This is a genomic window from Micromonospora noduli (assembly GCF_003264365.1).
Taxonomy (GTDB): domain Bacteria; phylum Actinomycetota; class Actinomycetes; order Mycobacteriales; family Micromonosporaceae; genus Micromonospora; species Micromonospora noduli.
In genome coordinates this window covers 55,931-112,783 of record NZ_PYAK01000007.1, presented here as the reverse complement: position 1 = coordinate 112,783, position 56,853 = coordinate 55,931, and the positions used below count along the sequence as shown (strand labels likewise).

The following is a 56,853-nucleotide window of genomic DNA, read 5'->3' as shown; positions in this document are numbered from 1 at the left end:
GCGCGGAACGCGGCCAGTTCACGGTCGGCTCGGGAGATGTACTCGAGGTGGTCGGCGACGACCTGGGTCGCCGAGACGTCACCTCGGCGTACGCCCCGGGCGATCTGCTTTGCGGTCGCTCCGACCCAGGTCGCCATGATGTCCTGCACGGCCATCCTCCCCCAGCGGTCAGCCCAGCGCCTGCTCCAGATCGGCGAGTAGGTCGTCGACCGTCTCGATGCCGACAGACAGTCGCACGAGATCGCCGGGAACTTCAAGCGGCGAGCCGGCAGCACTTGCGTGTGTCATCCGACCCGGGTGCTCGATCAGGGATTCCACACCACCCAGCGACTCGGCGAGCACGAAGAGCTTGGCCCGGTTGCAGATGTCCACGGCGTGGTCCTCACCACCGGCGGCGCGGAACGAGATCATGCCGCCGAACCGGCGCATCTGCTTGGCGGCCACCTCGTGACCGGGGTGCGAGGGCAGCCCCGGATAGAGCACCTGGGCGACCTTGGCGTGACCGTCGAGGTACGCGGCGAGCCGCTCGGCGTTGTCGCAGTGCCGGTCCATACGTACCCCGAGGGTCTTGATGCCCCGCAGGGTGAGCCAGGCGTCGAACGGGCCGTTGATCGCACCCATCGCGTTCTGGTGGTAGCGCAACTCCTCGCCGAGCCCGGCGTCGGCGACGACGAGAGCGCCACCGACCACGTCGGAGTGCCCGCCGACGTACTTGGTGGTGGAGTGCACCACCACGTCCGCGCCGAAGGCGATCGGCTGCTGCAGGTACGGCGAGGCGAAGGTGTTGTCCACCACCAGCAGGGCGCCCGCGTCGTGTGCCACGGCGGCCAGGGCGGCGATGTCGGCGATGCCGAGCAGCGGGTTGGTCGGCGTCTCCACCCAGACGATCTTCGTGCGGCCGGGCTGCACGGCCGCCCGGACCGCATCCGGGTCGGAGACCTTGGCCGGGCTGAACTCCAGGCCCCAACGCTGGGCGACCCGGGCGAAGAGCCGGTACGTGCCGCCGTACGCGTCGTCCGGGATCACCACGTGGTCGCCGGGCTGGCACACGGCCCGCAGCAGGGTGTCCTCCGCCGCCAGGCCGCTGGCGAAGGCGAGCCCCACCGGCCCACCCTCCAGCGCCGCCAGGCACTCCTGGAGCGCATCACGGGTCGGGTTGCCGGAGCGGCTGTACTCGTAGCCGAGGCGAGGTGCGCCGACGGCGTCCTGGGCGTACGTGCTGGTCTGGTAGATCGGTGGGATCACCGCGCCGGTGCGGGCCTCGGGGTCCTGACCGGCGTGGATGGCGAGCGTCTCGAAGCCGTGACTCATTCTGGTGAGGCTAGTGCCCCGTCCCGCAGGCTGGAACGGAACCCGCGCTCCCGGGCGAGGGTCGGACCGACCGGCCCGGCCCTCGCGCTCCGCAGGCCCGGTCAGGCGGCCGGGACGGGCAGGACGTGCAGGGTCGCCGGACGGGCTCCGGTCCAGTCCGAGGTGACCGCGTAGACCCGGGTTTCGTTCGGCGCCCAGGCCAGCCCTCCGGCACTGAGTTCATCGCCCAACTCGTAGCTGGCCTGTTCGGTGCCGTCCGCGGCGAAGACGAAGACGTCCGGGGCGTAGGCGGCGTCGGCGCCGGCGGCGATCCGGGTGCCGAGACGCGACAGCTCGACGGCCCGCGGGTAGGGACCGGTGGCGTACGTCGCGCTGGGGGTGGCGATGTCGGCGAACGGGAACGCCTGCACCAGCGGCGGGGAGCCGGCAGCCGTGTAGAGGGTGGTGCCGGTCGGGTCGAGGGCGATGTCGCGCAGGTTGCTGCCGACGGCCGAGAACTGGTTGGTCCGCAGCATGGTCAGCGCTCCTGCGGCACCGATCCCGTAGGCGTACACCGACGCCGGGCTCAAGCCCGGCTGACCGGCGAGCAGCACCGCCCGGTTCTGACTGGCGGCGGCCAGCAGCGGAGCGTAGTAGAAGTCCTCGCTGACCAGGCCGGTGCTGAGGCGGGCCGGTTGGCGTCCCAGGTCGATCCGGCCGATGTTGCCGCCCCACTGGTCACAGCCGTAGCCGAACCACAGGTACCGGCCGGTCAACGCCAGCGACGACGGGCACTCGCCCGCGCCGGTGTCGTACCGGGCGGACTCGAGCAGCGAGCCGGTGTCGAAGGCGGCGATGGCGTTGGCGGTGGGCAGCGCCACGTAGAGGGTCCGCCGGTCGGCGCTGAGCAGAAGGTCGGTGGGGCCGGGCAGGCCCGACAGCGTGCCGACCACAGTGCCTGTCGCGCTGGTCACCACGACATCAGTGGCGGAGCTGCCACCACTGACGAAGACCCGGTCACCGGCCGACACCACGTCGGCCACAGTGCTCAGCGGCAGTGGGGTGGCGGTCGGCGCGGCGGCCGCCTGGGCGTGGCCCGGGGTCGCGCCGGTGAGCAGCCCGGCGGTGAGCGCCGCCAGCGCCAGGGTGAGGCCTCTTCTGATCTGCAAGCTTGGTCCTTTCGGAGCATCGACGCGCACGCCGATGGCCGGGATCGCCCCGCACTCATCCATTCACGTAGATGAGTACCACAGTCGGTTCACGCGTGGGGGGCACCGTGACCCGCGAGGCCGCCGGCATAGCCTGGCCCGATGAGCGGTTGCGTGTTCTGCGGGATCGTGACGGGCGAGGTGCCGGCGTTCCGGGTGGCCGACACCCCGGACGGGGTGGCGTTCCTGGACACCCGGCCGGTGTTCAAGGGGCATGTCCTGGTGGTGCCCCGGGTGCACCTGGTGACCCTCGCCGAGTTGCCGGCCGACCTGCTGCCCGACTACTTCGCCATGGTCCAGCGGCTGGCGGTGGCGGTGGAGACCGCTCTCGGCGCCGGTGGGACGTTCGTGGCGATGAACAACAAGGTGTCCCAATCGGTGCCTCACCTGCACACCCACGTGGTCCCGCGTACGAAGGGCGACGGGTTGCGGGGCTTCTTCTGGCCACGCACCCGGTACGACGACGACACCGAGGCCCAGACGTACGCGGACCGGATCGCAGCGGCTCTCCCCGGGGGGCCTGACTCATCCTCACGCGGGTAAGAAAGCCAGACCCTCCGGTGTTACACGCTGGGAGAGGTACGAGAGGAGATCCCCACGTGTTTTTGCGCCGTATGAACGCCGATATGGTCTCGCCCGACCAGGCCCTGCCGGGCCGTCAGATCGCCATGCCGGTCGCCGACCGCCACGAGGTGCTGGGCACCCCGTTGAAGGGCCCGTTCCCTGAGGGCCTCCAGGTCGCGGTCTTCGGCATGGGCTGCTTCTGGGGCGCCGAGCGGCTGTTCTGGACGCTGCCCGGCGTCTACACCACCTCCGCCGGCTACGCGGGTGGCATCACCAAGAACCCGACGTACGAGGAGACGTGTTCCGGCCGGACCGGGCACGCCGAGGTCGTCCAGGTGGTGTACGACCCAAGCAAGATCAACTATGAGGATCTGCTGAAGGTCTTCTGGGAGAACCACGACCCGACCCAGGGCATGCGCCAGGGCAACGACGTGGGCACCCAGTACCGCTCGGCGATCTACACGACCACCGACGAGCAGCGGACCATCGCGGAGTCGTCCCGGGACGCGTTCCAGCCGATCGTGACGCGGGCCGGCAAGGGTGAGATCACCACCGAGATCGCCCCGCTCGGCAGCTACTACTTCGCCGAGGACTACCACCAGCAGTACCTGGCGCCGACCAAGAACCCGAACGGGTACTGCAACCACGGCCCGAACGGGCTGAGCTGCCCGGTCGGCGTGGCCCGTGTCGGCGGCTGACCACCGCCACCCGCACACGTGTGATGCCCGGCCGCCGATGAGGTGGCCGGGCATTCCCGTTCGGCCCTGTGATCGAAATCCGTTGCCGAGCTCGACGAGAACTCGATAACGTGGCCGTACACGTGAAAGGAGGTGGTCCAGACTTGTATAGCAATCGGACTCGTGAGGTGGCTGTCAGCTAGCCGCTGTCCTCGACAGTGATCGGCTCGCCGCGAGGCGGGCAAAAAGCACCATCGTCGAGACCGTGTGGCAGCGGTGCGGCGAATCCACGACAGCCACCCGACCCCCGGGGTGCCGGCCAAGTCCAGCCGGCCCGCGCACATGCGCGGAGCGCCCCGGGGGTCGCTCCATATCCGCGGGAGTGGCGATGTCCATGCGCGAGCTGGTGGTGCTGGGGACGGCCAGCCAGGCGCCGACCCGTCAGCGCAACCACAACGGGTACGTGTTGCGCTGGGACGACGAGGTGATCCTCTTCGACCCGGGTGAGGGCAGCCAACGTCAGCTCCTGCACACAACGGTCACCGCCACCGACCTGACCCGGATCTGCGTCACGCACTTCCACGGCGACCACTGCCTCGGCCTGCCCGGCACCATCCAGCGACTCTCCCTGGACCGGGTTGCGCACCCGGTCGCCGTGCACTTCCCCGCCGGCGGCGCCGAATACTTCGCCCGGCTGCGGTACGCCACTTCCTTCTACGAGACCGCCGAGCTGCGGGTCGAGCCCATCGAGGCGGACGGGCAGCGGATCGCCCTGCGCTGCGGCACGCTGGAGGCACGCCGGCTCCGGCACCCCATCGAGACGTACGGCTACCGGCTGGTCGAGCCGGACGGGCACCGGATGCTGCCGGAGAAGCTGGCCGCGTACGGCATCGCCGGGCCGGCCGTCGGCGAGCTGATCCGCGTCGGGCACCTGGACCTCGGCGGACGCCGCGTCACCCGGGCCGAGGTGAGCGTGCCCCGGCCGGGGCAGCGGTTCGCGTTCGTGATGGACACCGGCCTCTGCGACGAGGTGTACGCCCTCGCCGAGCACGCCGATCTACTGGTCATCGAGTCGACGTTCCTGGAGTCGGAGGCCGCGCTCGCCGCCGAGGTCGGCCACCTGACCGCGGCGCAGGCCGCCCGGGTGGCGACCGAGTCCGGGGTACGACGACTCGTGCTCACCCACTTCTCCCAGCGCTACCCCGACCCGCGCCGGTTCCACGACGAGGCGCGCGCGCACTTCGACGGCGATCTGATCATCGCCGAGGATCTGACCACGGTGCAGCTCCCGCCGCGCCGGGTAGCCTCGGCCGGGTGACCGTCACGCTCCGCCCCGCGACCGAAGGCGACCTGATGGCGGTGGGTGCCCTGCACCAGCGCTCCCGGGTCGCCGCGTACTCCGCCTTCCTGCCGGCCGAGGCACTGGCCGACCCGTCACCGGAGGCGATGGGGCGGTACTGGGTCGAGCGGTGGATCTGGGAGCGGGACACCCACCGAATGACAGTGGCCGAACGGGCCGGGGCGGTGGTCGGGTTCAGCCACCTGGGCCCGGACGACGAGGACGACCCCGCCACCGGGCTGCTCAACGCGATCCACCTCGACCCGGCCGAGCAGGGCCGCGGCGTCGGCCGCACCCTGATGGTGGACGCCCTGGACGCCATGCGGGCGCAGGGCTGGCGGCGTGCCGTGCTCTGGGTGCTGCGGGACAACGCCCACGCCCGCTCGTTCTACGAGCGCGGCGGCTGGACCCCGACCGGAGCGGAGCGTGAGGAGCACATCGGTACCGCCCTCACGCCCCAACTCCGCTACACCCGGCTGCTGGATGCCTGAACGAGGCCTCCGGCAGGCTCAGTGGGCGCCCAGGTGGGACAGGAGGTCCTGGCGGGTGAGCACGCCCTTGGGCTTGCCGTCGACCAGCACCAGGGCGGCGTCGGACTTCTCCAGCATGCCCACCGCCTCGCTCACCGGCTGACCACCACCGATCATCGGCAGCGGGTCGCCCATGTGCCGCTCGATCGTGTCGTGCAGGTGGGCCTGCCCGGTGAACAGCGCGTCGAGCAGGTCCCGCTCGGCGATCGAGCCGGCGACCTCACCGGTCACCACTGGCGGCTCGGCCTTGAGCACCGGCAGCTGCGAGACGCCGTACTCGCGCATGTAGTCGATCGCGTCGCGGACGGTCTCGGTCGGGTGCACGTGCACCAGCTCGGGCAGCCCGCCCGGCTTGCTGGCCAGCGCGTCGGCCACCGTCGGCTCGGCACCGGAGTTGTCGAGGAAGCCGTACCGGGCCATCCACGAGTCGTTGAAGATCTTGGAGAGGTAGCCACGACCGCCGTCGGGCAGCAGCACCACCACCACGTCGTCCGGGCCGGCCCGGCGTGCGACCTCCAGGGCGGCGACCACCGCCATTCCGCAGGAACCGCCGACCAGCAGCCCCTCCTCGCGGGCCAGTCGCCGGGTCATCTCGAAGGACGCCTTGTCGGAGACCTCCACGATCTCGTCGGCGACACCCCGGTCGTACGTCTCCGGCCAGAAGTCCTCGCCGACGCCCTCCACCAGGTACGGCCGGCCGGTGCCACCGGAGTAGACCGAGCCCTCCGGGTCGGCCCCGACGACGCGCACCCGACCCTCGGACGCCTCCTTGAGGTACCTGCCGATGCCGGAGATGGTGCCGCCGGTGCCGACGCCGGTCACAAAGTGGGTGAGCTCGCCGTCGGTCTGCTTCCACAGCTCCGGGCCGGTCGTCTCGTAGTGCGAGCGCGGGTTGGCCGGGTTGCTGTACTGGTTGGGCTTCCAGGCGCCGGGGATCTCCCGGGTCAGCCGGTCGGAGACGTTGTAGTACGAGCGCGGGTCCTCCGGCGCGACGGCGGTCGGGCAGACCACCACCTCGGCGCCGTACGCCCGAAGCACGTCCTGCTTGTCCTGGCTGACCTTGTCGGGGCAGACGAAGACGCACTTGTAGCCCTTGAGCTGGGCCACCAGGGCCAACCCGACGCCGGTGTTGCCGCTGGTCGGCTCGACGATGGTGCCGCCGGGCTTCAGCAGGCCGGCCGCCTCGGCGTCCTCCACCATCCGCAGCGCGATGCGGTCCTTCACCGAGCCGCCCGGGTTGACGTACTCCACCTTGGCCAGCACTGTGGCCTGGATGCCCTCGGTGACGTTACGCAGACGCACCAGCGGGGTGTTTCCGATCATGTCGACGACGTTGTCGTAGTACTGCACGGTGTGCCCTTCGTTGCGGCGCCGGCGGTGGGCGGCCGGGAAGACGTTTGCTCACCGCCCAGCGTACGTGTCGTCAGGGCACCAGCCCCCCGGGGATGACGGAGCTGCGGCGGGCCTCCCACTCCAGGAACCGGTCGGTCTCGGCGAGCACGCTGCCGGCCAACCAGGTGACCATGACCGCGTCGTCGGCCAGCCCGAAGATCGCCAGCGGGATCTCCGGGAGCAGGTCGATCGGCGAGACGATGTACGCCGTCGCCGCGGTCATCAGGGCCAGCCGAAGGCCGCCGTCGTACTCCCCCTTGGTGGTGGCCCTGATCATCCGGGGCAACGCGGCCAACCGCGTGCCGATCGACGGCCCGTTGCGCGCCCCGGCCGCCAGGGCCCGCGCCAGCGCCGTGAACGCCGCGCTGCGCTTCAGTGTCTTACCCATCGTCGCGCTCCTCTCCGCCGGATCAGCGTGGCGGGTCGGCGCAAGTCGGCCGGCCTCACCCACCCAGGTACCCCGTCGCGTCGGTTTCCAGGCACCCGGGTGCCGTCACGACGACAGCGGTGTGTCGGGCCAGCGCGATAATGTCGCGGTATGGGGGTGGCACATTCCGTCGTACCCGGTGGTGAGCGCTGGCGGCAGGCCCGGCGGTTCGTCCGGCTGGCCGCCATCGGGACAGGCGCCACCGCGGCGGCCGCGGTGGCGACCGGCGGGGTGCTGGTCGGCCAGGCCCGCCAGGCTCGACGGACCATCCCGATGGCCGAGGCGCCGCCGCCCCGCTGCGATGGGATGTACGGCGCGAAGTTCCCCGGTCCGGCGCTCACCATGGTCGTGCTCGGTGACTCGTCGGCGGCCGGCTACGGGGTGCACCGCCGTCGGGAGACGCCCGGGGCGTTGCTCGCCACCGGCCTGTCCCGTCGACTGCACCGGCCGGTGCAGCTGCACCGCTTCGCGGTGGTCGGCGCCATCTCGGCGGCGCTGCGCCACCAGGTGGAGGCGGCGCTGGAGTGCCGACCCGACATCGCGGTGATCCTCATCGGCGGCAACGACATCACCAACCGCACCCCGCGCGGTCTGGCGGTGCGCTATCTGGTCGAGGCGGTGCACACCCTGCGCGACGCGGGGTGCGAGGTGGTCGTCGGCACCTGCCCCGACCTGGGCGCGATCCGTCCGATCCAGCCACCTCTGCGCTGGCTGGCGCACCGCTGGAGCCGCCAGCTCGCCGCTGCCCAGACGGTGGCCGTGGTCGAGGCGGGCGGGCGGACGGTCTCCCTCGGTGACCTGCTCGGCCCCCGGTTCGCGGCCGAGCCGACCCGGATGTTCGCCTGGGACCGGTTCCATCCCTCCGCCGAGGGGTACGCGATGGCCGCTGCCGCGCTCCTGCCCACGATGCTCTCCGCCCTCGGCGCGACCCCGGAACGACGGGCCACAATGACGCGCGGCGACGGCGTACGGTCGCTGCCGAAGGCCGCGCAGGAGGCGGCTCGACACGCCGGCACGGAGGTCAGCGGCGTCCAGGTCCGGGGCCGCGACCGAGGGCCGGCCGGCCGGTGGGCGCAGCTGCGCCGACGGGCGTTCTTCGGTGTTGGCGCGGTGCCGCAGCGCGGGTCCGCCTCGGACACCTCGACAGTGGAGGGACTGGCATGAACGAGCGCAGCGCGCGGAGCGTGACCTCCGGCCTCGCCGGCCGACTGGGTCGGGCGGCGGCGATCTCGCTGTTCGCCGGCACCGTCGGGGGCGCCGCCGTCCTCGCAGGTGAGGCGTTCATCGCCCGGCACCGACGCTACGCCGAACCGGAGCTCGGCCTTGCCCTGCGGGCGACGATCGGCCGGGCGGGCGCTGCCCCGCTACGACTGGTGTTGCTGGGCGACTCGTCGGCACTGGGCGTCGGTGTCGACCGCCTGGAGGACACCATCGGCGGGCAGTTGGCCAACCTGCTCGCCGAGGGCCCGACCGGCCGCCGGGTCCACCTGTCCAGCGTCGGCGTCTCCGGGTCCCGCTCGACGGACCTCGCCACCCAGGTGGCCCGGGCCCTGCTGGGTGAGCGGCCCGACGTGGCGTTGATCCTGATCGGCGCGAACGACGCCACCGGGCTGCGCCGACCGTCCGACGCGGCGGCCTATCTCGGCGCGGCGGTGCACCGCCTGCGCGAGGCGCGCGTCGAGGTGGTGGTGGGCACCTGCCCCGACCTCGGGGCGGTGCGGGCCATCGCGCCTCCGCTGCGCCAGGTGGTCGGCTGGTCCGGGCGTCGCGTGGCCCGCGCGCAGACCACTGCCGTGCTGGAGGCGGGCGGCTCGGTGGTCGACCTGGCCACCGAGACCGGGCCGGTGTTCCGGGCCGACGCCGGGACGCTCTGCCAGGACGGCTTCCACCCCTCCGCCGACGGCTACCGGGTCTGGGCGCACGCGCTGCTGCCCGCCATCGTCGCCGCGGCGGCGGCCACGACCCGGCGCTAGATCGTCCCCGGCCAGGGTGACATTTCCCGCCGCGCCGGCTTCTTCCGCGCCATGTTACCGGCGGGTTAACGTTGGTCCATGCCGATTGAGTCGTCCCGCGACGCCGTCATCGTCGCCACCGCCCGCTCCCCCATCGGCCGGGCGCACAAGGGGTCCCTGCGCGACGTCCGCTCCGACGACCTCGCCGCGACCATCGTCCAGGCCGCGCTGGACAAGATCCCCGCGCTCGATCCGACCACGATCGACGACCTCTACCTCGGGTGCGGCCTGCCCGGCGGCGAGCAGGGCTTCAACATGGCCCGGGTGGTGTCCACCCTCCTCGGTCTGGACACTGTCCCCGGCGCCACGCTGACCCGTTACTGCGCCTCCTCGTTGCAGACCACCCGGATGGCGATGCACGCGATCCGGGCCGGCGAGGGCGACGTGTTCGTCTCCGCCGGCGTGGAGATGGTCTCCCGCTACGCCCGGGGCAGCTCCGACGGGCTGCCGCCCGAGGCGCAGGCCCTGGTCGGCGGCGGCTGGGAGAACCCCCGCTTCGGGCCGGCCGGTGAGCGCTCGAAGCGCCGCGCGCAGGGCGGCGCCGAGGTGTGGACCGACCCGCGTGAGGCCGGCGAACTGCCCGACATCTACCTGACCATGGGGCAGACCGCGGAGAACCTGGCCCAGGTGTACGACGTCACCCGCGCCGACATGGACGAGTTCGGCGTACGCAGCCAGAACCTCGCCGAGAAGGCCATCGCCGACGGTTTCTGGGCCCGGGAGATCACCCCGGTCACCACGCCGGACGGCACCGTGGTGAGCACCGACGACGGGCCCCGAGCCGGCGTCACCCTCGACGCGGTCGCCGGCCTGAAGCCGGTGTTCCGCCCGGACGGTCGAATCACCGCCGGCAACTGCTGCCCGCTCAACGACGGCGCCGCCGCCGTGGTGGTGATGAGCGCCCAACGGGCCGAGGAGCTCGGGCTCACCCCGCTGGCCCGGATCGTCTCGACCGGTGTGACAGCCCTGTCGCCGGAGATCATGGGTCTCGGGCCGGTCGAGGCGTCCCGGCAGGCACTGCGCCGAGCTGGCATGACCATCGACGACGTCGACCTCGTCGAGATCAACGAGGCGTTCGCCGCGCAGGTCATCCCCTCCTACCGCGAGCTGGGCATCCCGGAGGAGAAGCTGAACGTGATGGGCGGGGCCATCGCGGTCGGCCACCCGTTCGGCATGACCGGCGCCCGGATCACCGGCACCCTGCTCAACGCACTGGAGTGGCACGACAAGACCATCGGTCTGGAGACCATGTGCGTGGGCGGTGGCCAGGGCATGGCCATGGTGCTCGAACGGCTCAACTGAGCCGAGCTGCCTCAGAGCGCGCTGCGGGTCGCCGTCACCTCGGCGGCGGCCCGGCTCAGCGCCTCGTCCCCCGGGTCGGCGGCCAGCAGGTCCGCCGTGACCACCCGCAGTTGGTCGGGCAGGGCCAGGTCGTTGTCGAGCCGGGGCACCACCCGGCGCGGCTCCCCCTCGGCGTCGGCGGCCAGGTTGGCCACCTCCTGCACCAGGCGGTGCACCAGGTCGGCGCGGGACACGTTGCCGGCGGTCGCGACCGCCGCCCACCGGGGCTGCTGCCAGTGCGCGATCTGACGGACCAGCAACTGCACGGCCTTGTCCAACTCCGCTGCGCTCATCGCCGCCGAGTCTACGGCCGACACCGACCGCGCCGGGTCGGGCCGGTCAGCGGCGCAGGTAGCTGAGCAGCCGCAGCAACTGCCAGTAGAGGAAGACCAGCCCGGTGAGCAGGCCGAACGCGCTCAGCCACGCGTACCGACGGGCTCGACCGTCGCGCACCGAGCGTTCGACGAGATCGAAGTCGAGGATGAAGCTGAACGCCCCGGCGATGATGGCCACCACCGAGAAGGCGTACGGCAGCCAGCCGACCTCCCCGCTGACGCTGTAGACCGCCAGGCCCGGTCGCCCGGTGATCAGGTACGACACCAGGTTGACCACGCTGAGCACGGCGATGCCGAGCAGAGTGCCGATCACCAGGCGGGCCAGCCGAGGCGTCGCCCGGATCACCCGGGCCCGGTAGAGCGCCGCCATGCCGAGGAAGACACCGAAGGTGCCGGCCACCGCCTGCACCACGATGCCCGGGTAGACCTGCTCGAAGGTGCGGCTCGCCACCCCCAGCAGCAGGCCCTGGAGGACCGCGTAGCCGACGATCGGCACCGGGTTGGTGATCGCTCGCAACGAGATGACCAGGACCAGCGCTATCGAGGCGAGCGCGGTGCCGGCCAACGCGGCGCCCAGCCACACCGCGTCGGGGATCACCGCCCAGGACACCGCGGCGGCCGCGCCGGTCACGAGCAGCAACCCGACGGTACGGACCACCACGTCGTCGACGGTCATCGGCTCGACGTCGCGGGCGCCGAGCACCCGTGCCTCCACCCGGCTGGGCTCGTCCAGCCGGTTGAGCACCGGGTTGTTGCTGCGCACCGCCGCCTCCTTCGCCCGCGTACCCCCCGAAGTCACTCTGCCCCGGGCGGACCGGCGGCGGCGGGCAAACGGCGCGGACGACGGCGCCCGCCCCCACCGGAGTGGGGACGGGCGACGGTCGGCAGTGCGGACGAGGTCAGTCGTCGCCCTGGAAGTAGCTCAGCAGGCGCAGGATCTCGATGTAGAGCCAGACCAGGCTGACCAGGATGCCGAACGCGGCCACCCAGGAGTAGCGCTGCGGCAGGCCCATCCGGACGCCGTCCTCGATCTCCTTGAAGCTGAGCACGAAGCTCAGCGAGGCGACCACGATGCAGACCAGGCTGAACCCGATGGCGAGCGGGCTGCCGTCGCGCAGGCCGGTGTTGACGCCGAACAGCGCCAGCACCAGGTTGATCATCATGACGGCGAAGAGGCCGACCATCACCGCGATCATGCCCTTGACGAAGGCCGGGGTGGCCCGGATGACCTTCGCCTTGTAGAGCATCGCCATCAGGAAGAAGATGCCGAAGCTGGCCACGGCGGCCTGGAGCACGATGCCGTCGTAACGCGTCTCGAACGCCTTGCTGACCATGCCGACGAAGACACCCTCGACGACCGCGTACGCGATCACGAGCGCCGGGTTGGCCATCCGGGAGAACGAAATGATCAAGCCGAGGACCAGGCCGACCACCGCCGCGCCGATCCACGCGGTACCGACCAGCGCGTCGGGCACGAGCACCCAGGCGGCCGCGGCGGTGATGCCGAGGATGCCGAGCAGAGCGACCGTCTTGACGACCACGTCGTCGACGGTCATCGGCGCCACGGTCGGCGGCGCGGCCGGGTAACCGGCCTGGGACGGGTACTGCTGGGGAATGCCGGGCTGTCCGTACGGCCCGGCCGGGGCGTACCCGGCGGAGCGCTCCCGCTCGGCCGCTTGGCCGAGCCGGGCGAGCACCGGGTTCGAGGTCTTCACTGTCTGGCCTCCCTCAGGGGGTCGTTTGCACGTGAACGTGCCCTCCAAGAGTAAACGGCAGAGCCAAGTCCTGGAGATCACGAATGAGAATGTGTGAGTCGACCGGTGCCCGGGGCGGGGGTCGAACCCGCACGCCTTTCGGCAGCCGCTTTTAAGGCGGCCGTGTCTGCCTTTCCACCACCCGGGCGAGTGGCACCGGCGCGCCGACACGCCTGATGCATTGTCACCGTAGCCGGTCTGCGGCGACCCGGCGTACCCCGCCGGCCTGGCCACATTAGGGTCGATGCCGTGAGCAGCGCAGCCCCCACGGCCCCCGACGCCGCCCCTGAGCAGGCATTCCGCCTCGCCGATCAGGTCAACCGCCGACCCCGGGCCACCCGGCTGCTGGCCGCCGTCCGCCGCCACCGGGCAGATCTGCTGGCCGCTCTGATCTTCGCGGTGCTGGCCGGCTGGCTCACGCACGGGCTGTGGCCCGACCCGGGCGCCCGCATCCTGGCGCTCAACCCGGAGGACCAGACCCTCTACGAGTGGTTCCTGGCGGTGGACGCCCGCGCGCTGCTCGGCGACTTCGACCTGCTCACCGACCGGCTCAACGCTCCCGACGGTGTGAACCTGATGGCCAACACCACGGTGATCGCCCTCGGCGTCCTCTTCGCGCCGGTCACCCTGCTGCTGGGCGCACCGGTCACCTTCGCGCTGCTCGCCGCCGGCAACCTCGCCGGCACCGCACTCGCCTGGTACCTGCTGTTCCACCGGACGATGCGCGTCCGCCGGGTGGCCGCCGCACTCGGCGGCGGGCTGTGCGGATTCGGACCCGGCATGGTGTCGCAGACCAACAGCCACCTGCACATGACCGCCCAGTGGCTGGTGCCGGTGATCGTCTGGCTGGTGGTCCGGCTGCTGCGGGCGGCCGACCCGGGGCCCGATACCCCCGACCAGGCCGGCAATACCCGAGCCACCGGGCCGGACCGTCGTCGGCTGTTCACCTCCGCGGCGGGGCTGGCCGGCGCGATCAGCGCGCAGGTCTTCATCGGCGAGGAGGTGCTCTTCCTCGCCGCGATCACGCTGCTGGTGATGGCAATCAGCTACGCCGTGGCGGACCGGGACCTGGCCCGCCGGGCGCTCCCCGGGTTCGCCGGCGGGTTGGCGATCGCCGCCGCGCTCGCCCTGCTGGTGCTCGGCTATCCGCTGTGGTTCCAGTTCGCCGGGCCGCAGGGAGTCGCCGACGGGATGTTCACCCCGGCCTACTTCTCCGCCGACCTGAGCAGTTGGTGGACGCTCTCCCCGCTGTCGGTGGCCGGCAGCGACGAATCCGCCCGGCTGACCACCGGCCCCGCCGAGTACAACACGTTCCTCGGCTGGCCACTGCTGCTGGTCGCCGGGGTCTGCGCGATCTGGGCCGGGCGACGCCGGCTGGTCTTCGCCTGCGTTGCGGCGGGCCTGGTGATGGGGGCGCTCTCGCTCGGCCCCGAGGTGGTGCTCGGCGGCACCAGGACGGCGATCCCCGGCCCGTACGCCCTGATCGGAGGGCTGCCGGTGGTGGACGGGGCGTTGCCGATGCGGTTCGCGCTGGCGTTGCTGCCGATCGTCGCGACGCTGCTGGTGCTCGCTGTCGACCGGGCCCTGCGCAGCTCCGGTCCGGCGCGGCGGCTGGTGCCCCTGGCCGTCGGAGTGGCGCTGCTGCCGATCTTCCCGACCCCCCTGCCGACCGCGGGACGACCCGCCGTGCCGGAGTTCATCACCGGCGGCCACTGGCGGCAGTGCGTACCGCCGGGCGGGGTGCTGGTCCCGGTGCCACTGCCAACCCCGAAGGAGCCCTGGCCGATGCGCTGGGCGACCGCCGCCGACGCCGGCTTCGGGCTGCCGGAAGGCTTCTTCATCGGCCCGTACGGAAGGGGCGGTACCGCGGCGATGGGCACCTTCAAGCAGCCCACCTCCGCGCTACTGGCGGATGTGGCCCGCCGGGGCGACCAACCGGCCATCGGCGACGAGCAGCGCCGACAGGCCGTCCGCGATGCCGACTTCTGGGGCGCCTCCTGTGTGGCGTTGACCGACGACGCCCCCCACGCCCAGGCCCTGCGCGCCACCCTGGAGCAGCTCTACGGCCCACCCACCCGCATCGCCGACGCCTGGACCTGGCGGGTCTGAACACGCCTTGACGCACGTCTGACGACGCGCGCGACCGGCACCGGATGCGACAAGGGGCCCCTGCCTACCAGAAACGGTAGGCAGGGGCCCCTTCGTGCAGTTGGTGGTCAGACGCGGGGCGCGCCGACCGGCTGGGATGCCTCGACGAACTCCTCGCGCGGGTCGTGCAGCTGGCCCAGGGCGACCACCTCACGCTTGAGGAAGAACGCCAACGACCAGTCCACCACCACGCGGACCTTCCGGTTGAACGACGGGATCCGGCTCATGTGGTACGTCCGGTGCATCACCCAGGCCGGCCAACCGGTCATCTTGATCCCGTACACCTGGGCCACGCCCTTGTGCAGGCCGAGGCTCGCCACACTGCCGACGTGCTTGTGCTTGTAGTTCACCGGCTCGCGACCCCGGATCACGGCCGTGATGTTGTCGGCCATCCGCGCGGCCTGGCGCACCGCGTGCTGAGCGCTCGGCGAGCAGAAGTTGCCCGGCTCCTTGGTCAGGTCCGGCACGGCGGCGCAGTCCCCGGCGCTCCAGGCACCCTCGAGCACCTGGTCACCGTCGACCACCTGGAGCGTGGGCAGGCAGGTGATCCGTCGACGGTCGTCGCGCGGGAAGTCGGTCGAGTCCAGCATCGGCGACGGCTTCACACCGGCCGTCCAGACGATCGTGTCGGAGCGGAAGCTGTCACCGTCGGAGAGCTTGACCACCCCGTCGACGCAGGACTCGAGGCGGGTGTCCAGCCGGATGTCCATGTTGCGCTTCATCAACTGCTGCACGGTGTAGGCACCCATGTCCCGGTCGACCTCGGGCAGCACCCGCTGGGTCGCCTCGACCAGCACCCAGCGGACCTCGTCCTGCTTGAGCTCCGGGTAGTAACGCAGGGCGTCGCGAGCCATGTCCTCCATCTCGGCGAGCGCCTCGATGCCGGCGTACCCACCGCCGACGAAGGTGAAGGTCAGCGCCGAACGGCGGACGTCCGGATCCGGCGTGGCGGCCGCCACGTCGAGCCGATCCAGCACGTGGTTGCGCAGGTAGATCGCCTCGCCGATGGTCTTGAACCCGATGCCCTGCTCGTGCAGACCGGGGATCGGCAGGGTGCGGGAGACCGAACCCGGAGCCACGATCACGTGGTCGTAGGTGATCTCCCGGGCCGGGCCGCTGATCGGCTGCACGGTGGCCACCTTGCGGTCGTGCTCGATCCGCGTGACCGTGCCGGCCACCATCTTGCACCGACGCAACTCCCGCCGCAGCGGCACCACGGAGTGCCGCGGGGAGATGTTGCCCGCCGCCGCCTCCGGCAGGAACGGCTGATAGGTCATGTGGGGTTGGGGGTCAACCACCATGACCTCAGCCTCACGGGAGCTGAGCTTCTTCGACAGGCGCAGGGCCGCGTACAGACCGACGTGCCCGGCACCAACCACAAGGATCCGCTTCGGATTCACGTTGTCTATCTTTCCCCGGCCGGCTCAGGTAATCCCGCTCGCGCCCCCCATCTGTGACGGAGCACAACCCATGTGACCTGCGTAACCCTCGGCTCGCAGTGGTCACCGACGCCGCAGAAGCCAGCCCAGCAACACTGCCATTCCCACCGCCACCAGCAGCCCCAGCACTGTCACCCACTGGTATCCGGCGCCCCCACCCGTCCCCGTCGCCTGCAGCAGCAGCACGCCGAGCACGGCGGAACCCAACAGCACGGCGGCCGACCGCACCAACCAACGGGTGATCAACTCGGGGTCCACCATCGCGTCATAGGGCAACAGTGCGGCCAGCGCGCAGAGGGTGTGAGCCAGGTACAGCAGGGCCGCGACGGCGAGAAGCCGCCAGAGGGCGACCGGACGGCCGTACCCGTCGGTGGCGAGCAGCCAGCCGCCGACCGTGACCAACGCCGTGAAGGTCGTCCAGACCTTGCGCGGCCCGAACGCGGGCAACAGGGCAGCCACCGCCATGAAGAAGATCGGCCGGCCGGAAAGCACCTCCGCGGGGAACGCCAGGGCGAACCCGGCAAACACGATGACGAAGATCCCGGCCCGGACCAGCAGCGGGGCCACGCTGACGCGAGCGACGGCGTACTGCACCGCCCGAACCCGCTCCACCACCGCGTTCACCGCACCCGCCTTCCGTTCGCGACTGCGGGGCTCGCAAGCTCACTCCTCGCGCTCACCGGCCACCCACCCTCGGGGCCGTCGCCAACCGGGCCACGTCCCGCAACACCTGGTCCAGGCTGCCGGCACCGGCCCAGCGCACCACCGGTACGCCGTGCTCCCGGAGCTGCCCGATCATGATCTCCCGATCCAGGCGCCACAGCCGGTACGCCACCTCGGCCCAACCCCGGTCCTTCGGTGACGCCAGGTCGGTCGGCAACGTGTCGACCGCCACCACGAACCTCCCGCCGCGGGCCAACCGGGCGAGCATCTGTGCCGACCGTTCGTCCAGCAGCGGGGTGAGCACCACCACCAACGCGTCCGAGGAGAGCAACTGCGGGCCGAAGACCTGGTCGTACGGTTCGTGCGCGGACGCGTGGACCCGGACGTCGAGCAACCACTCCAGGACGGTCAGGTACTGCCGCCGCCCGGCGGCCGGCCGGAGCCGGCGGGCGGCCGGCCCGTATTCCAGCAGCGAGACCCGGTCACCGCGGTGCAGGTAGTGCTCGGCGATCGCGGCGGTGGCCCGGACGGTGGTGTCCAGCACCGAGGCGGCGCCGTCCACCCCACCGGAGCGGCCCGCCTCGGCGAGCACGTCGAGCAGCACCACCACCTCCGCGTCCCGGTCGGAGAGGGTGGCGGCCACGTGCAGCTGCCGGGCCCGCAACGAGACCCGCCAGTCGATCCGGCGCAGCCGGTCGCCGGGGGCGAAGACGCGTACGCCGGCAAGCTCGCCGCCCTCTCCCGGTCGGCGAGAGTGGTGCGCCCCGACCAGGCCGGCGGCGCGGGGCATCGCCTCGACCGCCTCGAACGGCTCGGTGCGGGGGTACACCCGCACCCGTACCGGCTCGGTGATCACCGCCCGGGAGACCAGCAGACCCCCGGCCGTGGCGACCCGGGCACCGGCGGGGCCGACCGGGTGCCGGCCCCAGCGCAGGGCCTTGCCGGCCAGCTCCAGGTCCACGGCGGCGCCGATCGGCACCGACGTCACGAACGGCCGGTCCGCGACGGAACGGCGCCCGCCGTTGCCCTGCGCCGTCGCACCGGTTTCCGCTGTGGCGCTCGGCGCCCCGTCGTCGACAACCTCATCGCGGGCGAAGCCGGCCCGGTCGATCCGCAGCCACGGCGACACGCGGGTACGCATCACCACCAGGTCGTAGTCGACAGTGTCCGGGTTGCCGACGCTCACCGCCGCCGCCACGTCACCGCCCTCGACCAGCGGCCCACCGTCACCCTGGGTGATCCACACCTGCGGCAGCGCCGTGGGTCGTCGACGCAGCGCGTACGCGGTGCCCAACGCGAACGGTGCGGCGAGCACGATGAGGTCCACCCGGCCCAGCAGCACCCCGGCCACCAGCAGCAGGCCGGCGAGCAGCACCGCACGGCCGAGCGCCGGGGTGGGCGCCCAGCCGGCAGCCGGTTCCGCTTCGGTGGCCGTCGGCACTGTCGGTCCGGACATCAGTGCCGGGGCCCGCCGGCGGCGTAGCTGGGCAGCGCGCCACTGGCCGGGGCGGGAGTCGCCTCCAGTACCTCGCCCACCACGAACGCCGGGTCGACCCGACGCAACCACATCTCCGGGCGCAGGGTGATCCGGTGGGCCAGGGCGGGCGCCGCCACCGACTTGACGTCCTCCGGCACCACGTAGTCCCGTCCGCCGAACACCGCGCGGACCCGGGCCAGCAGCAGCAGCGCCAGCGAACCGCGAGGTGAGGCGCCGACCAGCACCGACGGGTGTTCCCGGGTGGCCGCGGTGAGCGACACGATGTAGCGGCCGATGGAGTCCTCCACCACCACGTCCTCCAGTGCGGCCTGCATGGCCCGCAGCGTCGCCGCGTCGACAACCGCTTTGATGTCCGCCTCCTCCCGGCGACGGCTCATCCGACGGCGCAGCACCTCCCACTCCTCTTCGTGCTGCGGGTAACCGAACGAGACCCGCAGCAGGAACCGGTCCAGCTGCGCCTCCGGCAGCGGGTAGGTGCCCTCGTACTCGATGGGGTTGGCGGTGGCCAGCACGTGGAACGGCTCGTCGAGCTTGTAGGTGACACCCTCGACCGACACCTGCTTCTCCTGCATCGCCTCCAGCAGCGCGGACTGGGTCTTCGGCGGCGTCCGGTTGATCTCGTCGGCGAGGAGCAGGTTGGTGAAGACCGGGCCGGCCCGGAAGGTGAAGTCGCCGTTGCGCTGGTCGTACAGGAAGGAGCCGGTGACGTCGGCGGGGAGCAGGTCGGGGGTGAACTGCAACCGACGGAAGTCCAACCCGAGGGCCTGGGCGAACGAGCGGGCGGTGAGTGTCTTACCGAGCCCCGGCAGGTCCTCCAGGAGCACGTGCCCGCCCGCGAGGATGCCGGCGAGGACCAGCTCCAACGCGTCCCGTTTGCCGACCACGACGGTGCCGACCGCGTCCAGGACCGTCCGAGCCAGCTGCCCGACCTCGGCGGGGGCAATGCTCCGGTCCACGTCGTTCATCAGATGTTCTCCAGTTCGGCGACGATCACCGCGAGGTCGCGCGGCGACGGGGTGCGGCGAGGCGGGGTCTCCAGGAACGTCCACAGGCGGTCACCCAGCAGGACGCGAGCGCGGGCGGGATCCGACTCACGGGTGACGCCGTGTTTCAGCCGCATCCGCTCGTCGGCCAGTTCACCGATCCGGGGCAGGACCACCTCGGTGAAACGTTCGGTTCGGTTCGCGGACCAGTCCAGGGGCCGTTCCCACTGGTTGATCGCGCCACGCAGCGCGTCCCGGGCGCCCCAGTTGTAGCTGCCGTCGTCTTCGCCCGCGCCGGCCTGGCGAGCCGGCGGCGGCGGGGGCGGCGGCGCCAGCAGGGCGGTGACCCGGCGGACCGCCAGCACGGCGAGCACCCCGGCGATCAGTACGGGCAGCGAAACCTGGAGGCCCACCGCGCGGAGGCCGACCAGCAGGACCGCTACCAACGCGGCGGCCCACGCGAGCGAGCGCAGCACGGGACGCCATCGGGACGGGCGCGCCTGCGGACCGACCGGCGCGGCCTCCTCCTCGAACGCGAGCAGATCGTCGATGCTGGTGCTGCTCATGAGGTCACCGCCGCGGTGAGCTCTCCGCGCAGCCGGCCGAGCGCGGCGCGGGCCTGGTCCCGGGTGCGTTCGCCGACCGGGTGGGTGGCGTACCGGGCCTCCCGGTAGACGTGCGCGAACTCGGCAAGCACGTCGGTGCTGGCGATGGCCGGCACGCCCGCCGCCGGGTCGCCCTGCAAGAGTCGGCTGACCAGGTCGGTGGGGGTGTCTCCGGCGAGCCTCGGCACGCCGGCCGCGGCGGCGGTCTCCTCCAGGCGCACCCAGCAGGCGATCACCGCCACCCGGGGGTCGGTGTCCCGGTCGTCGAGCTCCACCAGGCCGGCGTCGAGGGCGGCGACCACCTCGCGGGCGGTGCCCTCGGCGGTACGGCGGGCCCGCTGCGCGGGTAGTGCCCGGGTGGTACGGCGCAGTGCGCCCCGGATCAGGACCCAGCTGAGGTAGCCGAGCGCGGCGAGGATGGCAAGCCCGAGCAGGACCACAGCCACCGTGCCGACCCACTGCGGGATGTGCGCCTGGGTGGCCTCGCCGGCGTCGCGGGGCTCGATCGGGATGGACGGCGATGGCTCAACGGTCGGGTACTCGGGAACCCAGGGAACGTTGTCCGCGGCCGGCGGAATGCGACTGGCCCCGATCGACGAGTGAGCGGACGCCAGCGCGGCACCGGCGAGCAGGGCGGCGACCGCGCCGACCGGCCACCACCGGCGGAGCAGGCCGAGCACCGGCCGCAGCGCACCGGGATCGGCGGACGGTGCCGGTGTGGGCGGGCGTGTTCCGTCTGTCATCGCCACCACCCCACGCGTCGTCTCAGTCCACTCCGGCCAGCTGTTTAGCCTGGCCGAAGACGTCGTCCAACATCCCTGGTGTCAACCGCCCCGTGAAGGTGTTCTGCTGACTGACGTGGTAGCAGCCGAGCAAGTCCGGGGCGTTCGTGCCGGACCAGTGTGCCCCATGCCCGAACACCGGTCGCGGGCTGGGCGGGGGCTGCCCGTACACCGCGCGGAGCACCGGCCACCACGCGGCCCAGGCGAACGCGCCCAGCGCGACCACGACCCGCAGCGTGGGCCGGATCAACGTGACCTCGCGGTGCAGCCAGGGTGCGCAGGTGTCCCGTTCCACTGGGGTCGGTTTGTTGTCCGGAGGCGCACACCGGACGGCCGAGAAGATCCGCAGATCGCGCACTGTGAGCCCGTCGTCGGCGGCGACGCTGGTCGGCTGGTTGGCCAGCCCGGCCCGGTGCAGCGCGGCGAACAGCACGTCACCCGACCGGTCACCGGTGAAGATCCGGCCGGTGCGGTTGCCGCCGTGTGCGGCCGGCGCCAGCCCGAGGATGGCGATCCGGGCGTCACCCGTGCCGAGGCCCGGCACCGGTCGACCCCAGTACTCCTGGTCGCGGAAGGCGGCCCGGCGGGTGCGGGCGACCTCCTCCCGCCACTGGACCAGCCGCGGGCAGGCGAAGCAGTCGCTCACCGCCGCGTCGAGGTCGGCCAGGTCGGTCGCCCGCGCTGCGCGGGCGACCACCTGTGCGGGGGTACGCGTCTCAGCCAAGCTTGGCCCGGAAGAGTTCCAGGGTGCGGGCCCAGGCGCTGGCGGCGGCGCGCTGGTCGAACGCCTCCGGCCGGTCGTCATTGAAGAAGGCGTGCGAGGTGCCCGGGTAGTCGTAGAGGTGGCAGTCGCCGCCGGCTTCTTCGATGGCCCGCCGGGCGGTCTGTACGCCGTCGTTGGCCGAGGTGCCGTCCTCTTCGGAGCAGTGGATGACCGCTGCCTTGCCGGCGTAGTCGGCCCAGTCGGGGCGCATCGACTCCCAGGGCAGCACGGGATAGAAGCCGGCGGTCGCGACGATCCGCTCGGAGATGGTGGCCGACCAGAGGGCCAGGCTGCCACCGGCGCAGAAGCCCACGGCACCGACCTTACCGGTGACCTCGGGCCGCCCGGCGAGATAGTCGGCCGCTCCGGCGATGTCCTTCGCCGCCTCGTCCATCCGCATGGCCAGCAGGAGCCGCTGCGCCTCGTCCGGCTCGCTGGTCGTCTCACCGTGGTAGAAGTCCGGGGCGAGGGCGACGAAGCCGGCCTCGGCGAACCGGTCCGCCACCGACCGGATGTGCGGGACCAGACCCCACCATTCCTGAATGACGATGACGGCGGGGCTGGCCGTGCCGCTGGCGGGTATCGCGAGATACCCCTCGCTCGTGCCCCCGTTGCTGCGGTAGCTCACCATTTCGCCCATGGGCCGTCCTCCTAGCGGTCAGTCATCGTTGGCTGGTCGCCCAGTGGTCCTACGTGCCGGTAGCCTGCCACGCCGCGCGGCCGTCGGGAAGACGCCGGAACAGTGGCATTCACCTCCCGTTCGCCCCCCGGTGACTCCGGGTACGCCGACGGCGGCGGGGTCCGCTCCCGCCGCCGTCGATGCCGAGCTACCGCTGTGGTCAGACCTTCTTGGTCAGGCAGAGCACGTAGCCCGTCTTGCCCGGCTCGATGCTGGAGAAGACGTACCCCTCCTGGCCCTCCTTGAAGAACTGGGTGCAGGTGGTGTCGGCCTTGGCCTGCGCCTCGCTCTGGCCGTCCACCCGGCCGACCACGCTGTACGCCGCGTCGGTGGAGGTGCACTCGACGACCTTGGCGCCGTCGACCTCCTCCTGCTCGGTGCCGGTGATCTCGGGCAGCTCGGCGATGCAGTCGCCGGTCTTGGCGGCTGCGGTCTCGTCCTTGTTGAAGTAGTTGCCGATCGCCGAGGCGACACCGAACTTCAGGCCGGCGATGACGACGACGGCGAGGACCGCACCGACGATGCCGATGGCCTTCTTCGCACCGGACTTCTCCGCCTTCGGCTCGGCCGTCGGCTGGTGCTCGGCGGCCGGCTGCTGCTCGGGCGTCTGCGGCTGCTGCGCGGCAGACTGCGGCGCGGCCGCTTGCGGCGTCTCGACGGCCGGCTCAGGGGTTGCGGCGTCGGGCGCGGGGGGCGGTGCGACCTGCTCTGACACGGGGGTTCCTTCCGAGGGGTTGATGAGCAGACGACACCGTAACGATCATTGATTTCCGGTGCCGTCCCGCTCGCCTCGTCCGTTCAGCTATTTCCCAGCTTCGTCAGCATGATCCAGTTCACACCCTGGGTTCAGCGCGTCGGGGTGGGAGTGGGCGTGGGGGTTGGCGTTCCGCTCGGCGGCAGGCCGGTGGCCGTACCGGTCGGCAGCGGCGTCCCGGTCTCCCCCGGTGTGCCGCTCGGGTCCGGCGTGCTGGTCGGGTCCGACGTGCTGGTGGGCGACACAGGCGGTAGGGGCGCGCCCGGTGCGCGGGGCACGAAGGGCGCCTGCTCCGGGCAGTACGGGTACGCCCGCAGCGTCTGCTTTTCATAGGCGTCTTCGGAGCAGTCCGGGTAGCCGAGCCGGATCGGGTTGCCGTTCTGGTCGAAGAGCCGGGCATTCTCCACCAGGCGGCCCTCGCTGTCGTAGACGAAGACGTCCCGGACCCGGTCGTACTGGCTGTCGACAGCGGTCTGGTCGTAGCCGTAGTCGCCGTAGCGCATCCGGTCCTCGGCCTGGATCAGCGCGGCGAACGCGAAGACCACCAGCACCACGCTGGCGACCTGCACGACCGAGCGCGGCCAGCGGGTCAGCTGGGCCGAACGGCGACCGATCCAGATGGAGCCGAGCACGAAGCCGATCAGCATGATCAGGCCGGCGAGCAGCTCACCGCCGAACCTCGGCAGTAGCCCGAATTCGCCACCGGTGGTGATCACGGTGACCAGCATCGCCGCCAGATAACCGCGCAGCACCCACCAGGCCGGGCGCAACAGTCGGAGGAAGTCGCTGGCCGTCTCGTACCCCAGGGGTGGGCCGAGCCGGGTGTCCATGGCGCGCAGCCGGCCGCGGACCCGGGCCATCGCGCTCGCCACCCGCTGGTCGAGGTTGCGCCCGCTGCCCGGCGCGGCGCCGGCAGCGGCGCGCAGCTCGGCGGCGTACGTCTCGGGCTCACCCAACCGCTCGACCAGGGTGCCCTCGGCCTCGGCGGCGACCTCGGTGAGGTGGTCGGCGAGATCCTCGGTCAACTCGTCGCGTTGCCCGGGCGGCAGGTCGGCCAGAGCGGCCCGGACTCGCGCCACATAGTCGGTGATCTCCTGCTCCGCGACGGTCATGCCGCCACCCCCCGATCGTCGAGCAGAGTGTCCATTGTGGTGGCGAACGAGCGCCAGAGCTTGCCGGAGCGGGTCAACTGGTCACGCCCCGCGGCGTTGAGTGAGTAGTACTTGCGGTGCGGCCCGGATTCGCTCGGCACGACGTAGGTGGTGAGCAGGCCGGCGGCGAAGAGGCGGCGCAGCGTCCCGTAGACCGAGGCGTCACCGACCTCCTCCAGGCCGGCCTCGCGCAGCCGGCGCAGGATGTCGTAACCGTAACCGTCCTCCTCTCGGAGCACGGCCAGGACGGCCAGATCAAGCACGCCCTTCAACAACTGTGTGGTGTCCACGCATTGCACACTACTGCGTAATGCGAAGTAGCGTCAACGCATCCGCCCCGACACGCCGCCAGTGAGGCGCCGGGGCGCTGATCGACTCGGTTTTCAGGAAATCGGGGCATCCGAGGCACCTGGACACCACGACTTCAATGAAGGCGAGTTGATCAACTCCGCGCGCGCGGTGGCTTACCGGACGCTCCAGGCGATCCCGTCGAGGATGTCGTGCTCCGAGGCGACCACCGACGGCATCCCGGCCCGCTCCATGATCACGCGAAGCACCAGGGCACCTGCGCCGATCACGTCGGCGCGGCCCGGGTGCATCACCGGGTTCGCCAACCGCTGCGCACGGGTCTGACCCAGCAGCTCCGCTGTCACCCGGGCGACCTCCTCGTACGACACCCGGGCGTGGTGGATGCGCTCCGGGTCGTACTCCCGCAGCCCCTGCGCCAGGGCGACCACTGTGGTGACCGACCCGGCGAGGCCGACCAGGGTGGCCGCCTCGCGACCGGGCACCACGGCGAGCGCCTGGTCCACCACCGCAGCGATGTCGGCCTGCGCCGCCTCGACCTGCTCGGCCGTCGGCGGGTCACCGGGCAGGTGCCGCTCGGTCATCCGGACGCAGCCGATGTCCACCGAGATCGCCGACCGCACCCCGGCGGCCCGGTCACCGACCACGAACTCGGTGGAACCACCACCGATGTCGACGACCAGGAACGGCTCCTTCGCGTCGGCGGGCAGCCCGCGCACCGCGCCGGTGAACGACAACCGGGCCTCCTCGTCGCCGCTGACCACCTCGGGCGCGACACCGAGGGTGGCCCGCACCATCTCGGTGAAGTCGGCGGCGTTGGCGGCATCGCGCGAAGCCGAGGTGGCACACATCCGCACCCGCTGCGCGCCCAGCTTCTCGATGTCGGCGGCGTACGACGCCAACGCCACCCGGGTCCGCTCGATCGCCTCCGGCGCCAGTCGGCCGGTGCGGTCCACGCCCTGCCCCAGGCGGACGATCTCCATCCGCCGGGTCAGGTCGACCAGCGGCGCCTGCGGCCCGGCCGAGGCGTCGGGCAGGTCGGCGACCAGCAGTCGGATCGAGTTGGTCCCGCAGTCGATGGCCGCCACACGCGTCGTCACGGCAGCAACCTTACGGCAGGACGGGCGGCCACCCGGCGGCTTGGTTGGGCGTGGGCCACGAGTCGCCCAGGTCCCCCGACCGGCCCCGCAACAACCCCAACCCGAGCGCGGTCAGGTGATGCCGGACGGCCCCGCCCTCCCGCTCGCTGGTCACCAGACCGGCGGTCCGCAGCGCGCGGGCGTGCTCCGAGGCCGAGGAGAGACTGATCCCGACCGCCCGGGACAACACGGTGGTGGTCAACCCGCCGTCGGTCGCCAGCCGGCGCAGCACCAGCGCCCGGGTGACGCCGAGCAGCCGACCGAGGGCATCGTCGTCGGCGGGAGCCCCGCGCGCGGGCATGACCACCGGGTAGACGAGCAGGATCGGGAAGCCCTGCTCGACAAGCACCCGAGGCCGCGGCCCGGCCAACGGTGAGGGCAGCAGGATGATCCCGTGGCCGGTGCCGGGGAGATCGCCGTCCCACCACGTGCGTACCTCCAGCACCGGCTCCCGCCACCGGATCCCCGGGTGCAGACCCGCGAAGAGTTCGGCCAGTCCGTGCTGCGCCAGCCGCTGGCTGGCGGATGCCACCTGCTGACGGTACGCGGACACCAGCTCGGCCCAGTGCGGTTCGAGCACCGCGTCGAACCAGGTCCGCACGGCCCCGCCGAACAGGTCCAGCACCTCCGGGTCGGCCGCCGCGAACCGCCGCCGCAGCAGGCTGGCCGACGTGTCCGCGTAGGCCAGGGTGACCTCGGCGCGGACCCGCCGCGCCGGGGTGGCCCGGATCGCCTCCAGACCGGCCTCGACCGACTCCAGGCCGTCGAAGGGAGTGACGAAGTCCGGCAGACGTCCCCGGTCGGGCAGCAGGTGCCGCAGCACCGCTGTGGCAGCCTGGGCGGCAGCCGTGCCCTCGGCCGCTGCCGCACGCTCGGCCAGGGCCGGCGCCATCGCCGCGACAGTGGGATCGCGCAGCCACTGACCAGCCAGCAGCGCGATCCCGACCGGATGCAGTCGATCGGCGAACCGCACCCGGCACAGGTCGGCCGACCCGAGCTGGAGGCGAAGCATGGCAATAGCCTGCCTGCCTTCGCCCAGGACCGAAAGGGTTGATCCGCGGCCGAACGCTCTCCAGTGTGGACTGCGGGGTCGACGGGGGGTGGCCGGCGTGCGGCGAACAGTGGCGGTGTTGACGGGGCTCTGCCTCATGGTCGTTGCCGCAGCTTGTGGTGAGCGGGGGCAACCCTCGTCGGCCCCGCCAGCCGCATCGTCCGCGTCGAGCGAACGACCGGCGGCCGGTGACCACCATCTCACCCTGCACCACAACGGACTCGACCGCACCTACTTGCTGCACGCGCCCCCGGGGTACGACCCGGGCAGGCCCTCCGCGCTGGTCATCGCGCTGCACTTCTATCCCGGCCTCGGATCCTCGATGCGGGAGTTGGCGGGCCTGGACGCCAAAGCCGACAAGGACAACGTGCTGGTCGCCTACCCCGACGGGCAGGGCGGTGGCTTCAACGCGCTGGTCTGCTGCGGCGGCGCGGACGACGTCGGCTTCCTCAACGCCCTCACCGACCATCTGGTGCAGACCTGGCACGCGGACCCGAACCGCGTGTTCCTCACCGGCATCTCGAACGGCGGCGACATGAGCTTCCGGACGGCGGTGGAGAGCACTGGCAGGTTCGCCGCGATCGGGGTGGTCAGCGGTGGTTACAGCGGAAATCTGACCACCGCCGACAGTTACGTGCCGAAGAGCCCGGTCTCCGTGATCACCTTCATCGGCGGCCAGGACCGCTACGCCTCGATCTTCCAGGCCGGCATGCGGACCTGGCAGCAGCGGCTCGGCTGCCGGCCGAGCCCGAAGGCGTCCGGGGTGCCGGGTGTGACGCACACGGTGGCGGGCTGCGCGGACGGCAGCGAGGTCAGCGTCTACACGATCGCCGACATGGGCCACAGTTGGCCGGGAGCGACAACGGGCCAACTCGCCGCATCCTCCGCGGGGCTGTCCGCCACCGACCTGATGTGGGAGTTCTTCGCCGCCCACCCGCGCAAGGCCTGACCTACAGGCGCAGCAGCATCCGGGTGTTGCCCAGCGTGTTCGGCTTGACCCGCTCCAGGTCGAGGAACTCCGCGACACCCTCGTCGTACGAGCGCAGCAGCTGCTCGTAGACCGGCTGCGGCACCGGAGCGCCGTCGATCTCGCGGAAACCGAACGCGCCGAAGAACTGCGTCTCGAAGGTGAGCACAAAGATCCGCGCCACGCCCAACTCCCGGGCCGCGTCGATCAGCTCGCCCACCAGCCGGTGCCCGATCCGCCGGCCCCGACAGACCGGGTCCACCGCCACCGTGCGGATCTCGGCCAGGTCCTCCCACATGACGTGCAGCGCACCGCAACCCACCACGACGTCGTCCTCGGCCCGGACCGCGACCCGGAACTCCTGCACCTGCTCGTAGAGGGTGACTGTCGCCTTGCTCAGCAGCCGCCGGTCGTCGGTGTAGGTGTCGACGAGTCGTCGGATGCCCCGCACGTCCCCGGTGCGGGCCCGCCGTACGAGGATCTGACTCTCGGGTGCCTCGGACCCGGCCTGCGTGCTCATTCGGCCGCCGGCACGTCCACGCACGGCCCCGCCGACCACCAGGGCTCGACCAGGCCCAACGTCTCGTCGCCGAACGGGTTCACCCCGGGGCCGGCGCCCAGCGCGTGACCCAGGTGCACGTGCAGGCACTTCACCCGGCCCGGCATCCCGCCGGCCGAGATGCCGGCGATCTCCGGCACCTCGCCGATCGCCTCCCGGCGGGAGAGGTAGTCCTCGTGCGCGGCGCGGTAGTGGGCGGCCAACTCCGGGTCCGTCGTCAGCCGGTCCGCCATCTCCTTCATCAGCCCCGCCGACTCGAGTCGGCTGCACGCGGCGGTGGCCCGAGGGCAGGTCAGGTAGTAGAGCGTCGGGAACGGGGTGCCGTCGGCGAGGCGGGGGGTCGTCTCCACCACGTCGGGAAGGCCACACGGGCACCGGTGGGCCACCGCCCGGGTGCCCCGGGGCGTCCGGCCCAGTTGCGCGGCCACCGCGGCCAGGTCCGCCTCGGTGGCCGGCTCGCGCTGCGGCAGGGGAACGGAATCCGCCGCCGGCTCCGACGGTGGTACGACAGTCACGGTGCCCATCTCTCCTGGTGTGCTGGTCGGTGGATCACTGGCCCGGCTGCTGGCTGTCCGCCGCCCGCACGCTCGACCAGAGCGTGTCGTACCAGGTCACCGGCCCGGTTGGCGGGGCCGTACCGGCCGACTTGCCGGCGTCCCGGGCGGCGCCCTCCGGGTCGTGCAGCACCACCATCATCTTCTCGCCCGGCTCGCCCATGAAGAACCGCTCCCGAGCCTGCGTCTTGATGAACTCGTCGTCTTTCCAGTTGGCGGCCTCGGCGGCGAGCTTCGCGATCTCCCGCTCCTGCACCGCCTGGGCCGCCTCCATCCGCTCGATGTCGGCCTGCTGGTCCAGGTAGACCCGAACCGGGTAGGTGTAGGCCAGAGCGAGCGCGATCAGGACCGCGAACAGCACTGTGGCCCGGCCGGTGAAGCGACGGGGGTGGGGTGCGGCGAGCCGCTTCACGGAACCAGCGGCAGCGGTACGCCGAGCGGCGGCGGGACGATTCGCGGAGCGCACGCCTTCGGCGCCGCGGGCAGCACCCGGCGCGCGACCGGCTGCGCGCGGCTCGGCGCGTACGCCGGCCTCCCGGACCGATCCCCGCGTGGCACGCCCGCCGCCCGGCCGACCGGACTGACCCGGCCGGCGGGCGGGACGCTGACCACCCGGTGTGCGGCGCTGCTGCATCGTCACACCCCTCCCCCGAGGCTTCGTGCGTCTCAGGCCGAACGGTAGCGCGGGAACGCGCCAGCGCCGGCGTAGCGCGCCGCGTCGGCCAGCTCCTCCTCGATCCGGAGCAGCTGGTTGTACTTGGCGACACGGTCCGAGCGGGCCGGGGCGCCGGTCTTGATCTGGCCGCAGCCGGTGGCCACCGCCAGGTCGGCGATGGTGGTGTCCTCGGTCTCGCCGGACCGGTGGCTCATCATGCACTTGAAGCCGGCCCGGTGGGCCAGGTCCACCGCGTCCAGGGTCTCGGTCAGCGAGCCGATCTGGTTGACCTTGACGAGAACGGCGTTCGCCGCCTTCTCCGCGATGCCGCGGGCGATGCGCTGCGGGTTGGTCACGAACAGGTCGTCACCGACGATCTGCACCCGGTCGCCGATCGAGGCGGTCAGCGTCTGCCAACCGCTCCAGTCGTCCTCGGCCAGCGGGTCCTCGATCGACACGATCGGGTACTCGTCGGCGAGCTTCGTGTAGTAGGTGCTCATCTCATCGGCGGACTTCGAGGCACCCTCGAACGTGTAGGTGCCGTTGTCGAAGAACTCCGTGGCCGCCACGTCGAGCGCGAACACGATGTCGGTGCCGAGCCGGTAACCGGCCTTCTCGACCGCCTCGGCGATCAGGTCCAGAGCCGCCGCGTTCGTCGGCAGGTTCGGCGCGAAGCCACCCTCGTCGCCGAGCCCGGTGGAGAGGCCCTTCTTCTTGAGCACCGACTTCAGCGCGTGGTAGACCTCCGCGCCCGAGCGCAGCGCCTCACGGAAGGTGGGCGCGCCGATCGGCGCGATCATGAACTCCTGGATGTCGACGTTCGAGTCGGCGTGCGCGCCACCGTTGAGGATGTTCATCATCGGCACGGGCAGGAGGTGCGCGTTCGGGCCGCCCAGGTAGCGGAAGAGGCTCAGCTCGGCGCTGCCGGCAGCGGCCTTCGCCACCGCCAGGGAGACCCCGAGGATGGCGTTCGCGCCCAGCTCCGACTTGCTCTCCGTGCCGTCGATGTCGAGCATCTTCTGGTCGATCAGCCGCTGCTCGCTGGCCTCGTACCCGATGATCTGGTCGACGATCTTGTCTTCGACGTTGGAGACCGCCTTCTCCACGCCCTTGCCCTGGTAGCGGTCGGCGTCACCGTCGCGCAGCTCGATCGCCTCGAAGGCGCCGGTGGAGGCGCCGGAGGGCACGGCGGCGCGGGCTACCGTGCCGTCGTCCAGACCGACCTCGACCTCGACCGTCGGGTTGCCCCGCGAGTCGAGAATCTCCCGGGCGACGATTCCCTCGATGGTTGCCACTAAGTCGCTCCTCGTTGTTGTGATCCGGTCCGTGGGTGGGCCGCGACGGTGCGGCTGAGGCAGGTGTTGAACGCAGCGTATCGGGCGACGCGAACGGGCACGGCGTCGCCCGCGCACCCGGGTCACCCCGCGTTGACGGACATTCCCGGATTTCCGGGCGTCAACCGGCAACGGGTTTGCGCTGCGCGGACCAGATCCACCAGGCTGGTCGCCATGCCCGCCGCCTCGACCACCCTCCGCATGCTCGCCGTGTCGGTCATCGCGTCGCTCACGGTCACCGGCTGTCAGACATTCGAGGACGCCGGAGTCGCCATGGGCCGCTCGGAACTCGTCAACGACCTCGCCGCCCGGCTCGATCGGGCACTGGAGTTGACCTACTCGGCCGACTACCAGTTGCCCGGCGGCCAGCGCGCCGCGATCGCGCAGGCACAGGACCCGGCGCGATCCACCTACACCTATCCGGGCGGGCAACTCACCGTCACCCCGGAGGCCATCACCCGGTGCACGACGACCGGCGCCCGCCCGCAGTGCACGCTGATCACCCCACCCACCCCGGGCAGCAAGCCCACAGTGACGCTGTTCGGTGAGGCCAACCAGCAGGGCCTCGTCACGCCGCCGGTGGTGGTCGGGCTGCTCACCGCCGCCGCGCTCGACCCACAGGCGGTCATCAAGCAGAGTGACACCACCGTCGCCGGGCACCACGCCGCCTGCGTCGCGGTGCAGAGCTCGTCGTCCGGCGACTTCACCGCCTGCGTGACCACCGAGGGCGTGCTCGGCAGCTTCACCGGGCCGGTCGACGGCAAGCCGATGGAGCTGGCACTGAGCAACTACTCCGCGACCGTCGACGAGGCCGCGTTCGAACCGCCCGCCGGCGCCGATGTCGTCGACCGCCGCCCCGGCGGCTCGTGACCGACCGACCGGACGAGCCCCCAACCGTCGCGCCGCCCGGTGGGTTCCTGCCCGGGGCCGATCGGAGCCTGCCTCCCGGCCCCGGTGACCTGGCCCTGCCGGTGACCGGCGCGAAGCTGCTGACCGGCGTCGACGGCCAACTCCTCCGCGTCGCCGACCTGCCCGCCGACACTGACTGGGTGCCGCTGGGCACGCTCGACGGAGTGCCCGCCTGGGGCGCCGACCTGACCACCACAGCCAACGACCTTCCCGGTCCGGCGCGCGCCTGGGCGTCACTCGCCGCCGAGGTGCCGGAGCCGCACGCCACGCTCGCCGGCCGGGCGCTGGCGGTGCTGACCTGGCGGCGTACTCACCGGTGGTGCGGCGCCTGCCGAGCGGAACTGACCGACCGACCCGGCGAGACCGCCCGACAGTGCCCCGACTGCGGCCTGTACGTGCCGATGCAGCTCTCCGCCGCCGTACTGGTGGCGATCACCCGGACCGGCCCACCCGGGCACGTTGACGAGCTGCTGCTGGTCCGGCACGCCACCGGTCCGACCGGGCTGTGGGCGCTGGTGGCCGGCTTCGTCGAAGCCGGCGAGACACTTGAGGCGGCGGTACACCGGGAGGTCGGCGAGGAGGTCGGGCTGCCCGTCGACCGGCTGGCCTACTTCGGCAGCCAACCGTGGGCGATCTCCGGCCCGGGCGTGCTGCTCGCCGGCTTCACCGCCCGTGCCGCCGACCCGCACGCCGAACCGGTGGTCGACGGGCGGGAGCTGACCAGGGCTCAGTGGTTCGGCCTGGATGCGCTGCCGGCGCAACTGCCGCCCGCGTACTCCATCTCGCGCTGGCTCATCGACGCGACGGTGACCGCCGGGCGGCGCTGAAACCCGCGCCGCCCGCGCTTTCTGCTCAGAGACCGAGCAGGGTGCGCAGGTGGCGCGGGGGCGGGCAGTCGTGGGCGAGCATCGCGTCGTGCCAGTCGCGGACCGACACCCCGTCGGGGCGGGCGGCGGCGATCTCGGCCACCTCGCTGTACCCGACGAAGTAGGTGGAGAGCTGGGTGGAGGTCAGCTGCGCGCGCCGCCACTTGCCGGCCGCCTCGCCCTCCTCCTGGAAGCCGCGCCCGGTCATCAACGCCATCGCCTCGGCCTCGGGCAGGTCCTCGGCGTGCACCAACTGGTCGAGCAGCGCGTTGATGGTCATTCGCAGTTGCATCTTGAGCTGCTGCAACCGCACCGGAAGACCGCCGAAGCCGAGCCCCGTCATCAGCTCCTCCGCGTAGACCGCCCAGCCCTCGATGAACGGGCCGGACTCGGCCAGCGCGCGGACCCGCGTCCCACCGACGTAGCGGCGGGCGTGGGCGAGCTGGAGGAAGTGCCCCGGCATCGCCTCGTGCACGGTGAGGTTGCGGATCATGTGGTCGTTGTATTCGCGGTAGAACGACTCGACCCGCTGTGCCGGCCACTCCGACGGGGTGGGCGCGATGCAGTAGAAGGTCGGCACGACGGCGGTCTCCAGCGGGCCGGGCGCGTCGCAGTACGCCACCGCGACCCCCCGGGCGAACTCCGGCATCTCCTGGATCACGCAGCGGTCGTCGACCAGTGTGACCAGGTCGTGTGCGCGGACGAAGTCGGTCGCCTCGTCCAGGGTCACCCCGGCCAGCTCGACGATCGTCGCGTCGTTCGGGTGCTCGCCGGCGAGCAGGTCCAACGCCCGACGCACTGTCGCGTCGTCGGCCGGACCGCCGACCAGCTCGACGGCGGTCTCGCGGATCTCCGCGGTGACGCGGTCCAGGTTGGCCCAGGCGCGACGCTGGATCTCGGCGGCGCCCAACTCGGTGTCGAGGGTGTGCCAGAGCCGTGCCTCCCAGCGACGCCGGCCCAGTCGCGGGTCACGGCCGGGGCCGGCATCGGCGGCCAGGCCGGTACGCAGCCAGGCGACGAACTCCTCCAGCGCGGCGATCGCGGCGGTGGCCGCCGGCTCGACCCGGTCGAGGTGGCCCGGCGCCTGGGCGAGCAACGGCGGCAGCTCGTCGCGGATCAGCGCGGCCGTGCCGGTGAACTGCCCCACCGCCGTCTCCGCGTGGATGCGCGGCATGTCCCGCAGCGTCGCGCGGGCGGTGGCGAGGGCGTCCGGTACGGCGGCGAGCCGGCCGGCCAGTTGGGTCAGCCGCACGTCCGCGGGGGCGTACGGGCGGGCCAGCAGCGGGTGCAGCAGCGGGCCGGGGTTGTGCCGCAGCGGATCCCACTCGTGCGAGCGGATCTCGGTCAGCTCGAACAGCTCCCGGTCCACGAATGAGGTGAGCAGCGCGTGGTCGACCTGCTCATCGATGTCGAGCGAGTCTGGGTCCAGTTCGGACAGTGCGTTCCCCGCGTCGGAGAGCATCGCCCGATCGGCGGTCAACCCGTCGGCGGACAGGTCCGGCAGTCGGTCGTCGAACCGGTGGTCCCCGGCGGCGGTGGCAACCCCCGGCCGCGACTCCAGTAAAGCCTCGACAACCCGCTCAGCCAGCACCCCAAACGCTTCCACCGCCCCACCCTACCGACCACCCCACCCCAGGCCGCCGGTTCCGCCCACCGCCCCCGCACCGTCGGGTTGATCAAGAGGTTTCCGTCAGGCTCGAGCCGAACCCTGACGCAAACCTCTTGATCACCGCGGGCTGGCGGGTGGGGGTGGGGGTTCGGCTTGGCGGATGGCTTCGGCGTAGGCCAGGGTGGCGCGGCGAAGGGCTGCCTCGGGGTCGATGCCTGCCTCGCGGGCCGCGGCGACCGTTGCCAGCAGGCTGGCACCCAGTCGCGCTTCGGCGTCCACCTGGGTGTCCGCCAACGGGGGCGGAACCTCGATGCCCCTGCGGGCGGCGCGGCCGAGGATCTGCGTTGCCAGGGCCAGCGCGGGCTGACTCAGGGCCACGCCGTCCAACACCGAGTGCCGTGCCTTCTCCGCGCGCTTGATCCGCTCCCAGTTCTCGGTGATCTCCTCCAGGGTGCCCGCCTCAGCACCGGCGAAGACGTGCGGATTACGCCGGATCATCTTGTCGACCAGACCACCGGCCACGTCGTCGATGGTCCACCGCTCGTCCTCGGGCAACTCCTCGGCGAGCCGCGCGTGCAGCACCACCTGCAACAACACGTCGCCCAACTCCTCGCGCAGCGCGTCGGTGTCGTCGGCGCTGATGGCGTCGTAAGCCTCGTAGCTCTCCTCCAGCAGGTAACCGGCGAGGCTGCGGTGCGTCTGCGCCCGCTTCCACGGGTCGCCACCCGGAGAGGCCAGTCGATCCAGCACGGCCACCGCGTCGAGCAGCCGGGCACCCGGCGGATCCCACGAGCCGTACATCAACTCCATCTCGGCCAACCCGGGCTGCCGGGCCAGCCGCAGACCCAACTCCCGGGCCAGCGCCTCGTCACCCGCCGGACCGGCCAGCCACACCACAGTGCCGTGCTTCGCCACCGCGTCCAGCAACGGCTGCGTCGCCGGACCGTCCACCACGGTGACCTCGGCGCCCGCCTGGCGCACGGCCGTGGTCAACTCGCTGTCCGCGCCGGTCAACACCGGGTGCTGGCGTACGACGTCCCAGGCCGCGGCCGTCAACAGGCCGGCGGGCAACCGAGGTGAGGTGACCAGGAGGACGATCCGTGCGGTCATGCTCAGCTGGCCGTGCCCTCGGCCTCCGGCGTCCCGGTCGGCCCCTCCGGGGTGGAAATGTCGGTGACCGCGTCAGAGGCCGGCTCACCCAACGGCACACTCACCGCGGGTGCGTCACCGGCGAAGCTGAGCAGCGGGAACTCAAGCGGACGGTACCGAGGGCTGACGGTGACGTCGTAACGACCGACCGCCTCGGCCAGGATCCGCTTGGTCGCCAGCGCGCCGCGTAGCTGCTCGCCGTCGAGCTGCTGGGCGGCGTCCGCGTCGGTCACCTCAGCTGGGATCTTGCCGGCCGCACGCCCGGCGGCGATCACGTCGGCGATCTCCTCCTTGGTCGGCTCGACCGGCTCGGCCGGCAACCCGGACAGGCAGGTGAAGAGCTTCGCCACCTCCCGCACGTGCCCGGTCTCCGGGGCGAGACCGAGCTGCTGGGCGGCCTGGTCGGCCGCCACCTGGCCGCGCGGCTGGTAGTTCTTCTCGGCGGAGAGCTTCTCGCACACCTTGGTCAGCACCATGGTCCGAACCACGTCGGCCACCTTGGGCAGGGTCGGTTGCGCCGCCTCGGGCTGCCCACTGGCGGATGACTCCGGCGCCGGGTTCTTCGTCCGCAGGTCCTTCATCGCGGTGGTGACCTGAACGTCGGTGATGCGCTGGTCACCGATGTAAGCGGCGATACCAGGCTCAGCACGGCAACCGGAGAGGGCGACGAGGCCGAGCGCCACAGTGGCGACGGCGGCAAGACGGCGAGCACGCATAGCCGTCACTCTCTCACGCCGTCACCCGGGGTTGTGACGCCCCCCACCTTCGCTGATCCCACGACCAGGGACGGCGTCGACGGACCGTCCCTGGTCGAGAGCACACCGCCGGCTCAGGCACTCGCGGCGACGGTGATGGTTCAGGCGCTCGCTGCGACGGCGAGTGGGGCGGGAGCACCGAGCACATCGGAGAGCAGTTGCGCGCACCACTGGAGCAGCGCCTGGTCACGCAGCGGCTCGCCGCCGATCCGACGGGTGGTCGGTCGGGGCACGCTGACCTGGTCGGTGGCCTGCTTGTAGACGGCGTCCGGGTGGTAGCGCTTGAGCCGCATCTGCTTCGAGTCCGGCAACGGCAGCGGGCCGAACCGCACGTGCTTGCCCTGCATGGACACGTCGGTGAGGCCGTAGCGGCGGGCCAGCAGACGGAACCGGGCCACCTCCACCAGGTTCTGCACCGGGGCCGGCGGCTCGCCGTACCGGTCCTTCATCTCGGCGACCACCTCACCCAGCCGCTCCTCGTCGCGCGCCTCGGCCAGCTTGCGGTACATCTCCAGGCGCAGGCGCTCCACGCTCACGTAGTCGTGCGGCAGGTGCGCGTCGATCGGCAGGTCGATCTTGACGTCGGGCTCGTCCTCCGACCGCTCACCCTTGAACGCGGAGACCGCCTCGCCGACCATCCGCACGTACAGGTCGAAGCCGACGCCCTCGATGTGCCCGGACTGCTCGCCGCCGAGGAGGTTGCCGGCGCCCCGGATCTCCAGGTCCTTCATCGCCACGTACATGCCGGCACCCAACTCGGTGTGCTGGGCGATGGTCGCCAACCGCTCGTGGGCGTGCTCGGTGAGCGGCTTCTCGGGCGGGTAGAGGAAGTAGGCGTACGCCCGCTCCCGGCCCCGGCCGACCCGGCCCCGGATCTGGTGCAGCTGGGCCAGGCCGAGCAGGTCGGCCCGCTCCACGATCAGGGTGTTGGCGTTCGGGATGTCGATGCCCGACTCGACGATCGTGGTGCAGACCAGGACGTCGAACTCCTTCTCCCAGAAGCCGACCATGACCTTCTCCAGGGCGTCCTCGCCCATCTGGCCGTGCGCCACCGCGACCCGCGCCTCGGGCACCAGCTCCCGCAGCCGCCGTGCCGCCCGGTCGATCGACTCGACCCGGTTGTGCAGGTAGAAGACCTGCCCGTCGCGGAGCAGCTCACGGTGAATGGACGCGGCGACCTGCCGGTCGTCCTGCGCGCCGACGAAGGTGAGCACCGGGTGCCGCTCCTCCGGCGGGGTGGCGATGGTGGACATCTCCCGGATGCCGGTGATCGCCATCTCCAGGGTGCGCGGGATCGGGGTGGCCGACATGCTGAGCACGTCGACCGACGCGCGCAGCGTCTTCAGGTGCTCCTTGTGCTCGACACCGAAACGCTGCTCCTCGTCGACGATCACCAGACCGAGCTGCTTGAAGCGGGTCGCCGTCTGGAGCAGCCGGTGCGTGCCGATGACGATGTCGACGGTGCCGTCGGCGACCATCTCCAGCGTCCGCTCGGTCTCCTTCGGAGTCTGGAACCGGGACAGCTGCCGGATCTGGACCGGGAACTGGCTCATCCGCTCGGCGAACGTGTTGTAGTGCTGCTGAACCAGCAGGGTGGTCGGCACCAGCACCGCCACCTGCTTACCGTCCTGCACCGCCTTGAAGGCCGCCCGGACCGCGATCTCGGTCTTGCCGTAGCCGACATCACCGCAGATCAGCCGGTCCATTGGGACGGTCTGCTCCATGTCCCGCTTGACCTCGTCGATCGCGGCGAGCTGGTCCGGCGTCTCCTGCCAGGGGAAGGCGTCCTCCAGCTCACGCTGCCACGGGGTGTCCGGGCCGAACGAGTGCCCCTTGGACGCCTTACGGGCGGCGTAGAGCTGGATGAGCTGCGCGGCGATCTCCCGGACCGCCTTGCGGGCCCGGGCCTTGGACTTCTGCCAGTCCGAGCCGCCCATCTTGTGCAGGGTCGGCTGTTCGCCGCCCACGTAGCGGGAGAGCTGGTCGAGCTGGTCGGTGGGGACGAACAGGCGGTCGCCGGGCTGACCCCGCTTGCTGGCCGCGTATTCGATCACCAGGTATTCGCGGCTGGCCCCGTTGACGGTGCGCTGCACCAGCTCGACGTAGCGGCCGATGCCGTGCTGCTCGTGCACCACGTGGTCGCCGGCCTTCAACTCCAGCGGGTCGATGGTGTTGCGCCGCCGGCTCGGCATCTTGCGCATGTCCCGCGTCGAGGTGCCCCGACCGCCGGTCACGTCATTGCCGGTGAGCAGCACGAAGCGGGACGCCTCGTCGACGAACCCGCTGCTCAGTGCACCACAGGTGACCACCAGCTCGCCGGGGACGGGCGCGGTCGGCACCTCCTCGGTCAACCGGGCACCCAGGCCGGCGTCGCGCAGCACCTCCACCGCCCGCTGGGCGGGGCCGTGCCCCTCGAAGACCAGCGCGATCGACCAACCCTCGCCGGCCCAGCGCTTGAGGTCGTCGACCACCCGCGAGGTCTCGCCGTGATAGAGCGGCGCCGGTTGGGCGGACAGGGTCACCGCGATGGCGTCGTCCGGAGTGACTGCGGCCTGCTCGGGCGCGTCCTCCCAGGGCTGCCGCGTCTCGGCGCTCTCCCCCTCCACCAATCCGAACGGGGACAGCGTCCACCACGGCTGGCCGAGCCTGCCAGCGGCGGCGCGTACCTCGCCGAGAGTGCGGAAGGCGGCGGCGCCGACGTCCACCGGGGCCTGGCCGCCGACCGCGGCGGCGGCCCAACTGGCCTGCAGGAACTCCTCCGAGGTACGCACCAGGTCGTGCGCCCGCGTGCGGATCCGTTCCGGGTCGCAGAGCAGGACGTGGGTGCCGGCCGGCATGGCGTCGAGCAGCAGCTCCAGTGAGTCGGGGCCGACCAGCACCGGGGCCAGCGACTCCATCCCCTCCACCGGGATGCCCTCGGCCAGCTTGTCGAGGATCTCGGCCAGCTCGGGGTGCTGCTCGGCGAGCGCGGCCGCCCGGTCGCGGACCGCCGGGGTGAGCAGCAGCTCACGGCAGGGCGGTGCCCAGAGCAGCGGAACCTGCTCGATGGTCCGTTGGTCGGCGACGGCGAAGGTGCGGATCTCCTCCACCTCGTCGCCCCAGAACTCGACCCGGGACGGGTGCTCGTCGGTGGGCGGGAAGACGTCCAGGATGCCGCCGCGCACCGCGAACTCGCCGCGCTTGGTGACCAGGTCGACCCGGGCGTACGCCATGTCGATCAGCCGGCGGGCGACCTCTTCCAGGTCGGCCTCCTCGCCGGCAGCGAGCTGTACCGGCTCCAGATCGCCGAGCCCCTTCAACTGGGGCTGGAGCAGCGAACGGACCGGGGCCACGACCACTCGCAGCGGCCCGGTGCCGCCGTGCGCGTCGGTCGCCTCCGGGTGCGCCAGCCGGCGCAGCACGGCCAGCCGCCGGCCGACCGTGTCGGAGCGGGGGGACAGCCGCTCGTGCGGCAGCGTCTCCCAGGAGGGGAAGACCACTACCTGCTCGGCCGGCAGCAACCCGCCCAGCGCGGCGGCCAGGTCGTCGGCCTCCCGGGTGGTGGCGGTCACCGCCAGCACCGGTCGCCCGGCGCCGTCGTTGTCCGCGGCGACCGCCGCGACGGCGAACGGGCGCAGCGCCGCCGGGGCGGTGATGTCGAGGCCGTCGACCTGGGCGGCACCGGAGCGCGCCAGGTCACGCGCCCGGGTCAGCCCGGGGTCGGCCAGGGCGGCGGTGAACAGACCGGTGAGCAAGGGAAATCCTTCCCGGGGAGTCGACGCACACGACGGCGGCCCCTCGTCCAGCCGGACGGGGGGTGCACGACGCAAGCCTATCCCCGTCCACCGACACACACCCCCTTCCGCCCAGGTCCGCGCCGCGACGGCGCGCGTCACCCGCACCTCAGGGATCTTGACCGCCGCCGGCGGGCGTGGTCGGGTTTCGGTATGGGTGAGCAGTGGCGGGCACAGTTCGACGCGGAGGTCAGCTTCGCCAACGGCGGCGGGCTGCGTACCGAGGGGTTCCGGCTGGACATTCCCGGTCGGGAGATCACCGACGGCGACCTGGCGGCGTTGTTCGTCCGGCACCTCGGGCTGCTGATGGTCGCCGACGTCCGGATCAGCGCCAAGACGATCATCGAGGAGCCGCACAAGGGGGGCCGGGGTGTCGCGGTCGACGGATCCGGCGCGGGTCGTCGGCTGGTCGAACTGAGCCACGTGATCAGCGACGGGATGACCACCCTGCCGGATTGGCCGGGCCCCCGGATCACCGACTGGCTGACCTTCGCGGCATCCCGCGAGCGGTACGCCCCGGACACCGAGTTCCATGTGGCCCGAATCGACATGATCGCCAACACCGGCACGTACCTGGACACGCCCGCCCACCGCTGGGCCGGCCGGGACGACCTGACCGGGGTGCCGCTGGACCGTCTCGCCGATCTACCGGGGGTGGTGGTCCGGGTGCCGGCCGGCATCCGCGCGGTGGACCGGCTGATGCTTGCCCCGTACGAGGTGACCGGCCAGGCGGTGCTGCTGCACACCGGGTGGGACGCGCACTTCGGCACCGAGAGGTACGGCGCCCCGGACGCGCCGTACCTGACCGGGGACGCCGCCCAGGCGCTGGTCGACGCGGGGGCGGCAGTGGTCGGCATCGACTCGATCAACATCGACGACATGAGCCCGGCGGCCGCTGGCGTACGCCCCGCGCACAGCACGCTGCTCGCCGCCGGCATCCCGATCGTCGAGCACCTGACCGGCCTGGACGCGTTGCCGCCGAGCGGGTTCCGGTTCACCGCTGCCCCGCCGATGGTGGCCGGCATGGGCACCTTCCCCGTTCGCGCCTTCGCCGTCGTCAACCCCTGACGCCACCCGCGAGGCCGTCGACGCACGGCCGGCGGCCGGTCTCTGCCGCACCGTGGGGGCGCGCGGCCAACTGGTTCCACCCTGCGGTCTGCAAAACGGACCATAGGCTGACAACGTGGACAAGGACTCGCACGGCACAGCTCGCGACTGGGCGCCGCGCAGCATCGGACTGCTCCTCGGCACCCTCGTGCTGGCCACGGCGTTCATCGCGGCCTACGTCGGCGCGTTGCACCAGCCCACACCCCGCGACGTGCCGATCGGCGTCGTCTCCGGCGACCAACGCGCCCGGGCGACGCTCGACGCCGTGCGCGGCCAGACCAACATCCTCAAACCCATCGGGTACGACGACCCGGGCGCCGCCGAGCACGGACTGCTGAGCCGCGCGGTGTACGCCGTGCTCAGCACCGGACCCGACAACGGCCTGATCCTCACCGTGGCGAGCGCCTCCGGCCCCTCGGCCACCAGCGCGATCAAAGAGGTCCTCGGCACCGCCACCACCCGCACCGGCACCCCGCTCCAGATCGTCGACGAGGTGCCGGTCACCCCGGCCGACCCGCGCGGGGTGGTGCCCTTCTACCTGAACGTCGGGTACGTGCTCGGCGGCTACCTGGGCTCGACCGTGCTCGGGATATCCGCCGGCACCACCCCCCGAACGGCGCGACGCGCCGGACTGCGCATCGCCGCCCTGGCTGTCTACAGCGTGCTGCTCGGCATCGCCGGCGCGGTGGTGGTCGGACCCGTCCTGGACATCTGGCACCACGACGTGCCGACGATCGCCGCCATCGGCGCGCTGGCCGTCTTCGCCGCCGCCATGTTCGCCAGCGCCATCCAGGGTTGGCTCGGCGTCGCGGGCACCGCGCTGGTCATCCTGCTGTTGGTGGTGCTCGGCAACCCGGGGTCCGGCGGCATCTACGCGCCCGAGTTCCTGCCCGGGGTGCTGCGCGGCATGCACCGCTGGAACATCCCCGGGCTCGCCAACGACCTGACCAAGGCCGCCGTGTACTTCGACTGGCGGTCGGCCGGCTGGCCGGCTTTCGCCCTCGGGATCTGGACGGTGCTCGGAGCGCTCGGGTTGGTCAGCGCGAGCCTGGTCCGCGGCCGCCGGGCCGCCCCCTCCGGCCCCTCGCCGGACCGCGACGGTGGTTGAGATCACCCCGGAAAACACCCTCCCGAGGGCAGTGGATCACCAGGGGGCCCTCCAGACATCCCCGGCGCGCGGATACCATCCAGTAAGTCGGACAGCGCTGTCCTTCGTACCCACGTAAGGGAGCGCATCGTGACCGACCAGCACGACCACGACGGCCCGGACGCCGCACTGCGCGCCGACATTCGCCGACTCGGCACCCTGCTCGGCCAGACCCTGGCCCGCCAGGAGGGTCGCCCGCTGCTCGACCTCGTCGAGGAGATCCGCGCCCAGGTTCGCTCCGACGCCCCCGCGGCCGCCCAGCGCCTCGGCGGGCTCGACGTGACCACCGGCACCAAGCTGGCCCGCGCCTTCTCCACCTACTTCCACCTGGCCAACATCACCGAGCAGGTGCACCGTGCGCGTGATCTGCGCCGTCGCCGCGCGGTGCAGGGCGGCTGGCTGGACCAGGCCGCCAAGATGATCGCCGAGCGCGGGGTGCCGGCCGAGGAGATCGCCAACGCGGCTCGCCGGCTGGCGGTGCGACCGGTCTTCACCGCGCACCCGACCGAGGCGGCCCGTCGCTCGATCCTGTCCAAGTTGCGGGCGATCGCCGACGAGCTGGACACCGAGACCGCCAACGCGATCCTCTACGGCGCCAGCGACGAGGGCCCGGCCAACCGCCGGCTGGCCGAGTTGCTGGACCTGATGTGGCAGACCGACGAGCTGCGGCTCGACCGGCCGGACCCGACCGACGAGGCCCGCAACGCGATCTACTACCTGCGCGACCTGTACGCCGAGGCCGCCCCGCAGGTGCTCGACGACCTGGCCGACACGCTGCGCACGCTCGGCGTGGAAACCTCACCGACGGCCCGGCCGCTGAGCTTCGGCACCTGGATCGGCGGCGACCGCGACGGCAACCCGTTCGTCACCCCGGCGGTCACCCGCGAGGTGCTGACCATCCAGCACGAGCACGGCATCGCGGCCACCGAGAAGGCGATGGACCACCTGATCAACGAGGTCTCGGTGTCCCGCCGACTGCGCGGGGTGTCCCTGGACCTCTCCGCCAGCCTCGCCGCCGACCTGGACGCGCTGCCCGAGGTGGCGCAGCGCTTCCGCCGGGTCAACGCGGAGGAGCCGTACCGGCTCAAGGCACGCTGCGTGAAGGCGAAGCTCGCCAACACCCGGCTGAGGTTGCGCCAGGGCACCGCCCACGTACCGGGCCGGGACTACCGGGGCTCCGCCGAGCTGATCGCCGACCTCGACCTGCTGCGCGCCTCGCTGGCCCGCAACTCCGGGCAGCTCACCGCGGTCGGCCGGCTGGCCTCCACCATCCGTACGGTCTCCGCGTTCGGCCTGCACCTGGCCACCATGGACGTCCGGGAGCACGCCGAGGCGCACCACGCGGTGCTCGCGCAGCTCTACGAAGCGGTCGGCGAGGTCTCCGACTACCCGGCGCTGACCCGGCTGGAACGCACCAAGCTGCTCGCCGACGAGCTGACCGGTCGCCGTCCGCTGTCGACGGTCGACACGTCGCTGTCCGAGCCGGCCCGCAAGACGTTCGACGTGTTCGGGACCATCCGGGAGGCACAGGACCGGTTCGGCGCCGAGGTGATCGAGTCGTACATCATCTCGATGACCCTGGGTGTCGACGACGTGCTGGCCGCCGTGGTGCTGGCCCGCGAGGCCGGTCTGGTGGACGTGCACAGCGGACGGGCCCGGGTCGGGTTCGTGCCGCTCCTGGAGACCCCGGCCGAGCTGAACTCCGGCGGCGAACTCCTCGACGAGCTGCTGTCGCTGCCCGCGTACCGGGCGCTGGTGACGGCCCGGGGTGACGTACAGGAGGTCATGCTCGGCTACTCCGACTCGAACAAGGAAGCCGGGATCACCACCAGCCAGTGGTCGATCCACCGGGCGCAGCGCGCGCTGCGCGACGTGGCCGCCCGGCACGGTGTGCACCTGCGGCTGTTCCACGGCCGGGGCGGCACGGTCGGGCGCGGCGGCGGGCCGACGCATGAGGCGATCCTGGCGCAGCCGTACGGCACCATGGACGGCGCGATCAAGGTGACCGAGCAGGGCGAGGTGATCTCCGACAAGTACACCCTGCCCTCGCTGGCCCGGGAGAACCTGGAGCTCACCCTCGCCGCGGTGCTCCAGGCGACTCTGCTGCACACCGCACCCCGGCAGCCGGCCGAGATGTTGGAGCGCTGGGACGCGACGATGGACGTGGTCTCCGAGTCGGCGTTCCGGTCCTACCGGTCGCTGGTCGAGGACCCGGACCTGCCCGCGTACTTCTGGGCGTCCACCCCCACCGAGCTGCTCGGCGCGCTGAACATCGGCTCCCGGCCGGCGAAGCGCCCGAACACCGGCGCGGGCCTGTCCGGGCTGCGGGCCATCCCGTGGGTGTTCGGCTGGACGCAGACCCGGCAGATCGTGCCGGGCTGGTTCGGCGTCGGCTCCGGGCTTGCCGCCGCCCGCGAGGCCGGTCTGGCGGACGTGCTGGCCGAGATGCACCGCAACTGGCACTTCTTCCGCACGTTCCTGTCGAACGTCGAAATGATGTTGACCAAGACCGACCTGAGCATCGCCCGCCGGTACGTCGAGACGCTGGTGCCGAAGAAGCTGCACCCGATCTTCGAGCAGATCGAGCAGGAGTACGAGCTGACCAAGCGGGAGGTGCTGGCGGTGACCGCCTCACCGGCCCTGCTGGAGAACTCGCCGGTGCTTCAGCGCACCCTGGCCGTCCGCGACACCTACCTGGAGCCGCTGCACCACCTCCAGGTGGCGCTGCTGCGGCAGTACCGGGAGTCGGGCGCGGCCGGGAGGGCGATCGCCACCGCACCGGGCGGCCGACGCGCACCGAGCGACGGCACCGCACTGGAACGCGCGCTGCTCACCACCGTGAACGGCATCGCCGCCGGGATGCGCAACACCGGCTGATCGACAGGTACGAAAAACGGGCCCCGGTCGCTGCGACCGGGGCCCGTTTCCATAGGTCTGAACGACGGTCAGAAGTCGCCGCCGCCGAAGTCCCCGCCCCCGAAGTCGCCGCCGCCGAAGCCGCCACCACCGAAGTCGCCACCACCGAAGTCCCCACCGGCGTAGTCCCCGCCGCCGAAGTCCCCACCCTGGTCGCCGCCGCCGAAGTCGCCGCCCTGGTCACCGCCGTCGCCGCCCTGGTCGACACCGTCACCGAAGCCCTCCTGGTAGCCGGCGTCGTAGCCGTACCCCGGGTCGGCGAAGGCGGGAGAGAAGAGCGCGTCGGCAATCAGGATGCCGCCGAGCACACCGGCGCCGGCACCCAGCGCGGTCTTCCACCAGGGCGTCGAATACCAGCCGGCGGGCACCGGGCGACCCTGATAACGCCCACCGGGGTAGTAGTAGGGCGTTTCCCGGCCGGGTTGCGGCCCGGCCCGGAAGGTCTGCCCCTGCACATCGACCTCGCGCTCCTTGGTGAGCTGCCCCACGCCGCGGGCGGCGGCCAGGGTCGGCACCTCGGGGCCCGGATCGATGCCCAGCGCCGTACGCGCCGCCCGGATGTACGCCAAACCCTCCAGCGCGGTCTCCCGGGCCAGCCCGAACTGGTGCGGCGTGGACGCCTGCTCCAGCTGGGAGCCCGCCGCGTTGTACCGCTCACCGGCGTCGGCCAGCGCCTGGCGTACCGCTGGGTCGTCGCCGTGCAGGTTCATCAACTGGCCGCCGAGGCGCTCGTACCACCGCTGCGCCTCCGCGCGGGCGTCGCCGAGCTCGGTGCGCCGACGGGCACCGGCCTGAGCGCGGATGAGCGCGGCGGCGCCCAGCGCGCCGACCAGCACAACGGCGAGGCAGAGCACAAGTTCCATGTCATCGAACGTACCCCCGGGTCGCACGTCGTATCCGTCTGGCAAGCTCCGGTGATGGACGTCTCGACGCTGCTCCTGGTGATCGTGTGCCTCGGCGCCGGCGGGGCGGTGGGCTGGCTCGCGGCCCGGTCCCGGTCGGCCGCCGACATCGCCCGCCTGGATGCCACCCTGGCCGCCACCCGGGAGGGCGAGGGTCGGCTGGAGCAGTCCATGCGGGCGTTGAGCTACGAGGCCACCGCGCAGTCCCAGGAGGCGGTGGCCCGGGCGGTCGCGCCGCTGCACGACACCCTGCGCCGCTACGAGCAGCGGGTGGCCGAGCTGGAGCACGACCGCGTCGACGCGTACGCCGAGCTGCGTGAGCAGGTCCGCTCGATGAACGCGGTCTCCGGTGAGCTGCGCACCGAGACCAAGCAGTTGGTGGCTGCGCTGCGCGCACCGCAGGTGCGGGGCCGCTGGGGCGAGCACCAGCTGCGCCGGATCGTCGAGGCGGCCGGCATGCTGGAGCACTGCGACTTCTCCGAGCAGGTCACCGCCGCCACCGACCAGCAGGTCGTCCGACCGGATCTGGTGGTCCGCCTGCACGGTGGCCGCTCGGTGGTGGTGGACGCGAAGGCCCCGTTCGACGCGTACCTGACAGCCATGGAGGCCCGCGACGAGCGCGGCCGGGACACCCACCTCGACGCGCACGCGCGGCACCTGCGGGGGCACGTCGACGCCCTCGCCGCCAAGTCGTACTGGTCGGCGTTCGACAACTCACCCGAGTTCGTGGTGCTGTTCGTCCCCGCCGACCCGTTCCTCGACGTCGCGCTCCAGCGGGACCCGACGCTGCTGGAGCACGCCTTCACCCGCAACGTGGTGCTCGCCACGCCGGCCACGCTGGTCGCCCTGCTCCGCACCGTGGCCTACTCCTGGCGGCAGGAGGCACTGGCCCGCAACGCGCTCGCGGTGCACACCCTCGCCCGGGAGCTGTACGGCCGGCTCTCCACCCTGGGCGACCACGTTGGCAAGCTGGGGTCCTCGCTGGCCGGCGCGGTGACCGCCTACAACCGGGCGGTCGGCTCGCTGGAGGCCCGGGTGCTGGTCAGCGCCCGCAAGCTCGCCGAGTTGGGCGTCTCGGACGACGAGTTGGCCACGCCGGCCCAGGTCGAGTTGACGCCCCGGCAGCCGCAGGCCCCCGAGCTGGCCGATCCGGCCGACGAGGTCTCGGCCCGCTAGCCATCTATGTGACAGTGTGTGTGCCCGCATGTCACGAACTGGTCACAAGGGACCGACCAGTAGTGACAGTGCTTGTCGACACCCCGAAAGATTCTGCTCACCCGAGCGCCCTTCTCTGAAGGGCCCTGTTCTCTGGAGGTAAAGAGAACGTGAGCAGACTTCGAAACCTGAGCCGGCGCACCTCAGCCGCGCTCTTCGCGTCGGTCCTGGCGGCGAGCGCCATGACGACCATGGGTGGTGCCGCCACCGCGGCCGCCGCTCCCGCCACCACACCGGACGCTTCCCCGGCCACCGCCGCCGAGACGCTGGGCGCCCACGACGCCAAACTGCTCAGCGAGGCCCGCGCCAAGAAGGCCCCCACCGTCACGTTGATCGTCGCCACCGAGAAGGGTGAGGCAGGGGACGTCGCCGACAGCCTCACCAAGCTCGGCGGCACTGTCAGCCAGCGGCAGGACCGGGTCGGCTTCGTGCTGGCCAAGGTCCCGACCGACCGCGTGCTCAAGGCGGCACGGCTGCCCGGCGTCTCGGCCGTCGACCTGGACGAGGTCATCCAACTGCCGGACCCGGCCCCGGAAAACACCCCCACCGGCACCGCCGGCGCGCGGCAGGCCACCGTCGGGGCGCCGGGAGAGACCACCCCGGCCGACAACCCCTACATGCCCACCAACGAGACCGGCGCGGTGGCGTTCACCGCGGCCCACCCCGAGTGGGACGGCCGGGGCGTCACGATCGGCATCATGGACTCCGGTGTGGACCTTGCCCACCCGGCGTTGCAGCAGACCACCACCGGCGAGCGCAAGATCGTCGATTGGGTCACCGCGACCGATCCGCTGGAGGACGGCTCGTGGCGGCGGATGCAGGCCGAGGTCGCCGGCCCGTCGTTCACCATCGCCGGCGGCACCTGGACGGCACCGGCCGGCACGTACCGGTTCAACCTGTTCAGCGAGTCGGTCACCACCGCGAGCGACGCCCGGGGTGACGTCAACCGCGACGGCGACACGACCGACACCTGGGGTGTGCTCTTCGACCCGGCCACCAACAACATCCGGGTGGACGCCAACCAGAACCTCAACTTCACCGACGACCCGGTCATGCGGCCGTACAAGGAGAAGTACGACATCGGCTACTTCGGCACCGACAACCCGGCGACCCCGGTCGCCGAGCGGCAGCCGTTCGTCGTCGAGTTCCGCAAGAACGTCAACACCACGCCGATCGGGCTGCCGGGCACCTACGACTACGTCAACATCGGCATCGTCGAGAGCACCCACGGCACCCACGTCGCCGGCATCACCGCCGCCAACGACATGCTCGGCAACGGGGCCTTCGACGGCGCCGCGCCCGGCGCCAAGCTGGTCTCCGCCCGCGCCTGCTCCTGGGGCGGCGGCTGCAGCGCGGCGGCCCTGACCACCGGCATGATCGACCTGGTGGCCAACCGTGGCGTCGACATCGTCAACATGTCGATCGGTGGCCTTCCCGGCCTGAACGACGGCAACAACGCGCGGACGAACCTCTACAACGAACTGATCGAGACGTACGGCGTGCAGTTGGTCATCTCGGCCGGCAACTCCGGCCCGGGTCTCAACACCATCGGCGACCCGTCGGTGGCCAGCAACGTGATCAGCGTTGCCGCCAACATCAGCAAGGACACCTGGCTGGCCAACTACGGCTCGGTCGTCAAGAAGAAGAACGCACTGTTCAACTTCTCCTCCCGTGGCCCACGCGAGGACGGCGGCTTCAAGCCGAACATCGCCGCCCCCGGCTCGGCCATCTCCACCGCACCGACCTGGCAGCTCGGCGCCCCGGTCCCCGAGGCCGGATACGCGCTGCCCCCGGGCTACGCGATGCTGAACGGCACCTCGATGGCGTCTCCGCAGACCGCCGGCGCCAGCGCGTTGCTGCTGTCGGCCGCCAAGGCCACCGACCGGGGCGTCAGCCCGGCGGCACTGCGGCGGGCGCTGTTCACCTCCGCCAAGCCGATCGCGGACGTGCCGACGTACGCGCAGGGCTACGGCATGGTCAACGTTCCGGGCGCCTGGCAGCTGCTGCGCCAGGGCGTCGAAACCCGGTCGTACGTCTCCGACGCGCCGGTCTGCAGCCCCCTCGCGGAGCAGCTGACCATCTGGAACGGTGTGAAGTTCGTACCAAACCCGGGTCGGGGCACCGGCGTCTACAACCGTTGCACCTCGTCCGAGGGTGGCCACAAGGTCGGCCAGAGCAAGACGTACCCGGTCAAGCTCACCCGCACCAGCGGCCCGGCCGGCACCATCAAGCACAACATCACGCTCCAGGGCAACGACGGCACCTTCAAGGCACCGAAGACCGTCGCGTTGCCGCTCAACAAGGCCGTCACCATCAGCGTCACCGCCAAGCCGGCCACCGAGGGTGCGCACGGCGCGATCGTGCGGATCGACGACCCGGCCACCAACGTCGTCGACTTCGAGGTGTCCACAGTGGTGGTGGCCTCGAACGACGTGAAGAAGCCCAACTTCTCGTACACCAATGAGGGCTCGGTCGACCGCAACGGCTTCACGTCGTACTTCGTCACGGTGCCGGAGGGTGCCAAGGCCCTCCAGGTGAACCTCTCCGGGATCGCCACCAGTTCGCAGACCCGGTTCATCGCGATCAACCCGTTGGGTGTGCCGGTGGAGGCCACCACCAGCACCGTCTGCTACACCAACTTCTCCGACGTCAACGTCTGCAAGCCGCAGGAGCGTGACTACCAGAACCCGCTGCCCGGGGTCTGGGAGATCGAGGTGGAGTCGCGGCGGACGTCCCCGGCGCTGAACAACCCGTTCAAGCTCCAGGCGCGGGTGCAGGGCCTGACGGTCGAGCCGGCGCTGGTCGAGCTGCCCAGTGTCGAGGCCGGCGAGCCGACCCCGGTGAGCTGGAAGGTCACCAACGCCTTCGGTCCGGTCTCGATCAGCGGCCGCAGTGGCGCGCTGACCGGTGTGCGGACCGAGCGTCCGACCATCACCGAGGGCGGTCCCAACCAGGAGTGGACCGTCGAGATCCCGGCGGGTACGTCGACGTTCACCGCCCGGATCGGCAACCCCGCCAACGCGGGAGCCGACCTGGACCTGTTCGTCTACCGGGGTACCACCGAGGTCGGCCGGGCCGCGGACGGCGACTCGGAGGAGGCGGTCACGCTGACCAACCCGCCCGCTGGCACCTACCGCGTCGTGGTGGAGCCGTACGGGGTTGACGGGCCGGGGACCAGCACCGCCTACGACTACTACGACGCGTTCGCGTCAGCGTCGCTGGGCACGATCACCGCTCCAGCCGTCGCGGTGCCGCTGATGCACGGCGAGTCGGCCACCATCACCGGCACGGTGACCGCGGTGGCCGTTCCGGCCGACGGGCGTCAACTCTCCGGTGAACTGGCGATCGTCACCAGCGAGGGTGCAATCGTGGGTCGCGGCAACGTGTCCATCGGTGCCGTGAACTGATCCACTCGTAACACCAGCAGGAGCCCGTCCCCACGTTCGGGGGCGGGCTCCCGCGTGTCAGGGGTGAGTGGTCAGGATCGGTGGGCGGCGGTCACGACGAACGGGGTGCCCTGCTGGCAGGTGGTCATCATGCCGGGCTCCACCCGACCGGTGACCTCGACCCGGGCGCCCGGCGTCAGCACCTCACGCGGGCCGCCGAGCAGCAGGTAACCGTCGAGCAGTACGCAGCCGGGCTCCACACCGCCCTGCACGGTGCCGCTCAGGGTGGTGGCCCCGACGCCCGGCGGCGTGCTCGGGCCGCCCGGTTTCGGAGTCTTCAGGCCAGGCGGCACGGACCGGGTGCCGGTCTCTGGCGAGGGCGTCGGGTCGGGCGTGGGCTGGCTGGTCACCGGCTGCGCTCCCGTCGGTGTCGGGGTGGGTGTGCCGCCCCCGACACCCTGGCCGCCGCAGGCGCTCAGCGCCACGCAGACGGCCAGCGCGGGGACGGCGAGCCGAAGAGTCCTCATGCCGAATCTGACGTACGCCGACCCGAGTTCGTTCCCGCGCTTCAGCCGCGCGCCGCAGCGGCCTTCATGTCCCGCCTCAGCTCCTGCGGAAGCGAGAACGTGAGCCGCTCGTTGGCGGTGGTGATCTCCTCGACGTCGGCGAAGCCACGGGCGGCGAGGTGGACCAGCACCTCCTGGACCAGGTCGTCCGGGACACTCGCGCCCGAGGTCAGGCCGACCGTGGTGGCCCCCTCCAGCCAGGCGTCGTCGATCTCGTGCGCGAAGTCGACCAGGTGACCGGCGCGGGCGCCGGCGTCCAGGGCGACCTCGACCAGGCGGACCGAGTTGGAGGAGTTCGTCGAGCCGACCACGATCACCACGTCACAGTCGGCGGCGATCTCCTTGACCACGTGCTGCCGGTTGGAGGTGGCGTAGCAGATGTCGTCGCTGGGTGGGGACTGCAACAGCGGCAGCCGCTGCTTGAGGCGGGCCACCGTCTCCAGCGTCTCGTCGACCGAGAGCGTGGTCTGGGAGAGCCAGACCACCTTCTCCGGATCACGTACGGTGATCTTGTCGGCGCCGTCCGGGCCGTCCACCAGTTGGATGTGCGCGGGGGCCTCACCGGCGGTGCCGATGACCTCTTCGTGCCCCTCGTGGCCGATGAGCAGGATGTCGTAGTCCTCGGCCGCGAAGCGCCGCGCCTCGTGGTGCACCTTGGTGACCAGCGGGCAGGTCGCGTCGATCGCCTTGAGCGACCGCGCCTTGGCCTGCTCGTGGACCTCCGGCGCCACACCGTGCGCGGAGAAGACGACGGTGGCGCCCTCCGGCACCTCCTCGTTCTCCTCCACGAAGATCGCGCCCTGGGCCTCCAGGGTCTGCACCACGTGCTTGTTGTGCACGATCTGCTTGCGCACGTAGATCGGAGCGCCGTAGAGCTTCAGCGCCTCCTCCACGGTCTGCACCGCGCGGTCGACACCCGCGCAGTAGCCGCGGGGCTTGGCCAGGAGCACGCGCTTGCCGGTCCGGTGAGTCGCCTGAGCCTCAGTCACCACCCCATCGTACGTGCCACCCCGCAGCCCGGCACCGGCCCGCAACCCACCCCCAGCCCCCGGTGATCAAGAGGTTTGCGTCAGAAACGCGCCCAGCGCCGACGCAAACCTCTTGATCACCGGGGAGGTCCGTAGGGTGGGCGGGTGAGCGAGGGTGGGCGGGTGGGAAGCGGCGGGGCCAGCAGCGCTGAGGAGCCTTGGCCGGTACGGGTGGTCAGCCAGAAGGTGGGGGCCTGGATCGCCAAGCTGGGCTGGGTGTGGGTGGACGGGCAGGTGGCGCAGATCAGCCGCCGCCCCGGGGCCAGCACTGTCTTCCTCACCCTGCGTGACCCGTCGGCCGACCTGAGCCTGACCGTCACCACCAACCGGGACGTCCTGGACTCCGGCGCGCCAGAGCTACGCGAGGGCGCACGTGTGGTGCTGCACGCCAAGCCCGAGTTCTACGCCGCCCGGGGCACGCTGAGCCTGCGGGCCGACGAGATTCGCCAGGTGGGGCTCGGGGAGTTGCTGGCCCGACTGGAGAAGCTCAAGAAGCTGCTCGCCGCCGAGGGGCTCTTCGACCGCGCCCGCAAGCGTCGACTGCCGTTCCTGCCCGGCCGGATCGGGCTCATCACCGGCCGCGCGTCGGCGGCGGAGCGGGACGTGCTGACAAATACCCGGCGGCGCTGGCCGGCGGTGGAGTTCCGGACTGTCAACGTGGCCGTGCAGGGCCCGTCCGCGGTGCCACAGATCGTCGACGCGCTCAAGGTGCTGGACGCCGACCCGAGCATCGACGTGATCATCATCGCCCGGGGTGGCGGCGGCATCGAAGATTTGCTGCCCTTCTCCGACGAGGCGCTCTGCCGCGCGGTGTTCGGCTGTCGTACGCCGGTGGTCAGCGCGATCGGCCACGAGACGGACGCGCCCTTGATCGACTACGTCGCCGACGTCCGTGCCTCCACCCCGACCGACGCGGCGAAGCGGGTCGTCCCCGACCTCACCGAGGAGGTACGCCTCATCGGTCAGGCCCGGCACCGCCTCGAACGGGCGGTGCGCAACCTGGTCGACCGGGAGACGCACCGGCTCGACGGGCTGCGTTCGCGGCCGGTGCTGGCCCGGCCCCAGGTGATGGTGGAGCATCGGGCCACCGAGCTGGCCGCGTTGCGCCAACGGGCCGGCCGCTGCCTGGAGCACCGGCTCGCGGCCGCCGAGGATGACCTGCGGCACACCCTCGCGCGGCTGCGCGCCCTCTCCCCCGCCGCCACCCTCGACCGGGGGTACGCGATCGTGCAGCGCGCGGACGGCCACGTGGTCCGCGCGGCGGCGGAGGTCGGTAAGGGCGACCCGCTGCGGGTACGACTGGCCGACGGCGAGCTGGCCGCCACGGTCGATGGCTGAGTGGCGACGCGGCGCGGTGGGGAGCGGTGTGCTGAGATGAAGGCGATGACTGACGACACGAAGGCCGGGCCGGACGAACGGCTCAGTTACGAACAGGCCCGCGCCGAGCTGGCCTCGGTGGTGGAGCGGCTGGAGGCCGGCGGCACGTCACTGGAGGAGTCGCTGGCGCTCTGGGAGCGCGGCGAGGCGCTGGCGGTGATCTGTCAACGCTGGCTGGATGGTGCGCGGGCGCGGATCGACGCCGCCCGGCAGGAGCCCACTTCCTGACCGACCGCCGGTGGGGCGGCCGGAGCCGCCCCACCTCGGTACGTCAGTTGAACAGGCTGTACAGCTCGGCGGGCGCCTCGACGACCTGGTCCGCCGGCGGCTTCTGCGCGGCGGTGGCGGCACCGTAGTCGGAGTAGGTCATCTTGACCTCCTGGGCGGCGGTCTGCCCGGCGGCCGGCAACTGCAGCACCAGCTCGCTGAGCCGGCCCTGCGGGTCCACCTTCGCGGTGAAAGGGACGGTCTTCGCCTGGGTGCCCAGCGCGGCGATCGTGGCGGCGTTCAACGAGCCCGCCTCGGCGGCCTTGGTGACGTCGATGGTGCCGGCGTACGCGCCGGTGCCGGTGCTGCGGACCTCGGTGATGCCCTGGGTGAGCACCGCGCTACCGGCCGGGTCGACCTTCTCGAAGTCGAAGCCGAGGTTGCGGTTGCCCTTGATCCGGTTCTGGTCAAGGTGCTGGTACTTGCCGAGGTTGAGCTGTTTGATGGCGGGCAGGCTGTCGGCGGTGGGGCCGCTCAGCTCCAGCTTGACCCAGCTGTCCGGCTTGAAGTGGACCACGTCGAGCTTCATCGCCAGGTCAGCCGAGGGGCCACCGATCGCGATCTTCATCGCCGCGCTCTGGCTCGGCTGGTGCACCAGCCCTTCCGCCGTCGAGCCGGCGCCGGCCAGGGTGAACCGGAAGTTCCCGTTGCTGATCTCCTTGGTGGAGTCGAGCAGGGCCTGCTTGGCGTCACCCGCCACCGGGGCACCGGACGGGCTCGCCGTGCCGGACGCACTCACCGTCGGGGACGGCGTCGATCCGGCGGTGCCGGTGCCGGTTCCGCTGGCGCAGGCGGCCAGTGCGGGCGTGATCAGAGCGGCGGCTACCAGGCCGGCGCCGAGTCGTCGAACAGTCATACGTGTCTCCCAAGGGGGTCACCCGACGACCTGGACGGCGCCGGAAACCGGGCGACGCAGCAGCACCGTCGGCTGCGTCGCGCGACCCGGGCCGAACAGCGCGCCCGGATCACACCCTCCTTGTTCCCTGTCGACGGGTCGGACAATCACCCTTCGGGCCTGTTGCCCAGATTCGGCGCCAGCGGGGCCGAACCACCGGGTCGGTCAGCGCAGCGAGCCGGCCAGTTCGCGGAGTTCGTTGTCCCGGGCGTCGCCGACGACGATCACCGTGCGGGTCGGCTCCAGCAGGACCAGCGCCTGCTGGTTTCCCCGGGCCGTGTAGAGCTGCCAGGTGCGCCCGGCCAGCTCGGTGGGGCCCTGTGGCTGGCCCTGACTGGTCAGCTCGGCGGGGAGCAGGCGGTCCGCCGGGACGCTGCTCTGCAGCAGTTGGACGCCCCGCCCCTCCGGCGTGAGGTAGCCGAGTCGCAGGTTCGCACCGTCCTCGACGGTCTGGTAGCGGGCGCTCACCGTCTTCCAGTCGCCGCCGAGCCCCTGCGGCTGGCTCACCGGAAAGACGTTCGCCGAACGTGCCTGCTCGATGGCGGGCGCCGGATCGACGGTGGCGGCCTGGTCGCCGCCGAGGAATCCCCGGTAGAACGCCAGCAGCAGCGCGATCGGGACGAGCAGCACCAGCAGCGAGATCGCCATGTCCTTCGGCGACCGCTCGGACTTGCCGGACACCGCCGGCGGCGGTGGGGTCGGGTCGGTCGCGGCGGGCTCACCACCGCGGCCGGCGGGGACGTCGGCCGGCGGCTGACCGTCGGGCGGCGTGCGGTCGGCGGGTACGCGGTCGGCTGGCTGTGCGGGTTCCACCCCCTTATCTTCGCAGCCGCCCGACCGGCGGTATCCGGGCCATCACCGCCCCGCGCCGACGCCCGGTCGGCCATCGTGTGAGGATCAGCGACAAAGCCGTCAGTGGGGGCCTCCCCGCCGCCGGTCGTCCCCGCACCGTCGCGAGGAGGAGTAGCCGTCATGACGAACACCAGGACGCGGATCCCACAGGATCTCGACCGAAACCTTGCCCTCGACCTGGTCCGGGTCACCGAGGCCGCGGCGATGGCCGCCGGCCGGTGGGTCGGCCGGGGCGACAAGGAGGGCGGCGACGGAGCCGCGGTCGACGCGATGCGCAAGCTGATCAACTCGATCCAGATGCGCGGTGTGGTGGTGATCGGCGAGGGCGAGAAGGACAACGCCCCGATGCTCTTCAACGGCGAACACGTCGGCGACGGCACAGGCCCGGAGGTGGACGTCGCCGTCGACCCGGTGGACGGCACCACCCTGATGAGCAAGGGCATGCCGAACGCGGTGGCGGTGCTCGCCGTCTCCGAGCGCGGTGCGATGTTCGACCCCAGCGCCGTTTTCTACATGGAGAAGCTCGCCGTCGGGCCGGCGTACGCCGACGTGATCGACATCAACGCCGGCGTGGCGGAGAACCTGCGCCGGATCGCCAAGGTCAAGGGCACCGACGTCTCCGAGGTGACCGTCTGCGTGCTGGACCGGAGCCGTCACGACGACCTGGTCGCACAGATCCGTCGCACCGGGGCGGGGATCCGGTTCATCTCCGACGGCGACATCGCGGGCTCCATCGCGGCGGCCCGGGGCGAGTCGGACGTCGACGTCCTGATGGGCATCGGCGGCACCCCGGAGGGCATCATCTCCGCGTGCGCGCTGAAGTGCATGGGCGGTGCGATGCAGGCCAAGCTGTGGCCGCGCGACGAGCAGGAGCGGGAGAAGGCGATCGCCGCCGGGCACGACCTGGACCGGGTGCTGGGCACCGACGATCTGGTCACCGGCGACAACTGCTTCTTCGTGGCGACCGGGGTCACCTCGGGCGACCTCCTGCGCGGGGTGCGTTACCGGGCGGGCGGCGCGTACACCCAGTCGATCGTCATGCGCTCGAAGAGCGGCACCATCCGGGTGATCGACTCGTACCACCGGCTGGAGAAGCTGGCGCTCTACTCCGCTGTCGACTTCGATGGTCGTCCGCTGGCCGAGCAGGAGTGACAGCCACCGACACGGCGACCCCGCAGACCCTGTCGGCCGCCCGCCGGATCACCGGCGTCGCGCTGGCGTCGGCCTCCGGGGTC

The 56,853-nt window shown here is 71.8% G+C and carries 53 protein-coding genes, 1 tRNA gene and 1 pseudogene (2 of these 55 only partly in view); 20 read left to right on the top strand and 35 right to left on the bottom strand.

All coding sequences use genetic code 11. The annotated features are described in order from the left end of the window. The 3 genes from GUI43_RS08195 to GUI43_RS08185 all read right to left on the bottom strand — a co-directional run. Window positions 1–155 carry the 5' portion of an amidase gene (locus GUI43_RS08195; RefSeq protein ID WP_112582456.1) on the bottom strand. It extends 1,255 nt beyond the left edge of the window, so only the first 155 of its 1,410 coding nucleotides appear in the window; its start codon is at window positions 153–155; the stop codon falls past the left edge of the window. Window positions 156–168: 13 nt separating this feature from the next. Beyond that, window positions 169–1,311 (bottom strand): cystathionine gamma-synthase, encoded by a 1,143-nt coding sequence (locus GUI43_RS08190; RefSeq protein ID WP_091394199.1) that lies wholly within the window; start codon window positions 1,309–1,311, stop codon window positions 169–171. A 101-nt stretch (window positions 1,312–1,412) separates the two neighbouring features. Further along, window positions 1,413–2,459: a YncE family protein gene (locus GUI43_RS08185; protein ID WP_112698481.1), complete on the bottom strand. Its 1,047-nt coding sequence runs from the start codon at window positions 2,457–2,459 to the stop codon at window positions 1,413–1,415. 141 nt (window positions 2,460–2,600) lie between these two features. Between GUI43_RS08185 and GUI43_RS08180 the strand changes: the two genes are divergently transcribed. The 4 genes from GUI43_RS08180 (at window position 2,601) to GUI43_RS08165 (ending at window position 5,569) form a co-directional block, all read left to right on the top strand. Then, the gene (locus GUI43_RS08180; protein WP_112582458.1) at window positions 2,601–3,041 is read left to right on the top strand and encodes an HIT family protein; all 441 of its coding nucleotides are present in this window, start codon (window positions 2,601–2,603) and stop codon (window positions 3,039–3,041) included. Window positions 3,042–3,097: 56 nt separating this feature from the next. Then, window positions 3,098–3,760: a peptide-methionine (S)-S-oxide reductase MsrA gene (gene msrA, locus GUI43_RS08175; protein WP_091394206.1), complete on the top strand. Its 663-nt coding sequence runs from the start codon at window positions 3,098–3,100 to the stop codon at window positions 3,758–3,760. 367 nt (window positions 3,761–4,127) lie between these two features. Beyond that, window positions 4,128–5,057: a ribonuclease Z gene (locus GUI43_RS08170; protein ID WP_112698480.1), complete on the top strand. Its 930-nt coding sequence runs from the start codon at window positions 4,128–4,130 to the stop codon at window positions 5,055–5,057. After that, window positions 5,054–5,569 carry a GNAT family N-acetyltransferase gene (locus tag GUI43_RS08165; RefSeq protein WP_112698479.1) on the top strand — a complete coding sequence of 172 codons (516 nt, stop codon included), beginning with the start codon at window positions 5,054–5,056 and terminating at the stop codon, window positions 5,567–5,569. Before GUI43_RS08170 ends, GUI43_RS08165 begins: the two co-directional genes overlap by 4 nt. An 18-nt stretch (window positions 5,570–5,587) precedes the next feature. Here the strand turns inward: GUI43_RS08165 and GUI43_RS08160 are convergent, their stop codons facing one another. Further along, a complete protein-coding gene (locus GUI43_RS08160; protein WP_112582465.1) occupies window positions 5,588–6,958 on the bottom strand; it encodes a cystathionine beta-synthase in 1,371 nt (456 codons plus the stop codon). 73 nt (window positions 6,959–7,031) lie between these two features. Then, entirely contained in the window at window positions 7,032–7,388 is a 357-nt protein-coding gene (locus GUI43_RS08155) for a YkvA family protein (protein ID WP_112582466.1), read from the bottom strand. Window positions 7,389–7,538: 150 nt separating this feature from the next. On the opposite strand from GUI43_RS08155, the pseudogene GUI43_RS08150 reads away from it, so the two are divergent. From GUI43_RS08150 to GUI43_RS08140, 3 genes and pseudogenes are all read left to right on the top strand, one after another. Further along, window positions 7,539–8,602: pseudogene (locus GUI43_RS08150) on the top strand (SGNH/GDSL hydrolase family protein); the annotation flags it as partial. Further along, entirely contained in the window at window positions 8,588–9,400 is an 813-nt protein-coding gene (locus GUI43_RS08145; RefSeq protein WP_112601911.1) for an SGNH/GDSL hydrolase family protein, read from the top strand. The pseudogene GUI43_RS08150 and the gene GUI43_RS08145, both read left to right, overlap by 15 nt. 78 nt (window positions 9,401–9,478) lie before the next feature. After that, window positions 9,479–10,741: an acetyl-CoA C-acetyltransferase gene (locus GUI43_RS08140; protein WP_112582469.1), complete on the top strand. Its 1,263-nt coding sequence runs from the start codon at window positions 9,479–9,481 to the stop codon at window positions 10,739–10,741. 11 nt (window positions 10,742–10,752) lie between these two features. Here the strand turns inward: GUI43_RS08140 and GUI43_RS08135 are convergent, their stop codons facing one another. The 4 genes from GUI43_RS08135 to GUI43_RS08120 all read right to left on the bottom strand — a co-directional run bounded on the left by GUI43_RS08135 (window position 10,753) and on the right by GUI43_RS08120 (window position 13,017). Continuing rightward, on the bottom strand, window positions 10,753–11,073 hold the full coding sequence (locus tag GUI43_RS08135) for a hypothetical protein (RefSeq protein WP_112582470.1): 321 nt from the start codon (window positions 11,071–11,073) through the stop codon (window positions 10,753–10,755). Between the two features lie 46 nt (window positions 11,074–11,119). Beyond that, window positions 11,120–11,878, bottom strand: coding sequence for a Bax inhibitor-1/YccA family protein (locus tag GUI43_RS08130; RefSeq protein WP_112582471.1), 759 nt, complete (start codon window positions 11,876–11,878; stop codon window positions 11,120–11,122). Window positions 11,879–12,014: 136 nt separating this feature from the next. Further along, window positions 12,015–12,830, bottom strand: coding sequence for a Bax inhibitor-1/YccA family protein (locus GUI43_RS08125; RefSeq protein WP_091394231.1), 816 nt, complete (start codon window positions 12,828–12,830; stop codon window positions 12,015–12,017). 106 nt (window positions 12,831–12,936) lie between these two features. Then, window positions 12,937–13,017: transfer RNA gene (locus GUI43_RS08120), tRNA-Leu, on the bottom strand. A 101-nt stretch (window positions 13,018–13,118) separates the two neighbouring features. Here GUI43_RS08120 and GUI43_RS08115 point away from each other — a divergent pair. Further along, window positions 13,119–14,978 carry a hypothetical protein gene (locus GUI43_RS08115; protein ID WP_211326665.1) on the top strand — a complete coding sequence of 620 codons (1,860 nt, stop codon included), beginning with the start codon at window positions 13,119–13,121 and terminating at the stop codon, window positions 14,976–14,978. A 107-nt stretch (window positions 14,979–15,085) separates the two neighbouring features. Here GUI43_RS08115 and GUI43_RS08110 read toward each other — a convergent pair whose 3' ends face one another. The 13 genes from GUI43_RS08110 to GUI43_RS08050 form a co-directional block, all read right to left on the bottom strand. Continuing rightward, a complete protein-coding gene (locus GUI43_RS08110; RefSeq protein ID WP_091394234.1) occupies window positions 15,086–16,417 on the bottom strand; it encodes an NAD(P)/FAD-dependent oxidoreductase in 1,332 nt (443 codons plus the stop codon). Window positions 16,418–16,519: 102 nt separating this feature from the next. Continuing rightward, window positions 16,520–17,080, bottom strand: coding sequence for a hypothetical protein (locus GUI43_RS08105; protein ID WP_112698476.1), 561 nt, complete (start codon window positions 17,078–17,080; stop codon window positions 16,520–16,522). 52 nt (window positions 17,081–17,132) lie between these two features. Beyond that, the gene (locus tag GUI43_RS08100; protein ID WP_112698475.1) at window positions 17,133–18,575 is read right to left on the bottom strand and encodes a DUF58 domain-containing protein; all 1,443 of its coding nucleotides are present in this window, start codon (window positions 18,573–18,575) and stop codon (window positions 17,133–17,135) included. Then, on the bottom strand, window positions 18,575–19,582 hold the full coding sequence (locus tag GUI43_RS08095; protein WP_112581968.1) for an AAA family ATPase: 1,008 nt from the start codon (window positions 19,580–19,582) through the stop codon (window positions 18,575–18,577). Before GUI43_RS08095 ends, GUI43_RS08100 begins: the two co-directional genes overlap by 1 nt. Then, a complete protein-coding gene (locus GUI43_RS08090; protein ID WP_112581967.1) occupies window positions 19,582–20,166 on the bottom strand; it encodes a hypothetical protein in 585 nt (194 codons plus the stop codon). Before GUI43_RS08090 ends, GUI43_RS08095 begins: the two co-directional genes overlap by 1 nt. Further along, complete coding sequence (locus GUI43_RS08085; RefSeq protein WP_112581982.1) at window positions 20,163–20,948, bottom strand: DUF4129 domain-containing protein; 786 nt, start codon at window positions 20,946–20,948, stop codon at window positions 20,163–20,165. The genes GUI43_RS08090 and GUI43_RS08085 overlap by 4 nt, the downstream gene beginning before the upstream one ends. Before the next feature lie 22 nt (window positions 20,949–20,970). Next, window positions 20,971–21,684 carry a uracil-DNA glycosylase gene (locus tag GUI43_RS08080; RefSeq protein ID WP_112581965.1) on the bottom strand — a complete coding sequence of 238 codons (714 nt, stop codon included), beginning with the start codon at window positions 21,682–21,684 and terminating at the stop codon, window positions 20,971–20,973. A gap of 19 nt (window positions 21,685–21,703) precedes the next feature. Further along, entirely contained in the window at window positions 21,704–22,390 is a 687-nt protein-coding gene (locus GUI43_RS08075; RefSeq protein ID WP_112581964.1) for a dienelactone hydrolase family protein, read from the bottom strand. A 199-nt stretch (window positions 22,391–22,589) separates the two neighbouring features. After that, window positions 22,590–23,144 carry an LppU/SCO3897 family protein gene (locus GUI43_RS08070; RefSeq protein ID WP_112698474.1) on the bottom strand — a complete coding sequence of 185 codons (555 nt, stop codon included), beginning with the start codon at window positions 23,142–23,144 and terminating at the stop codon, window positions 22,590–22,592. A 131-nt stretch (window positions 23,145–23,275) separates the two neighbouring features. After that, on the bottom strand, window positions 23,276–24,295 hold the full coding sequence (locus GUI43_RS08065) for an HAAS signaling domain-containing protein (RefSeq protein ID WP_112581961.1): 1,020 nt from the start codon (window positions 24,293–24,295) through the stop codon (window positions 23,276–23,278). Next, the gene (locus tag GUI43_RS08060) at window positions 24,292–24,624 is read right to left on the bottom strand and encodes a PadR family transcriptional regulator (protein ID WP_112581960.1); all 333 of its coding nucleotides are present in this window, start codon (window positions 24,622–24,624) and stop codon (window positions 24,292–24,294) included. The genes GUI43_RS08065 and GUI43_RS08060 overlap by 4 nt, the downstream gene beginning before the upstream one ends. A gap of 174 nt (window positions 24,625–24,798) precedes the next feature. Beyond that, window positions 24,799–25,728 carry a Ppx/GppA phosphatase family protein gene (locus GUI43_RS08055; protein ID WP_112698473.1) on the bottom strand — a complete coding sequence of 310 codons (930 nt, stop codon included), beginning with the start codon at window positions 25,726–25,728 and terminating at the stop codon, window positions 24,799–24,801. Between the two features lie 22 nt (window positions 25,729–25,750). Continuing rightward, window positions 25,751–26,791, bottom strand: coding sequence for an ArsR/SmtB family transcription factor (locus GUI43_RS08050; RefSeq protein ID WP_146765874.1), 1,041 nt, complete (start codon window positions 26,789–26,791; stop codon window positions 25,751–25,753). A gap of 97 nt (window positions 26,792–26,888) precedes the next feature. Here GUI43_RS08050 and GUI43_RS08045 point away from each other — a divergent pair, with 97 nt between their 5' ends. Further along, a complete protein-coding gene (locus GUI43_RS08045) occupies window positions 26,889–27,779 on the top strand; it encodes a CE1 family esterase (RefSeq protein WP_249037681.1) in 891 nt (296 codons plus the stop codon). Window position 27,780: 1 nt separating this feature from the next. On the opposite strand, the gene GUI43_RS08040 is transcribed toward GUI43_RS08045, so the two are convergent. Genes GUI43_RS08040 through eno form a run of 4 tightly spaced genes read right to left on the bottom strand, consistent with a single transcriptional unit; the run spans window position 27,781 to window position 30,860 of the window. Further along, window positions 27,781–28,317 (bottom strand): amino-acid N-acetyltransferase, encoded by a 537-nt coding sequence (locus GUI43_RS08040; RefSeq protein ID WP_112581981.1) that lies wholly within the window; start codon window positions 28,315–28,317, stop codon window positions 27,781–27,783. After that, window positions 28,314–28,871, bottom strand: a complete 558-nt coding sequence (locus tag GUI43_RS08035; protein ID WP_112698510.1) for a DUF501 domain-containing protein — start codon at window positions 28,869–28,871, stop codon at window positions 28,314–28,316. Before GUI43_RS08035 ends, GUI43_RS08040 begins: the two co-directional genes overlap by 4 nt. A 34-nt stretch (window positions 28,872–28,905) precedes the next feature. Further along, window positions 28,906–29,544 (bottom strand): FtsB family cell division protein, encoded by a 639-nt coding sequence (locus GUI43_RS08030; RefSeq protein ID WP_112601968.1) that lies wholly within the window; start codon window positions 29,542–29,544, stop codon window positions 28,906–28,908. 32 nt (window positions 29,545–29,576) lie between these two features. Then, entirely contained in the window at window positions 29,577–30,860 is a 1,284-nt protein-coding gene (eno, locus tag GUI43_RS08025; protein WP_112581954.1) for a phosphopyruvate hydratase, read from the bottom strand. Window positions 30,861–31,073: 213 nt separating this feature from the next. On the opposite strand from eno, the gene GUI43_RS08020 reads away from it, so the two are divergent. Together GUI43_RS08020 and nudC are read left to right on the top strand one after the other, a co-directional pair. Beyond that, window positions 31,074–31,769, top strand: a complete 696-nt coding sequence (locus GUI43_RS08020; RefSeq protein WP_112698470.1) for a hypothetical protein — start codon at window positions 31,074–31,076, stop codon at window positions 31,767–31,769. Next, on the top strand, window positions 31,766–32,635 hold the full coding sequence (gene nudC, locus GUI43_RS08015; RefSeq protein ID WP_112698469.1) for an NAD(+) diphosphatase: 870 nt from the start codon (window positions 31,766–31,768) through the stop codon (window positions 32,633–32,635). The genes GUI43_RS08020 and nudC overlap by 4 nt, the downstream gene beginning before the upstream one ends. A gap of 25 nt (window positions 32,636–32,660) precedes the next feature. Here the strand turns inward: nudC and GUI43_RS08010 are convergent, their stop codons facing one another. From GUI43_RS08010 to mfd, 4 genes are all read right to left on the bottom strand, one after another. Continuing rightward, window positions 32,661–34,280 carry a DUF885 domain-containing protein gene (locus GUI43_RS08010; protein WP_112698468.1) on the bottom strand — a complete coding sequence of 540 codons (1,620 nt, stop codon included), beginning with the start codon at window positions 34,278–34,280 and terminating at the stop codon, window positions 32,661–32,663. A gap of 120 nt (window positions 34,281–34,400) precedes the next feature. Then, on the bottom strand, window positions 34,401–35,393 hold the full coding sequence (locus tag GUI43_RS08005) for a nucleoside triphosphate pyrophosphohydrolase (protein WP_112698467.1): 993 nt from the start codon (window positions 35,391–35,393) through the stop codon (window positions 34,401–34,403). A 2-nt stretch (window positions 35,394–35,395) separates the two neighbouring features. Then, window positions 35,396–36,148, bottom strand: coding sequence for a hypothetical protein (locus GUI43_RS08000; protein WP_112581947.1), 753 nt, complete (start codon window positions 36,146–36,148; stop codon window positions 35,396–35,398). 140 nt (window positions 36,149–36,288) lie between these two features. Beyond that, window positions 36,289–39,921, bottom strand: coding sequence for a transcription-repair coupling factor (mfd, locus tag GUI43_RS07995; RefSeq protein ID WP_112581946.1), 3,633 nt, complete (start codon window positions 39,919–39,921; stop codon window positions 36,289–36,291). Between the two features lie 192 nt (window positions 39,922–40,113). Here mfd and GUI43_RS07990 point away from each other — a divergent pair, with 192 nt between their 5' ends. From GUI43_RS07990 to ppc, 3 genes are all read left to right on the top strand, one after another. Continuing rightward, window positions 40,114–41,028 (top strand): cyclase family protein, encoded by a 915-nt coding sequence (locus GUI43_RS07990; protein WP_112698466.1) that lies wholly within the window; start codon window positions 40,114–40,116, stop codon window positions 41,026–41,028. 115 nt (window positions 41,029–41,143) lie between these two features. Continuing rightward, window positions 41,144–42,175: a hypothetical protein gene (locus GUI43_RS07985; protein WP_112581943.1), complete on the top strand. Its 1,032-nt coding sequence runs from the start codon at window positions 41,144–41,146 to the stop codon at window positions 42,173–42,175. Between the two features lie 129 nt (window positions 42,176–42,304). Next, on the top strand, window positions 42,305–45,091 hold the full coding sequence (ppc, locus tag GUI43_RS07980; protein ID WP_112581942.1) for a phosphoenolpyruvate carboxylase: 2,787 nt from the start codon (window positions 42,305–42,307) through the stop codon (window positions 45,089–45,091). Window positions 45,092–45,159: 68 nt separating this feature from the next. Here the strand turns inward: ppc and GUI43_RS07975 are convergent, their stop codons facing one another. Next, entirely contained in the window at window positions 45,160–45,993 is an 834-nt protein-coding gene (locus GUI43_RS07975) for a hypothetical protein (protein WP_112581940.1), read from the bottom strand. 54 nt (window positions 45,994–46,047) lie between these two features. On the opposite strand from GUI43_RS07975, the gene GUI43_RS07970 reads away from it, so the two are divergent. Continuing rightward, entirely contained in the window at window positions 46,048–47,208 is a 1,161-nt protein-coding gene (locus GUI43_RS07970; protein WP_112698465.1) for a DNA recombination protein RmuC, read from the top strand. A gap of 149 nt (window positions 47,209–47,357) precedes the next feature. Beyond that, window positions 47,358–50,654, top strand: coding sequence for a S8 family serine peptidase (locus GUI43_RS07965; protein ID WP_112698464.1), 3,297 nt, complete (start codon window positions 47,358–47,360; stop codon window positions 50,652–50,654). Between the two features lie 71 nt (window positions 50,655–50,725). Here the strand turns inward: GUI43_RS07965 and GUI43_RS07960 are convergent, their stop codons facing one another. Further along, entirely contained in the window at window positions 50,726–51,160 is a 435-nt protein-coding gene (locus GUI43_RS07960; protein ID WP_112581935.1) for a hypothetical protein, read from the bottom strand. Between the two features lie 41 nt (window positions 51,161–51,201). Next, window positions 51,202–52,188: a 4-hydroxy-3-methylbut-2-enyl diphosphate reductase gene (locus tag GUI43_RS07955; RefSeq protein ID WP_091397205.1), complete on the bottom strand. Its 987-nt coding sequence runs from the start codon at window positions 52,186–52,188 to the stop codon at window positions 51,202–51,204. 144 nt (window positions 52,189–52,332) lie between these two features. Between GUI43_RS07955 and xseA the strand changes: the two genes are divergently transcribed. Together xseA and GUI43_RS07945 are read left to right on the top strand one after the other, a co-directional pair. After that, window positions 52,333–53,565: an exodeoxyribonuclease VII large subunit gene (gene xseA / locus GUI43_RS07950; RefSeq protein WP_249037680.1), complete on the top strand. Its 1,233-nt coding sequence runs from the start codon at window positions 52,333–52,335 to the stop codon at window positions 53,563–53,565. A 45-nt stretch (window positions 53,566–53,610) separates the two neighbouring features. Beyond that, complete coding sequence (locus GUI43_RS07945; protein WP_030486721.1) at window positions 53,611–53,832, top strand: exodeoxyribonuclease VII small subunit; 222 nt, start codon at window positions 53,611–53,613, stop codon at window positions 53,830–53,832. A gap of 43 nt (window positions 53,833–53,875) precedes the next feature. Here the strand turns inward: GUI43_RS07945 and GUI43_RS07940 are convergent, their stop codons facing one another. After that, on the bottom strand, window positions 53,876–54,727 hold the full coding sequence (locus GUI43_RS07940; RefSeq protein ID WP_112698463.1) for a hypothetical protein: 852 nt from the start codon (window positions 54,725–54,727) through the stop codon (window positions 53,876–53,878). Window positions 54,728–54,931: 204 nt separating this feature from the next. Beyond that, a complete protein-coding gene (locus GUI43_RS07935) occupies window positions 54,932–55,579 on the bottom strand; it encodes a DUF4245 domain-containing protein (RefSeq protein WP_112601925.1) in 648 nt (215 codons plus the stop codon). Window positions 55,580–55,738: 159 nt separating this feature from the next. On the opposite strand from GUI43_RS07935, the gene glpX reads away from it, so the two are divergent. Together glpX and GUI43_RS07925 are read left to right on the top strand one after the other, a co-directional pair. Continuing rightward, a complete protein-coding gene (gene glpX / locus GUI43_RS07930) occupies window positions 55,739–56,770 on the top strand; it encodes a class II fructose-bisphosphatase (RefSeq protein WP_091394313.1) in 1,032 nt (343 codons plus the stop codon). Further along, window positions 56,767–56,853 carry the start of a DMT family transporter gene (locus tag GUI43_RS07925; protein ID WP_112581930.1) on the top strand. Its footprint extends 885 nt past the window's final position, so only the first 87 of its 972 coding nucleotides appear in the window; it begins with the start codon at window positions 56,767–56,769; its stop codon lies beyond the right edge, outside the window. Before glpX ends, GUI43_RS07925 begins: the two co-directional genes overlap by 4 nt.

What these genes read in the sequence shown, in the direction of transcription:
- GUI43_RS07975 (WP_112581940.1), bottom strand. Translation starts at nt 45,993, where the DNA reads ATGGAACTTGTGCTCTGCCTCGCCGTTGTGCTGGTCGGCGCGCTGGGC.
- GUI43_RS08000 (WP_112581947.1), bottom strand. Translation starts at nt 36,148, where the DNA reads ATGCGTGCTCGCCGTCTTGCCGCCGTCGCCACTGTGGCGCTCGGCCTC.
- glpX (WP_091394313.1), top strand. Translation starts at nt 55,739, where the DNA reads ATGACGAACACCAGGACGCGGATCCCACAGGATCTCGACCGAAACCTT.
- GUI43_RS08095 (WP_112581968.1), bottom strand. Translation starts at nt 19,582, where the DNA reads ATGAACGACGTGGACCGGAGCATTGCCCCCGCCGAGGTCGGGCAGCTG.
- GUI43_RS07960 (WP_112581935.1), bottom strand. Translation starts at nt 51,160, where the DNA reads ATGAGGACTCTTCGGCTCGCCGTCCCCGCGCTGGCCGTCTGCGTGGCG.
- GUI43_RS07940 (WP_112698463.1), bottom strand. Translation starts at nt 54,727, where the DNA reads ATGACTGTTCGACGACTCGGCGCCGGCCTGGTAGCCGCCGCTCTGATC.
- GUI43_RS08140 (WP_112582469.1), top strand. Translation starts at nt 9,479, where the DNA reads ATGCCGATTGAGTCGTCCCGCGACGCCGTCATCGTCGCCACCGCCCGC.
- GUI43_RS07990 (WP_112698466.1), top strand. Translation starts at nt 40,114, where the DNA reads ATGGGTGAGCAGTGGCGGGCACAGTTCGACGCGGAGGTCAGCTTCGCC.
- GUI43_RS08085 (WP_112581982.1), bottom strand. Translation starts at nt 20,948, where the DNA reads ATGACAGACGGAACACGCCCGCCCACACCGGCACCGTCCGCCGATCCC.
- GUI43_RS08030 (WP_112601968.1), bottom strand. Translation starts at nt 29,544, where the DNA reads ATGCAGCAGCGCCGCACACCGGGTGGTCAGCGTCCCGCCCGCCGGCCG.
- GUI43_RS08065 (WP_112581961.1), bottom strand. Translation starts at nt 24,295, where the DNA reads ATGACCGTCGCGGAGCAGGAGATCACCGACTATGTGGCGCGAGTCCGG.
- GUI43_RS08040 (WP_112581981.1), bottom strand. Translation starts at nt 28,317, where the DNA reads ATGAGCACGCAGGCCGGGTCCGAGGCACCCGAGAGTCAGATCCTCGTA.
- GUI43_RS07970 (WP_112698465.1), top strand. Translation starts at nt 46,048, where the DNA reads ATGGACGTCTCGACGCTGCTCCTGGTGATCGTGTGCCTCGGCGCCGGC.
- GUI43_RS08075 (WP_112581964.1), bottom strand. Translation starts at nt 22,390, where the DNA reads ATGGGCGAAATGGTGAGCTACCGCAGCAACGGGGGCACGAGCGAGGGG.
- GUI43_RS08020 (WP_112698470.1), top strand. Translation starts at nt 31,074, where the DNA reads ATGCCCGCCGCCTCGACCACCCTCCGCATGCTCGCCGTGTCGGTCATC.
- GUI43_RS08090 (WP_112581967.1), bottom strand. Translation starts at nt 20,166, where the DNA reads ATGAGCAGCACCAGCATCGACGATCTGCTCGCGTTCGAGGAGGAGGCC.
- GUI43_RS08155 (WP_112582466.1), bottom strand. Translation starts at nt 7,388, where the DNA reads ATGGGTAAGACACTGAAGCGCAGCGCGGCGTTCACGGCGCTGGCGCGG.
- GUI43_RS08050 (WP_146765874.1), bottom strand. Translation starts at nt 26,791, where the DNA reads ATGCTTCGCCTCCAGCTCGGGTCGGCCGACCTGTGCCGGGTGCGGTTC.
- GUI43_RS08100 (WP_112698475.1), bottom strand. Translation starts at nt 18,575, where the DNA reads ATGTCCGGACCGACAGTGCCGACGGCCACCGAAGCGGAACCGGCTGCC.
- GUI43_RS08135 (WP_112582470.1), bottom strand. Translation starts at nt 11,073, where the DNA reads ATGAGCGCAGCGGAGTTGGACAAGGCCGTGCAGTTGCTGGTCCGTCAG.
- GUI43_RS08170 (WP_112698480.1), top strand. Translation starts at nt 4,128, where the DNA reads ATGTCCATGCGCGAGCTGGTGGTGCTGGGGACGGCCAGCCAGGCGCCG.
- GUI43_RS08190 (WP_091394199.1), bottom strand. Translation starts at nt 1,311, where the DNA reads ATGAGTCACGGCTTCGAGACGCTCGCCATCCACGCCGGTCAGGACCCC.
- GUI43_RS08180 (WP_112582458.1), top strand. Translation starts at nt 2,601, where the DNA reads ATGAGCGGTTGCGTGTTCTGCGGGATCGTGACGGGCGAGGTGCCGGCG.
- GUI43_RS08145 (WP_112601911.1), top strand. Translation starts at nt 8,588, where the DNA reads ATGAACGAGCGCAGCGCGCGGAGCGTGACCTCCGGCCTCGCCGGCCGA.
- GUI43_RS07945 (WP_030486721.1), top strand. Translation starts at nt 53,611, where the DNA reads ATGACTGACGACACGAAGGCCGGGCCGGACGAACGGCTCAGTTACGAA.
- GUI43_RS08005 (WP_112698467.1), bottom strand. Translation starts at nt 35,393, where the DNA reads ATGACCGCACGGATCGTCCTCCTGGTCACCTCACCTCGGTTGCCCGCC.